Source organism: Pasteurella testudinis DSM 23072, from assembly GCF_900176075.1.
Taxonomy (GTDB): Bacteria; Pseudomonadota; Gammaproteobacteria; order Enterobacterales; family Pasteurellaceae; genus Chelonobacter; species Chelonobacter testudinis.
Genome location: NZ_FWWV01000046.1, coordinates 1 through 57,671 on the forward strand (window position 1 = coordinate 1; position 57,671 = coordinate 57,671).

Consider the following 57,671-nt stretch of genomic DNA (forward strand, 5'->3'; position numbering starts at 1 on the left):
CTTAATATGCTGCCTATATCCATTCGTAATTTCCCATAAATCGCTTTTCGTCTCAATTTTGGGATAAAGACTATGTGATACTTACAGTTCCATCTTGTGTGTGATAGACTCGAATCGTCATTGGACTTACTTGCCATTGACATATCCTCCTATATCTTGAATTTTGGTTGTCAGCCTTGTTCATTATATCGGAGGATTTTTTCTTTTCATCGCTTAAGCTCTTTGATTCCATACGCATAGCGTATGGTTTTTATAGGCAGTCTTCGTCTGCCTATAACAAGATAAAGTGCGGTCAGACCGCACTTTTTCCATTATAGCCAGACAAGCATAGTAGACAACGTCTAGCTATAACGAAAAAGCCTCTTCCCATGACGAAAGAGGCTTAGTTATTTCAGCAGGTTGTTGGCACTGACAACCTATTTTTTCTTCTTCGCTTTCGCATTCGGCAAGTCGGTGATCGTGCCTTCGAACACTTCCGCTGCCAAGCCGACCGATTCATGCAAGGTCGGGTGGGCGTGAATGGTCAGCGCTAAATCTTCCGCATCGCAACCCATTTCGATTGCCAAGCCGATTTCGCCCAACAACTCGCCGCCGTTAGTACCGACGATTGCGCCACCGATAACACGGTGCGAATCTTTATCAAAAATCAGTTTGGTCATACCGTCGGAACAGTCGGAAGCAATCGCACGACCGGAAGCCGCCCATGGGAAAGTGGCGGTTTCGTAGTTGATGCCTTCGGCTTTACACTCTTTCTCGGTTTTGCCGACCCATGCCACTTCCGGCTCAGTGTAGGCAATTGACGGAATCACTTTCGGATCGAAATAGTGTTTTTTACCTGCGATCACTTCGGCGGCAACATGCCCTTCGTGTACGCCTTTGTGCGCCAACATCGGTTGTCCGACCACATCACCGATCGCGAAAATATGATCCACATTGGTGCGCATTTGCTTATCGGTACGGATAAAGCCGCGTTCGTCCACTTCCACTCCGGCAACACCTGCATCAATCAATTTGCCGTTCGGCGTACGCCCGATTGCCACCAACACCGCATCATAACGGCGGGTTTCATTGGCAGCTTTGCCTTCCATTGAAACATAAATACCGTCTTCCTTGGCTTCCACCGCAGTCACTTTGGTTTCAAGCAACAGATTGAATTTCTTCTCGATACGTTTGGTATAAATTTTAACAATATCTTTATCCGCCGCCGGAATCACTTGATTAAACATTTCGACTACGTCGATTTTCGAACCGAGCGCATGATAAACGGTTCCCATTTCCAGCCCGATGATACCGCCGCCCATGATTAACAAATTTTCAGGTACGGTTTTCAATTTCAACGCATCAGTTGAATCCCAAATACGCGGATCTTCATGCGGAATAAACGGTAACTGAATCGGGCGTGAACCGGCTGCAATAATGGCGTTATCGAATTTGACCGTAACATCGCCTTCTTCTCCGGCTACAATCAGCGAGTTTGCACTGGAAAACTTACCGTAACCGTTGACAACCTGCACTTTGCGCATTTTCGCCATGCCCGCCAAGCCGCCAGTCAGTTGGTTAATGACTTTTTCTTTCCAACCGCGGATTTTTTCCACATCGGTACTCGGCTCGCCGAAAACAATACCGTGTTCTGCCAACGCTTTGGCTTCTTCGATCACTTTAGCAACGTGCAATAACGCTTTAGACGGGATACAACCCACATTCAAACAAACCCCGCCCAGTGTGGAATAACGTTCAACGATAACGGTATCCAGTCCCAAGTCGGCACAACGGAATGCAGCGGAGTAACCGGCAGGACCAGCCCCTAATACCACAACTTGCGTTTTAATCTCTTTACTCATGATAACCTCTTTTATTGGTTGAGTGCGCAAACCGCACTTTACACGAATTCAATCACGCCTCTCTTGCTTTTATCAATTTACAGAGAGGCGAAAATAGGGCTTACATCACCAAGCGGCGTAAATCAGACAATACGCCGTTAATAAAGGTGACGAATCGCGCGCCGTCTGCGCCGTCAATCACACGGTGGTCATAGGACAATGACAACGGTAACATCAAGCGAGGGGTAAAGTCTTTGCCGTTCCATACCGGTGTCATTTCCGATTTGGATACGCCCAAGATCGCCACTTCCGGCGCATTCACGATTGGCGTAAAGTGTGTGCCGCCGATACCGCCTAGGCTGGAAATGGTGAAGCAACCGCCTTGCATATCGGACGCGGTCAGTTTACCGGCACGGGCTTTTTTCGAGATTTCCGCTAATTCACGGGATAATTCGATAATGCCTTTTTTATTTACGTCTTTAAACACCGGTACGACTAAGCCGTTCGGCGTATCCACCGCCACCCCGATATTGATGTATTTTTTCAGGGTTAAACGTTGCGCGTCTTCCGAAATCGAGCTGTTGAAACGCGGATAGGCTTCCAGCGCTTTGGCAGCGGCTTTCATGATAAACACTAACGGCGTGATTTTCACATCCAGTTTTTGTTTTTCCGCCAGTACGTTTTGTTCTTTACGGAACGCTTCCAGATCGGTGATGTCCGCTTTGTCCCATTGGGTCACATGCGGGATCATCACCCAGTTGCGGTGCAGGTTCGCTCCGGAGATTTTCTGGATACGACCCAATTCCACTTCTTCGGTTTCGCCGAATTTGCTGAAATCGACTTTCGGCCAAGGTAATAAACCTAAGCCTGCACCTGCCGGCGCTGCACCGGCGCTTGCAGGTACAGAACCCGATTCAACCAGTTTAATTGCATTTTTAACATAGGCTTGCACGTCTTCTTTCAGGATACGGCCTTTACGCCCTGTGCCTTTAACTTTATCCAAATTAACACCGAATTCGCGCGCCAAACGGCGAACCACCGGTGTGGCATGGGCAAAGACCGCACTTGCGGTCACATCTTGTTGTGAAGCCGCTGCTTGTGCTGCTACTGGTGCAGGTGCACTTTCCGCTTTTGCCGATGCAGTCTCAGGCGCTGCTGCCGCTGCTTGGGCTGGAGCTGCGCCTGCGACTTCAAAGCGCATGATTAACGAGCCGGTAGAGACTTTATCGCCGGACTTAACCAAAATCTCTTTCAGTACACCGGCGAACGGTGCCGGCACTTCCATTGACGCTTTGTCGCCTTCCACGGTAATCAGCGATTGTTCTTCGGCAATGTTATCGCCGACACTGACCATGATTTCCGTGACGTTGACTTCGTCGCCACCAATATCCGGCACATTCACGTCAACGATTGACGGCGCAGCATTGGCTGCTGGCGCTGGCGCAACCGCACTTTCAGTCGCAGGCGCAGCGCCGGATGCGGTTTCAAAACGCATAATCAGTGAACCGGTCGACACTTTATCACCGGAAACCACTAAAATTTCTTTTACTACGCCGGCGAACGGGGCAGGTACTTCCATCGAGGCTTTATCGCCCTCTACGGTCAATAACGACTGTTCTTCACTGACGCTGTCGCCCACTTTTACCATGATTTCGGTGACGTTGACTTCATCACCGCCGATATCCGGCACAGTAACGTCCACAACCGCACTTGCCGCCGCCGGTGCTGCCGCTACAGTGTCAGTTTTGGCCGTTTCCGCAGCTTGCGCTTCAGGTGCAGCCGCTGCCGCACCCTCGAATACCATCATCGGCGAGCCGGTGGACACTTTGTCACCGACTTTAACCAAAATCTCTTTTACCACACCGCTTTCAGGAGACGGAACTTCCATCGAAGCCTTGTCGCCTTCCACGTTAATCAAACTTTGTTCAACCTCAACGTTATCGCCAACGCTGACCATAATCTCGGTTACCGTGACTTCATCACTACCGATATCCGGTACTTGAATTTGTTTAGACATAATATTTCCTTTCTAACGATTAAGCATATAGCGGGTTAATTTTGTCTGCGTCAATGCCGTATTTCTTGATAGCATCAGCAACTGCTTTAGTGTCAACCACACCTTGTTTCGCTAATTCGGTTAATGCCGCAACCACGATATATTGCGCATTCACTTCAAAGTGTTCACGCAGGTTTTCACGGCTGTCGGAACGGCCGAAACCGTCGGTACCCAACACGCGGTAGCTTTGCGCCGGAATAAACGGACGCACTTGTTCGGCAAACAGCTTCATGTAATCGGTTGCCGCCACAGTCGGCGCATCATTCATCACTTGTGCGATATAAGGCACACGCGCTTGTTCGGTCGGGTGCAATAGGTTCCAACGATCCGCATCGGCACCGTCACGCGCCACTTCGGTGAAAGAGGTCACGCTGTACACATCGGAGGTTACGCCGTATTCATCGGCCAATAACTTCGCCGCTTCACGCACATAACGCAGAATCGCCCCCGAACCCAGCAACTGCACTTTGCCTTTGCCTTGACCGGTCACGGTTTCAAATTTGTAGATACCTTTGCGGATACCCTCTTCCGCCCCTTTCGGCATTGCCGGTTGGTCATAAGTTTCATTCAGAGTGGTGATGTAGTAATACACGTTCTCTTGTTCAGGGCCATACATACGACGTACGCCGTCTTGCATAATCACCGCGACTTCATAGGCGAACGCCGGATCGTAAGAGATACAGTTCGGAATAGTCAAAGACTGAATGTGGCTATGTCCGTCTTCATGTTGTAAGCCTTCGCCGTTCAGCGTGGTACGGCCGGAGGTTCCGCCGATCATAAAGCCGCGCGCTTGTTGGTCGCCCGCCGCCCACATCAAGTCGCCGACACGTTGGAAACCGAACATCGAATAGTAAACGAAGAACGGAATCATCGGTACATTGTTGGTGCTGTAAGACGTTGCCGCCGCTAACCAAGAAGAGGTTGCGCCCAGTTCATTGATCCCTTCCTGCAATACTTGACCGTCAATCGCTTCACGGTAATAAGCGACTTGCTCTCTGTCTTGCGGAGTATAGTTTTGACCATGCGGATTGTAGATCCCGATTTGACGGAATAAGCCTTCCATCCCGAACGTACGCGCTTCGTCGGCTAAAATCGGGACAATGTGTTTGCCAACCGATTTATTTTTCAACAATACATTTAATGAACGGACAAACGCCATGGTGGTGGAAATCGGGCGGGCTTGCGCTTCAAACAGTTGCGAAAACTCTTCCAGTTCAGGCACTTGCAACTCGGTGGTGAAACGCGGAGAACGGGTCGGCAAATAGCCTTTCAACGCTTTGCGGTGTTCATGCAGGTATTTGTACTCTTCCGAACCTTCTTCAAATTTAATATACGGCAGTTTTTCTACTTCTTCATCGCTCAACTCGATAGAGAATTGATCGCGCACATGACGCACACCGGACATATCCATTTTCTTCACTTGGTGGGCAATGTTTTTGCCTTCCGCCGCGTCACCCATACCGTAGCCTTTAATGGTTTTCACCAATAATACCACCGGTTTGCCTTTCACTTGTTTGGCTTTGTTAAAGGCGGCGAACACTTTGATCGGATCGTGACCGCCACGGTTCAACGCCCAAATTTCATCATCGGTCATATCCGCCACCAACGCTTCGGTTTCAGGGTAACGTCCGAAGAAGTGTTTACGCACATAAGCGCCGTCTTTGGATTTAAAGGTTTGATAATCGCCGTCAACCACTTCGGTCATCAATTGCAACAATTTACCGGTGGTATCACGTTGTAACAAACGATCCCAACGACGACCCCAAATCACTTTAATCACTTCCCAACCGGCGCCGAGGAACAGGCTTTCCAGCTCTTGGATAATTTTGCCGTTACCGGTTACCGGCCCGTCCAAGCGTTGCAGATTACAGTTGATCACGAACACCAAGTTATCCAACTTCTCACGCGCCGCAAACGAGATCGCACCGCGCGATTCCACTTCGTCCATTTCTCCGTCGCCCAAGAACGCATAAACGGTTTGATCCGCCGTATCCTTCAAACCACGGTTGTGTAAATATTTCAGGAAACGTGCCTGATAAATCGAGTTAATCGGCCCCAAGCCCATGGAAACGGTCGGGAACTGCCAGAATTCCGGCATTAATTTCGGGTGAGGATAAGAGGACAAGCCTTTTCCGTGTACTTCTTGGCGGAAATTATCCAATTGTTCTTCGCTTAAACGCCCTTCAAGGAACGCACGCGAATAGATCCCCGGGGAAATATGTCCTTGGAAGAACACTAAGTCGCCGCCGTCTTTTTCGGTTGCGGCTTTAAAGAAGTGGTTGAAGCAGACTTCATAAATGGTGGCGGAAGATTGGAAAGACGCCATATGACCGCCCAATTCCAAATCTTTTTTCGACGCACGCAACACCATCATCATCGCATTCCAACGAATCGCACCGCGAATTCTTCTTTCTAAATCCAAATTTCCCGGGTAATTCGGTTCTTCACTGGTTGGAATCGTATTAATGTAGTCGGTGCTAATCCCTGTCGGTAACGCAACACTGTTTGCCCTGGCACGTTGCATTAATTGCTCGATAATAAACTGAGCGCGCTCTACGCCCTCTTCACGGATAACAGAGTCAATGGCCAACAACCAATCATTAGTTTCCACTGCATCCACGTCATTCTTAACCATATCGGACATGGTAATTTCCTTTTGTTGATTAAAAAACACTCGAAGTCGGCTTTAAATCACCGAATTCCCCAGAAGTTATGTAAGTGATTAAAAAGAAAAGCATTTTAAAACGCATTGCACATCTTTAGAAATTTGTAATCAAAATGCTAAAAATTATCACAACTAATATAGCCTAAAATGAGGCAAATATTAATCCTTAACTGTAAAATATATCATCATTCTTCAACTTTTCCTGCAAAACTACTAGAATGAGTTGATACTTTAATCAATTTTACCTCAATTTGTAGCCGACAAACGACAAAAGCCCACTATTAAAAATAGTGGGCTTGAGCACGCAAAGTGCGGTTTCAGCCGGCAATTACCATCGGTAGCCTACGCCGGCATTGGCACCGTAATTGCTGCCGGCATTAACTGCCCCGACTTTAAATAACCATTTGCCGTTGCCGGACGCGTGTGAGAAGCCGATTGCCACACCGTTTTCGCTTCTCCAGTTGCCGGCACCAAAAGCAACCACGCTTTCATTCGGCAAGACCGCTTGCGGGATTGCGGCGACTGCCAAAGCTGCGGCAATCCCTTGCTGTGCTTTTTTATCTACTTGTGCCACTTTCTTATCCAGCGATTTCAGCTGGACATCATGGCCGTTCACTTGCGTTGTCAAGGCTGCCACCCTTCCCTTTGCTTCATCAAGTTGTTGATTCAACGTCGCCGCAACACTCTCAAGTTTGGTATTGGTCACTTTGACACTTTCACCCAGTGCCGCAAATTTCTTACCGTTTTCTTGCTGCACCGCTTGATGAGTGCTTTTCAAGCCCTCGAACGCAGCTGTAACCGTGTTAACTTTTTCATCGGTCTCAACAATTTTTTTATCCGCCTCAGCAATTTTTGTGTTGGTATCGGCAATATTCTTATCTGTGCTCTGCGCCAGCTCTTGTATCACGCTGCCGACTCTTTCGAAACCATCTTTAGTTGCCTTGTCGTTGGTAACGAAATTATTATGCACCGCTTCAAATCCTTTGCGTACCTCTTCAAATTTACTATCATTGTCATCGGCACGTTTCCCCAGCTCATCAATCTCCTGCTTGTTAGCCTCTGCATTCTTTTTCAGCGATTCGACGTTTGAATCGGTCGTTGCCAAATCGGTCTTAACTTTCGACAAATTTTGATTGGTTTGAAACAACTGTCCAGTGTTGACCGCCTGATTGCCGTTCTCTTTCAATTCACCGGCTTTCAGATTGTGAATCCTGACAGCACCTTTGTCTACTACATCGCTTTCTTTGCCGATCAAAGTTACATCATCGGTGGCAACAAACTGATTTTCATCACGATTATTTGTATTATCCGCATTGGTGTAACGAAGTGGTGAGCCTGCCGCTTCAATTTCAATCAATATATCTGAATCAGTCTCCATAATATTCACCAGAGTCGTATCTTCATTACTGGAGTATACATGGATCTTTTTATAATCATCATTACTGCCTTTCAGACTAAATTCTTTATCATCATCTGCAGCTATCCCTACCCCGAACTTAATATCCTGCGCATACGCACCGGAAGACAACGCGCCGAGTACCAGACAGGAAGTAAATAGTTTTTTAAAGTTTTGCATGCTAGCCACCCTTTATTGTTAGTTAATAAATGTTATATTGATTAATGTCACGAAAATAGCAGTGAACTGATAAATTCGTTTGATATAAAAACTCAAAAAAAGCGACATTATTAAAGCACAATAGGATATTTTGAGTATATCGCCAAATATTGTGATTTTACCCTCAAGCCTAATTAACTAACGTATCAAAAAATTTCCCACCTTCTTCATTCATCATAAGGATCACCTCCAAAATGTATGAATACACTGTCTTTAATCGCACTCAAAATAAAAAATACAAAAATCAATAAAACAAACAATATAGATAACCATATTAAAATTTTCATTTTCCACCAAATAGATTGACTTAAAGATGAATAATTAAAACATAGTTTAAAATATGGCATATATAACAAAAACCTGTGATTTAAGGATTGTTTACAAAAATAGAAATTAAAAAACATTGAATGGCTTTATATTGTATTTAAACGGAAATATCTTATCTTTAAAGAAGCATCAACAATATAAAACCAAAAGATATAATGAATTCTTGTGATAGTCACCCTGAGTTAATTAATGTATCATTCCCGACCTCATAAACGCATAATGAAATCATTTCATTTGCCTTATCTGATCTGATCCCCAAAAGTTGTTAGGATAAAACCATGTTGAATTTACCCACACCGGTTCTGGTTGTAGAAAGTGATGCTTGTATACGACAACGGTTACATGCCGTGCTGCTTAATCTCGGCTATAAATCTTCCGATTTAATCTTCACTCATTCCGTCAGCGCCGCCATCGACATCAACTTAAAGAATATTGGATTTGCCATCATTGATTTGGATCAGCCTGACGGCAACGGTTTAACCATTATTGATGCATTGAATGAAGCCAATCCGGAACAATCCGTTTTAGCACTTTCTTCTTGCCACAACGAAACCACCGTTATCAACGCCCTGCAAGCCGGCGTAACCGCTTATATCTTGAAAGAGAGGGAAGATTTTGAACTGTTGAGTGCCATTCGTAACGTACTGCGCGGCGGTTTGGTGATCGATCCGTTTATTACCCGACAGATTATTAATCTGCTGCCGAGTCAGGATAAAGCCGATACTGTCGATAATACCGATGCAAAATTAGAAAATGAGCACGTTTCTCTGACGGTGCGTGAAAATGAAATTATGCAACATCTTGCCAATGGTCTAAGCAATCAAGAAATAGCCGATCATCTCTATTTATCGCGCTATACCATTGAAACCCATATCCGGCATATATACCGAAAATTAATCGTTTGCAACCGCACCAAAGCCATCAGCAAAGCAAGAAAAATAGGATTGATATAACCATGACATTGCTGCTATCTATAATTAATCTATTTTCGACTTATTATCTTTTGCTGATAAATATCGGAATTTTGATTTGTTTGATACTGCTTTGCTTATTTTGTTACTTTCACTATAAAAAAGAACAATATTTTCTATGGTGCGGATTATCTGCTATTTTTTGGATCGTGTTTATTAGCGCAACGCCCATTTATGCCGAACAATTATTTTATAACGACACTCCACTCTCTAACCTTAACCAAATAATACTCACGGCATTTATTATTTTTTTTAATCTGTTTAACCTTACTTTCAGCGCCCAACCATTTATTAAAGCAGAACAAAGCGCTGTTTACGTTATCAACTTACTTATCCTGTTATTATGGTTGATACCGTACTTTTCGCTCAGCCTGTTATTTGGATTCGCCGCATACATGGCGGTGTTATTAATGCTGAACCACATCATGAATATGCTAATCTGTAAATCAAGCCATTCATTGCGTCTGGCTCTCTTATTAATGCTCGGCTTAACACTGGGTTTGATAGAATTTTTCAAATATTTGGGCTTGATTTACTATCAAACTTCACTCATTTTACCAATCTCACTGTTGTTCAGCCTTGGGTTGAGCGTGATGATGTTGGTCGATCTGCGCCAAGCGCGCAAATCCGCAATAAACGCTCACTGGCAAGCACACCGATAATCCAACTGGTCTTTTGCTTTTAAATTTTATACAATCTGCACGATTTTATACTTGTTCAAGCGCCAGTAGCTTATCCTCGGCGCGCTTGAACTTTTTATTTTTGAAATGTTGAGAAATGATATGAATACACCCAATATCGGCTTTTTAAGTTTAGGTTGCCCGAAAAACCTGGTCGACTCCGAACGGATTTTAACCGAATTACGCACCGACGGCTATAATATCGTGCCCAGCTATGAAAACGCCGACTTGGTGATCGTCAACACCTGCGGCTTTATCGATAGTGCGGTTCAAGAATCGCTGGAAGCGATCGGCGAAGCCCTCACCGAAAACGGCAAAGTGATCGTCACCGGCTGTCTGGGCGCCAAAGAAGATCAGATCCGCCAAGTACACCCCAAAGTGCTGGAAGTCAGTGGTCCGCATAGCTATGAAACTGTGTTAAAACAAGTACATAAATATGTGCCGAAACCGGAATACAATCCGTATATCAACCTTGTGCCGAAACAAGGGGTGAAACTGACGCCGAAACACTACGCCTATCTGAAAATTTCCGAAGGCTGCGATCACCGCTGCACCTTCTGTATCATTCCGTCGATGCGCGGTGATTTGGACAGTCGCCCAATCGGCAATGTGCTGGACGAAGCGAAGCGCTTGGCAGACGCCGGCGTGAAAGAACTATTGGTGGTTTCGCAAGACACTTCGGCTTATACCTTGGATAAAACCAAAGCCGACAAAAGCAAAACCGCGTTCTGGAACGGCATGCCGATCAAAAACGATCTGCTGTCGTTATGCGAACAGCTTGCCAAACTGGGAATCTGGGTGCGCCTGCATTATATCTATCCGTATCCGCACGTCGATAAATTGATTCCGCTGATGGCGGAAGGCAAAATTTTGCCGTATCTGGATATTCCGCTGCAACACGCCAGCCCGAAAATTCTAAAAGCGATGAAACGCCCCGGCTCGATTGACCGCACTTTGGAGCGGATCAAAAACTGGCGCAAAATTTGCCCCGACCTGACCCTGCGTTCGACTTTTATCGTCGGTTTTCCGGGGGAAACGGAAGAAGATTTTCAATTATTATTGGATTTTCTGCAAGAAGCGCAACTGGATCGGGTCGGCTGTTTCAAATTCAGTCCGGTTGACGGCGCTGTCGCCACCGAGATGGCGGATCAAATACCGGAGGAAGTGAAAGAAGAACGCTTCCACCGTTTTATGCAGCTGCAACAGCACATTTCCGCACAACGGCTGCAACAAAAAATCGGCAAAACTCTCGCCGTGATTATCGATGAAATCGACGAACAAGGGATTATCGGCCGCTCAATGGCAGACGCACCGGAAATCGACGGTTTGGTTTATTTGGACAATCCGCAACAAAGTGCGGTTAAGATCGGCGACATCGTGCAAGCTACCATTCACAACGCCGATGAATATGATTTATGGGGAGAGATTATCGATTAAGTAAAAACCGCACTTTGCTCCGCTCAAATAAAAAACGGCAGATGTTAACTGCCGTTTTTTATTTGAGCGTTAAATATCGCTTTACTCTTCTTCCAACACCACTTTGCCGATATAGCCCAAATTGCGGTATTGTTGCGCATAGTCAATGCCGAAGCCGACCACAAATTCGTCCGGAATGGCGAAACCAACCCAATCGACCGGCACTTCCACTTCACGGCGTGACGGTTTGTCCAACAAAGTACAAATGGTCAGTGAAGCCGGTTCGCGCAACAATAGAATTTGGCGGACTTTGTCCAGCGTATAACCGGTGTCGATGATGTCTTCGACAATTAAAACGTGCTTGCCTTTAATGTCGCCGTCCAAATCTTTGGAGATTTTAACATCGTGGTTGGAATACATGCCCGAACCGTAGCTGGTGGTGGTCATAAAATCAATTTCGGTCGGCAAATCAATGTTTCTGACCAAGTCGGCAAGGAACATAAACGAGCCTTTGAGCAAACCGACCGCCACCAATTTATCAGCGCCGTTATGCTGATAAAAACGGCTGATTTCAGCGCCCAATTCTTGTATGCGCGATGTGGTTTCTTGCGTGCTGATCAGGGTTTCGACATGATGTTTTTTCATTGTATTACCTTGTGGTCTGTAGCCTTGTTTATTCAAGTGGATTATCGTCGCTATAATAGCATATTGAAAATAATTATTTGCAGAAAAAACAAAGGCTGGAGCAAGCTCCAGCCAGTGACCCTAACGAATTTACTTTTTACTCTACATCTGCTCGACTGCTATCACAATCTATGCGGACTTTTCGCTGCACTCCTGCAACTGGCAATCATCATAACAGGTTATCTTTTCATGTCAATGATAATTATTCTTATTTCTAAAAAATAATTTAATTGCCGGAAATTTTCATTTCGTCGAGCAGAATCGAACCGGTTTGAATATTGGAGCGCTGTTCGATATCATCGGCCACCGCTACCATATTGCGCAACATCGTTTGCAACTGTCCGGCAATGGTGATTTCATGCACCGGATACTGAATCACGCCGTTTTCCACCCAAAAACCGGCAGCGCCTTGCGAATAATCGCCGGTAACTAAATTAACGCCGTTGCCCATCACATCGGTCACCAACAATCCCGTTCCCATCTGTTTTAACAACGCCGCCAAACCGCCTTTGGCGCTGGCTTTCACCAGCCAGTTATGAATCCCACCGGCGTGTCCGGTGCTTTGCATGCCCAATTTTTTGGCGCTGTAAGTGGTCAACAGATAGGTCTGCAAAATCCCGTTTTTGATGATCTCGCGCGCTTGGGTTTTCACCCCTTCGCTGTCAAACGGTGATGATGCCAAGCGCCCTTGCAAGTGCGGTTGTTCGTTGATTTCAAACCACGACGGCAAAATTTGGCAACCCAATTTATCCAATAAAAAACTGGATTTGCGATAAATACTGCTGCCGCTTGCCGCCCCGACCAATGAGCCGATTAAACCGGTCGCCACATCATTCAAAAAGACCACCGGTGCGGTTTGGGTGGCTAATTTCTGTGCCGACAGCCGAGCTACGGTTTTTTCGGCGCAGTGCTGCCCGACCCATTGCGGCGACTCCAATTCCTGAAAGCGGCGGGAAACGGTATATTCGTAATCCCGTTCCATCTGCTGATCGGCGGCGGCAATCACACTGCAAGACAGCGAATAGCGGCTGGAAAGATAGCTGTTCAACACCCCTTCGCTATTGCCGTAAACCCGAATGCCACTGTGCGCATTAAAGCTCGCGCCTTCGCTGTTGACGATACGCGAATCTGCGGCCAACGCTTGCGACTCGCTTTCCAACGCCAACGCAACCGCACTATCCACATCAATTTCATAAGGGTGATACAGATCCAAATCCGGCGGATCAAATGCTAACAGGGCTTTTTCCGGTAAGCCGTTAAACGGATCTTCCGAAGTATATTTGGCAATGCTCAACGCTGCTTCGACCGCACTTTTTACTGCTTGCTGCGATAGATCCGATGTCGAGGCATTGCCCTTGCGCTGCCCGAGATAGACCGAAATACCCAATGCACCGTCATTATTAAATTCAATATTTTCAATCTGTTGCAAACGGGTAGACACCGACAGCCCCGCGCTTTTGGTCGCTCCGACTTGCGCCTGCGCACCGGCTTGCTGCGCCAGCTTGAGCGCAAACTCAGCGGCGGCAAGCAATTCGCTCTGCTGCTGTTTTAATAAATCCTGACTTTCATATTGTTGTGTCATCTTGTTGTTATCCATACTTTTATGAAAATTTAAGCGCTAATTCTACCCTACTTTTCGCGGTAATTCTCAAATTATGCAATGTTATGCTATGATTAGCGCTAATTTTGAACCGGAAACCCGATTATAGACGATTATGAACAAACACCCTGAACATGATATTGATTTTTTAGATGACCATTTACAAGACGAAGAACAAGAAGAAATTATCTGGGTCAGCAAAAGCGAAATTAAACGCGACGCCGAAGCACTGAAAAAATTCGGCGCTAAACTGGTGGCGCTGACGCCAGCAAACTTGGAAAAAATACCGTTGAGCGAAAAACTGGCCGATGCCATCGAGCTGGCACAACGTTCGCAACGGGGAGCATTGCGCCGTCAGTTGCAATATATCGGCAAGCTGCTGCGCAACACCGATGTCGAGCCGCTGCAAGAAGCGCTGGACAAGCTGGAAAACAAGCACAACCAGCAGCAGGCGGTGTTCCACCGTTTGGAACACTTGCGTGATCAACTGCTGGAAAGCGATAGCAACAGCGTGCTGTCGCAACTGATTGCACAATATCCGGATTTGGATATTCAACATCTGCGTAATTTGATCCGCGGCGCACAAAAAGAGCGCGCGGCACAAAAACCACCGAAATTTTACCGTGAAATTTTCCAGTATTTAAAAGAATTGGAAACCAGCGAGTAAAACAAAATACATTACCGTCGTGACTATTTACTCGGAAATAGTAAAGGCATAGCAGACAAAATCCTGACCGGTAAAGTGCGGTTATTTTACTTCCCTGCGTCCTAAAAACGAATGGGATAAGGTGGTGCCGTCGACATTTTCCAGCTCGCCGCCCACCGGAATGCCGTGTGCAATACGAGTGACGTTGATGTCGTATTGGCGGCAGAGTTCGGCAATATAATTGGCGGTGGCATCGCCCTCGACCGTCGGATTGGTGGCTAAAATCACTTCTTCAAACGCCTCTTGCTGCAAGCGCTGTTGTAGCAGATCCAAACCGATATCGCGCGGTCCGATTCCGTCCAACGGCGACAAATGCCCCATTAACACGAAATAGCGGCCGGAATATTGCCCTGTCATTTCAAGCGCTTGGATATCCGACGGCATTTCTACCACGCATAATTGACGGTTCTGCTGGCGGCGGGGATTTTTGCAAATCGCGCAGCTCTCCTCTTCGGTGAACGTGCGACACTGGCTGCAATGCCCGATTTTACTCATCGCCTCCTGCAAGGCTTGCGCCAAATTGATGCCGCCGCTGCGGTTGCGCTGCAACAGGTGGTACGCCATGCGCTGTGCGGATTTCGGCCCGACGCCGGGCAAACAGCGCAGCGCTTCCATTAAGTGCTCCAATAATGGACTGATTTGCATAACTCTATCTCTTAATAAACTAAACCGCACTTGAAGTGCGGTTCCAAGATTAAAATACACTATCTTGATTACAAAAGTAGAGGCGGATTAACTATCCGCCCGTTTACGAAGTACGATATAAGCATTGAATTGATAGTGAAAAAATATAAAGTGCGGTGCGGACGGATGTTGATCCGCCCCTACTTGCCTACTTGCCTTTTATCAACAATCTAAGCCGCCATTAAAACGGCATTTTAAATCCCGGCGGCAATTGCATACCGGAAGTGACGGACGCCATTTTCTCTTTCTGCAGTTCTTCCGCGCGGCGTACCGCATCGTTAAACGCCGCCGCAACCAAATCTTCCAACATCTCTTTGTCGTCTTCCATCAGCGACGGATCAATCTCGATACGACGGCAGTTGTGTGCGCCGTTGACGGTCACTTTCACCAAACCGGCGCCGGATTCGCCGGTCACTTCCAGTTTCGCCACTTCTTCCTGCATTTGCTGCATACGCTCCTGCATTTGCTGCGCCTGCTTCATTAAGTTGCCTAAACCGCCTTTTCCAAACATAATCTACTCTCTTTTCTGTCAATAAGAATGGTTAATCAAAATCAGGCGGTCATTCTAGCGTAAATTTATCCGCCTGCAAATAGCTACCCTCGTTATCCTACCGCGCGGATACTGTCCAAATCCAGCACCGCATCAAACTCCTGCTGTAACAATGCCAACTGCGGATCGTGCTGCAGCGCTTGTTTGGCTTGTTCGCCCAATTCCAAATAGACTTGACGGCGTTGTTCCAACGGTGTCAAACGGCTGCGATCGGCTTCGATTTGAATCTCCAACCGCACTTGGCGTTGATAAAACTCGCTGAGCTGCTGCGCCAGCGGCTTAATATAACGTTCGTTATTTAAATTGGACTGCTCCGGCCGCAAGCCCAGCACCACCACTTTTTCATCTTGCCGATTGTCATCTTCCTGCAACAACAGCGAATTCAGCCCAAGCTGTTTCACCATGCCGCTCACACTCAATTTTTCAATCATATCCGACCAGTGATCACGCTCAGCGCTGAGTTTTAACACTTTCGCCACCAGCTCGGGCGTTCGCTCCTGCAAAATCGCCTGTTTGATATCCGACGGACGCAAGCGGTTATCGGCGGTCTGCTCCAGCTCCGGATTAGACCATTGCCAGTGGTAATCTTCGCCGATAACATCGCTGATTGCCTCGCTGTCATCGTCGTCTTTCAATTCATCCGCATTCGGCAACGGTTCGGCTTGGATCGGCGTTTGAACATGCTTATTGCGGTTACCGACCGCACTTTGCTGATCGGTACTGATCCGGTTCAAGCGCTCCATGATTTCCAACGACTTTTCTTTCAACGGCATACTGCGATTGTCGGCAAGTGCGGTTTCCGCTTTATCGTTTTGACTGGCGGATGAAGGCTGTGGCGTTAGTTTAGGGCTTTTTTTTTGAGTGGTTTGGCGCAATTTATCTCTGGCACGCAAGGCTTTCAATGCCGCCGACTCGCCTGTGGCGGCGTTTTCTGCGCTTGTCGTTTCTGTACTTGCTGTTTCTGCGTTTGCCGTTCTTGCACTTGCCATTGCGGTGATTTGCGGCTCTGCTGTTGCTGCAATCGCTTCCACTTCGACCTGCTCTGCTGCTGGGTCGACTACGCCCATTTCAGCTACGCTGATTTCAGGATTCTCGGCTAGGCTGTCAAGCCGTTCAAATTGGGTTGCGTGAGGCATGACTGATTGAGCCGTCACTGTGGCAGATTCGGCAACCGTACTTTGCTGCGCCGTCAGCGGCGGCTGCGCTGTCGTCAGTTGTTCTGCCGTTCGTTGCTCTACTGCCCGTTGCTCTACTGTCCGTTGCAGCGTGGTCTGCTGCGGCGCTGTTTCCGCTTGATTTAAGGTTTGGCGCAGTTGATCCACATGCTGACGGGCATTCTCGGCACTGTTTTTGATTTTACTGTGATTGCCAGCGCTATCCTGCGGACTGTGCTGCTCCGCACTTTTCTCCCAGTGCAGCAGTTTCGGGTGAAACGCCAGCGCACGCAGCATGGTCATTTCGACACCGCTGCGTTGATCCGGCGCATACGGCAGCTCTTTACGTCCGACCAGCATTAATTGGTAATAATATTGCACGTCTTCCGGCGGTAAATTGCGTGCCAAAAAGTCAATCCGATCCTCTGTATCCGCACTCGGTTTCAACAGTTGGCGCATGGCGATTTGGTGCAAATGCGTGGCGATTTCCTGTAGCAACTGATCCCATTCCACACCTTTTTCCGCCACCTGCCGCACCGCTTTCATGATGGCTTCGCCGTCGGCGAGCTGCAAGGCCTGAATAATATCCAGCGCCTGTTCGCTGTCGAGCGTGCCCAACATGTGATGTACAATCTCGGCGGTGATATTGCCTTTACTCACCGCAATTGCCTGATCGGTCAAGCTCAAAGAGTCACGGATACTGCCTTTTGCCGCTTTGGCGATGTAATCCAACGCATTGCGCTGATACGGAATATCTTCCTGTTGTAGAATCATTTCCAAATGATCGGCAATCTGCACCGGTTCCAGCGCTTTTAAATGAAACTGGATACAACGCGATAAAATGGTGATCGGCAGTTTGTGCGGATCAGTGGTTGCCAAAAGAAATTTGACATATTCCGGCGGCTCTTCCAATGTTTTCAACAACGCATTAAAACTGTGGCGTGACAGCATGTGCACTTCATCGATCAGATAGATTTTGTAGCGCCCTTGCACCGGTTTGTACTGCACGTTGTCCAGCAGTTCACGAGTGTCCTCTACCTTGGTGCGCGAAGCGGCGTCGATCTCCAACAGGTCGATAAAACGGCCTTCTTCAATCGCCCGACAATTTTCACATTCGCCGCACGGTTCGGCGGTCACGCCGTGTTCGCAATTCAGCCCTTTGGCAAACAGACGGGCAATCGAGGTTTTGCCCACGCCGCGTGTTCCGGAAAACAGATAGGCGTGGTGCAGCCGATTGCTCTCCAATCCGTTGGCAAGTGCGGTCAGAACATGTTCTTGTCCCACCACTTGAGAAAACCGCTGCGGTCGCCATTTTCTGGCGAGAACCTGATAACTCATCTGTTTTTTCTACTTTTGGTTGTGATCGATGGATAAAACGTCAGAATTAATGCCCGTCAAAACTGACCAGATGGTAGCTGTCGATACCGGATTTTTGCAGTCGTTCTGCGCCGCCCAACTCCGGCAGGCTGATGATAAACGCCGCATTTTCCACTCTGCCGCCCAAACGGCGGATCAATTTCACGGTGGCTTCCACTGTACCGCCGGTTGCCAGTAAATCGTCGATAATCAGCACGTTATCGTCGGCGTTGATCGCGTCGATATGAATTTCGAGCGTATCTTCGCCGTATTCCAACTGGTAATTTTGCGCAATGGTTTCGCGCGGCAATTTGCGTGGCTTGCGCACCAGCACAAACGGCAAACCCAACGCCAACGCCACCGGCGCACCGAAAATAAAACCGCGTGATTCGGTTCCGACCACTTTGGTAATGCCTTTATCTTTGTAATGTGCGGTAATTAAATCAACCGTTGCCTGAAACGCTGCCGGGACTTCGAGCAGGCTGGTGATGTCACGAAAAATAATGCCTTTTTTCGGATAATCCGGAATAGACTTGATCGAAGATTTAACTAACTCTAATGTTTGGCTCATATTTTAAACCTGAATAAAGAAGATAACGCTGCCGCCGACAAAACGGCAGCCTGATAAGCTGTAAAGGATAGCAAAACTCGCCCCTGCTGCAAATCCTTTCTTACGGCATTTTATAAATATCCTGCCCGTCCTTGCGGGTTTTCAGCAGGCGCAAAATCCAAACGTACTGTTCCGGCGTTGCCGTGACGTAAGATTCGATCTCTTGGTTCATCAAGCGAGCCATCTCTTCATCATCGTCGCTCAACGGCATCGGCGGATGAATATCCAACTGATATTTACCGATTGTGGCGTTATAGCGCGGAAACATCGGAATCACCACCGCTTTCGCCACTTTTGCCATTTTATTCAAGCCGGGCAACGTCGCTTTGTAAGTGGCGAAAAAATCGGCGTAAACACTCAGCTCGGCGCCGTAGTCTTCATCGGGCAGATAGTAGCCCAATTCGCCGCGCCGCACGGTATTTAAAAACGGTTTAATCCCGTTTTGACGGGCGTGCATTTTGCCGCCGAAGCGTTCGCGCGTGCGGTTCCACAGCCAATCGACCAACGGATTGCGGTGCGGATTATACATTGCCGTCATCGGCATTCCTTGCGTGTGCAGAATGATGCCGGACGCATCGATAGCCCAAGTATGCGGCACTAGTAAAATCACATTTTTGCCGTCGGCTCTGGCTTGGCGGATATGTTCGATCCCCAAAAATTCGGTGCGTTGCTGCAAATGTTCGGACGAACGCACCGCCACTTCGCCGATCGCCAACATCACTTGGGTAACGGTGACGAACATCTCGTCGATCACCCGCTCTTTTTGCTCATCGCTCCAATGCGGGAAGCAGTGGTTCAGATTCACTCTGGCACGGTGACGCTGTTTTTTCGCTTTCTTGGCAATAACTTTACCTAGACGGGCAGCCAACGCGTCACGCCAGCGGTAAGGCACATAAGCCAATAACAGCAATCCGAAAATACCTAACCAAACGCCCCAATATTGCGGCAACAGATAACGCCAGGAAAAGTGCGGTTCATAGCCGACTTGCGCAGTCACTCTCGTCATGCAAACCACCCGTAATCAAACGCCAATTTGCTCGCCATAATAAACGCCACTGCCACGACCATCGGACGAATCAATTTTTGTCCTTTGGTCAGCACCATTTTTGCGCCCATTCTGGCACCGATAAATTGCCCGACCAACATCACCAATCCCAACGTCCACGCGACTTGCCCGCCAATTAAAAAGAATAGCAACGAGGCAATATTCGAAGTGAAATTCAACACTTTCGCATGTGCAGTCGCTTTGGCTAAATTGAAGCCGAGCAACATCACAAATGCCAAGCCCAAAAACGAACCGGTGCCGGGCCCGAAAAAGCCGTCGTAAAAACCGATACCGAAACCGGCGGTCAAGGCAAAGCCCAAATATGACATGCGGGTTTGCTTATCGCTTTCGCCCAATTTCGGCGTCAGTAAAAAATAGATGCCGATGGCAAAGATCAGGAACGGCAGAATTTTTTTCAAGAAATCAATATTGATCTGCTGAACTAAAATTGTTCCCAGTACCGCGCCGATAAAGGTCAACACAATCAGCCAGAAAATCTGGTTTAAATTAACCGCTTTCTGCCGGATAAAATACCAGCTGGCGGAAAACGAGCCGCCGCAAGACTGTAATTTGTTGGTGCCGAGCGCCATTGTCGGCGGCATGCCGGTTGCCAACAACGCCGGAATGGTAATCAGACCGCCGCCGCCGGCAATTGCATCAATAAAACCGGCGATCAAGGCGACGGCAAACAGTAACAAGTAAATTTCAAAGGTGAGTTCCACGTTAATATTATCCTTTGCCCTGCTGCGACAAAATCATTTGGCACAACTGTGGTAACGGTGGTGGGGTTTTCGGTGTCGAAGGCGTCGAGCCCGGTTTCGGCGGCTCGAACCAAGACATCAATTCGGCGCCGCAGCCTTCCCCTGCCGGTATCGGGGCTTGCGCTTCGCAATGGCTCGCCCCTTGCGGACAGGTTAACCGCACATGCAAATGGGCATCATGTCCGAACCACGGGCGGATTTTGCGCAGCCAAGTGCGGTCGCCCTGCACCGTTTGGCACAGTTTTAATTTGATCGCCGGATTGAGAAAAATCCGATCCACTTTCGGGTCTTGCGCTGCCAGTCGAATCAAGGTGGTTTGATCATTGCTCCACACATTTTCATCGACCCGCTGCGCCTTGCGGTTGACCATCAGTGTTGCGGTCGGCGTCAGCGCCTGCTGGTCGCTCAACGGGCCGAAACGCAGCCAAATATCGGCGTCCAATCCGGTTTGATGACTGGCATGTCCGCTGGAAAAACGCCCGCCTGCCGCCATGCCCATATCGCCGACCAACACATTTTTTAATCCGGATTGCTTGGCTTTTTTACCCAAACGCTGCAAATACGCCAATAATTCCGGATGGCCGTAGTAACGGTTTTTTTGCGCACGAATCACTTGGTAGCCCTCGCCACGCAACGGCAACGGCTGCGCGCCGATAATACAACCGTTGCTGTAGCCGCCGACCGGATTCGGTTCGCCTTGAATCGGCGTTTTGATCTGTTCCCACGGCGAAGCAAGTGCGGTTTGGCTTGCGCCAAAACTGAAAAACGCCAGTAACAAGCCTGTTAATAAAGGTCTCTTTAGCATGTTGCTTCCTTCTTACTTTATTCCGTTTTGAGCCATTCCGTTTTGAGCCATTCCGTTTTGCGCCATTCCGTTTTGAGCACGGTGCCGTAACAGGTGATCCAACAGCACAATCGCCACCATCGCTTCCGCAATCGGCACGGCACGGATTCCCACGCACGGATCGTGTCTGCCGCGCGTGACCACTTCCACCGCTTCGTTGTTCAGATTCACGCTTTTACCCGCAATCGTAATACTCGACGTCGGTTTTAAGGCAATATGCGCCACAATCGGTTGTCCGCTGCTGATGCCGCCCAAAATACCGCCGGCGTGATTGGAACTGAACCCTTGCGGCGTCATTTCGTCACGGTGCTCGCTGCCTTTCTGCTCAACCACCGCAAAACCGTCGCCGATTTCCACGCCTTTTACCGCATTAATCCCCATTAACGCATGCGCCAAATCCGCATCCAAACGGTCAAACACCGGCTCGCCCAAACCGACCGGCACATTTTCCGCGATAACGGTCAATTTTGCGCCGATTGAATTGCCTTCTTTTTTCAGTTCACGGATCAATTCGTCAAATTTTTCTACCGCACTTTGATCGGGACAGAAAAACGGATTACTGTTAACCTGCTGCCAGTCGATTTGATCCAACGGCTGCGGCGCAATTTTAACCGTGCCGATCTGGCTTAAAAAACCGCGTACTTCCACTCCGAACTGCTCGCGCAGATATTTTTTCGCCACCGCACCGGCGGCAACGCGCATCGCGGTTTCACGGGCGGAAGAACGGCCGCCGCCGCGATAATCACGCACGCCGTATTTTTGCTGATAGGTATAATCGGCATGCCCCGGACGGAAACGATCTTTGATTTCGCTGTAATCCTGCGAACGTTGATCGCCGTTTTTGATAATCATGCCAATACTGGTACCGGTGGTTTTGCCTTCAAATACGCCCGACAAAATTTGCACTTCATCATCTTCGCGCCGTGGCGTGGTGTAACGCGAGGTTCCCGGCTTACGGCGATCCAAATCGGGTTGAATATCCGCTTCGCTCAGTGCCATATCCGGCGGCACGCCGTCAATGATACAACCCAAAGCGATACCGTGCGATTCACCGAAAGTGGTGACTCTGAACACTTGTCCGATACTATTTCCTGCCATGTCTGTTCCTTTCCGTTCTATTTTTCAAGTTGCAGCTGTTCGCCGCTGATACTGTTTTTAATATACACATCTAATTGGTTAAAGGCGATATCAATATCGTTCTCTTTAAACAACTGATCAATGCGGCGATTTAAAAAATCAATGGTTTTATTGCGTTCGTTGGTCTGGTTGACATAGACCCGCAACTCATGATCCAAGGTGCTGGCGCCAAAGGTCAAAAAATAAACCAACGGTGCCGGATCTTTCAACACATACGGCGCTTCGTTCGCCGCTTGGAACAGCAATTTTCGGGTTAATTCCAAATCCGAACCGTAGGCAACGCCCACTTTGAGCACCACACGGGTGGTGGTATTGCTCAATGACCAGTTGGTTAACCGTTCGGTTACAAAGGCTTTATTCGGGACGATCACTTCTTTGCCGTCAAAATCGACAATGGTGGTCGCTCGGATCCGAATCTTGGATACCGTACCGCTAAATTCACCGATCGTCACCAAGTCGCCAATCCGTACCGGACGTTCAAACAGGATAATGATCCCCGAAACAAAGTTCGCAAAAATCTCCTGCAAACCAAACCCCAGACCAACGGAAAGTGCGGCGAACAGCCATTGCAATTTACTCCATGACATGCCCAAACTGGAAAAAGCAACACCTGCCCCCAGAGCGACAAACGCATAACTTAAAATCGTGGTGATCGCATACGGCGAGCCTTGCGATAGGCGGATTCGGGAGAAAACCAGAATTTCCAATATACCGCTCAAGTTTCGCACCATCAGATACGTTCCCCACAAAATGACTATCGAACTCAACAGGTTCAGCAAAGTCACCGATTCGACGATGGTTGATCCGTTTTCCGCAGCGGAAGTTTGTTGCCACAGGCTGACGTTATCCAAATAGTAGGCCACGCTCACGAGATCGGACCACACCCAGTAAAGCAAACCGAACAATACAATCCACAATAAAATATCGGTAATTTTGGTCACTTGCTGATTCACGGTAGAAAGCGCAATTTTTTCATCTTGCGCGTCAATCATCATATCTTCGGTGCGAAATTCGGTTTGCTCGCCACCTTCTTTTTCCCGAATCTCTTTCAAACGCCGATAAGCCAATTGCCGTGACGAAACCCGAATGGCACGGTGGGTTAATTCGCGAATATTGATCCACAAAATCAGCGCCACATAGGTATAAATAATATGTTTGATTAAGGTCAGCGCCGTATAGTAATACCCCAAACCAATCAGCACAAGCAAACTGATCGGAATCAACAGCAGCAATATCCGCAAAAATTTGAATATCCGTTGATACTTGCCCTGCTCTTCCCGCTCTGAGGAATGCCCCGTGAGCAACTCCTGATCCATGCGCTTGAGCGCATTACTGAAAGAAGGTCCGATTTGGAACAGGAAAAACAAAAGTGCGGTAATAATCAAGGCTTCGCCTAAATAATCGTTTGCAATTCCGCTTTCCTCCAAGGTGGTAAAAATAGAGGCGTTCAACAATACCACCAAAATCGGAATAGAGCGTTTTAAGCTGCTGCGAAACATTTCGTTAACGGTCGGCGAAAAATTGAAATGTTTGTGCGCAATACCGTTCGGACGCAACAACGACAAGGTAAAGGCAATAAAAAACCAAAACGCCGCCATTTTCAGCGCCCAAGGCAATAATGCCAACGGCGAATGGAAACAGAAATAAATCACCATAATCAGCCCGGAGAGAAACAGCAGCGTGCTTGGTAGCGCCAATAGCAAGGTATAAAACAGCACAATAATGGTGCGCCATTGGTTATCGCCACGCAACGTATTGATATTGCTGTTGTGTTCGCTGATTTTACGTTTAATCCAGTTTTTGCTGAACATAATGCCGCCAGCCAACAGTAATAAAAATCCGACCAAACTGCCTATCGGCAGCACATAATCGCGCCAATTGCTGAAATCCAGTAATTTCAGGATTTGATCAATTTGAAATTTCGCCATTTGCGGGAAACTGACAAACCAGTCAAAATCAATCGGACTGTTACTGCGCACCCAAAAACTCTGCTGTTCCAGTTTAGACTGCAATTCGTTACTGATGCTGATAACTTGCTGTTGGTTCGATTCGATATTGATTGCGTGGTTTAACTCGCCGTTTAACTGCGTGATCAAATCGGTCAGCAGCTTGCGCCGATCTTGTAAAATTGTGGTCAGTTGCGCTTTTTCTTCATCGCTGAATGCGGTTTTTTTGCGCTGTTCCAAATCGGCAATATAGATTGCCGGACTATACAGTGCATCGCGCCGTTCATTAGTATCAAAAATCCGTACCCGCAAATCGGTAATCCGTTTTGACAAGCCGCTGATCAGGCTGTCGGTCGGCAACGTTTGGCGCTGTTTGTTGATAATCCGCGATAAAACCAGCGTTCCCTGCAATGCACTGATTTGTTCGTCAATATTGCGTTGGGTTTGCAACAAATTATCCAGCATATTACGAATACGCAATCCGTCCTGCACCAACTGGTTGTCTTCATTGGTTTGTGCCACCAAATCCTGACTGATTTTGGTATTGAGCTGTAGCTCCTGACGGATAAAGTCGTTTTGTTTGCTGCTGTCGGTGCTCTGTTCTTGCACCGCTTGCTGTTGTGCCTGCTGTTCAGACTGCTGCAAACGCAGCTGGTTGATCCTTTCCTGCAACGCGACTTGCACCGCTTGTTGTTGCTGCTGCTCCAGTGTTTTTTCTGCCACTTCCGATTCATAGAGTGAGGTTAAACCTGAATTCCCGTTTAAACTCAATTGATTGTATTGGTTTTTCAGTTCAATCAATCGCAATTCCGCATGGTATTTATCCGCTAACGACGGGCTGACTTGCGCACTGAACAGCAATTTGTTCAATTGTTGGCTACGCGCCAGATTATCGGCAAGTGCGGTCTGCACCCGCTCCGGTGTGGCACGTTGTGTCACCAACAACGCATTCAAATTGCTCAAATCGGCTTGTAACTGCTGTAACTTGTATTCATTTTCATCGCGCAGTCGGGTCAAGTTTTCCAGGGACATCGAATCCCATGCTTTCGCCTGAGTTTCAATACTTTCCGCTTCATTCAAGCGATTTAAATTATCCTGGGTTTTTTGCAGCAAAGTGTCCGACTCATCAATGGTTTTTTGCAAGCTCGTGATATTCGCCTGCTGCTGCTCAATTTGATCCAATAAACTCAAGGTATCACGCAAATTATTCAATAATAAGGCATTATCCGGCGTTTTGTTGTCATTGCTTTCCGCGGCACTGATTGCGGCATCCAAACCGGCTTTACTCGGTAACTGGATATCCGAGGCGGACAAAACCGACGGACTGACAAAAAACAGACCCAGCACATAACATAAAATCCAAAAACGCCTTTTCATACGATCCCTTTTATTATCCCTTTTGTTGTAATTGCAGCGCCTGCAATAACGGCTTGCGCGCTATTTTAATCTGTTGGTCGCCATGGTCGTCCGTTGGCAATGGATAATACGCCACCGGCTGCTTAAAGCGCTCCAGTTTATCTTGCAACCATAACCGCACTTCTGCGACCTGTTGCGTTGAAAACGGTTGTTTGAACGTCAACATCGCAACGGGTCGATGACCGAACTCCACGTCGGCTAACGGCAACACCACCACTTGTTCAATCTGCGGGTGCTGCTGCAAAACCGCTTCAACTTCTTCCGGCTGGATATTCTCACCGCCGGAAATAAACATATTGTCAATCCGCCCCAATATCGTCAAATTGCCATCGTGCCAATGTCCTCTATCCTTAGTCTGATACCACCCCTGAGAGTTCAATAGCGAAGTGATTTTTCCGTTCTGCCAATAGCCTTTCGCCAAGCCGGCACCGCGCAGCCAAATCTCCTCGTTGCGCACGCAAAGCTCGCGCCCTTGCAGCAACCGCACTTTTGGCTGTTGCGGATCATTCCGACGGATAAAAACGGTTGACGCCATTTCGGTCATGCCGTAACCGCTAAACGTGGCTAACCCTGCGGCCTGTGCCCGCAGGCACAAGTGCGGATCGATATGTGCGCCGCCGAGCAGTACCGTTTCGGTTTTGCTTCTGACCGCACTTTTAACCGCACTTTGCGTCTGCTGCTGTTGCAAATAAGCCAAATAGCGCTGCAACTGGGTCGGCACAAGAGAAACATGGCTCGCTTCGCCGATAGCATGATAAAAATCCGCACCGCTGAAATGCAGACGAGCACCAGCGCTCAACCAGCGCCAGACGATGCCCTGCCCCGACACATGATATAACGGCAGTGACAACAACCAAGACTTGCCGTGCCCAAAATCCAAAAACGCATTCACGCCCACGGCATTTTGCCAATGCGCCCGAATATCATGCACCACCGCTTTCGGATCACCGCTGGAACCGGAAGTTAACGTCATGGTCAAACCGCATTGCCACAAGCGCGGCGAAGTGCGGTGATACGCTTTTTCGATGGACAGGTTGACCGCACTTATCATACTCCGCGCAGCTAAATAACGGATATGTCGTTTCTCGTCAGGCAAAATGCCGTTTTCAAGCCGATATGCGGCAAGATAATAATCCATTTGGTTTTGTGACAGAATGCTTGCGATTTTTTCAGCGGGAAATTGCGGATTGACCACCATCACCCTTGCACCGAGCGACAACCCCGCCAGATAGAGCAACAGCTGCAACAGACTGTTTTTTCCGATCAGCGCCAAACCTTGGTTAAGCGATACCCCTTGTGCCGCCAATTGATCCGCCAATCGGTCAACCAGCTCGAAAACGTGCCGCCAACTGAGTGCAAGTGCGGTATCGACTTCTGTCGCATTAACCACGGACAAAGACGACAAAAGCAAGTCAGAATCGCTGTTCTCACTTGCTATGTTCTCACTTACGTTGTTCTCGCTTATTATTTTTTCGCCTGCATTTTCAAGCGGATAATGAATGGCACAGCGTTTTTCTTCCGTTAGTTGCAAAAGGCTGGCGATAATGTCCTTCATGGCTATGCAAAAAATGGCTAGGCCGAAAAATACGATCTCACTTCATCTACCAATTCCGTCGGTAAATGCATTGAGGTCATTGCGCCTTCCAACATCAGCATTTTACGTTGGCTATTGGTGTTGGTGATCACCCAATACGGGGTTTCCGGAATCTGTTTCGGTTTGGTGTGGTTACCGGATTGCAGCAATGTTGCTTCATCGCGGGCAAAATAAACCCGCGTCCGGCCTTGCAGGGATTCGGTCGCTTGGGCAAAACTTTCCGGATTGGCGCGGTAAAGTGCGGTCAGAATCATCAAAAAACGCATCACGCCTTTGCTTTCTTGCCGGAAGGCTTCCGATTGCAACACGTTGCTCAACCGTGTCACTACACGCTGAATCGCTTCCTCCGATTGTTTTTTCGGCGGCGCAACTTCCGTTTGCGCAGGCGCTACCGCTTTGACGCTGTCGGTATTCACCGGATTCGCCGCTTGTTCCGCCGCTTTCATGCTCTCTTGTTTGAGCAATGCACTGTTATCAACCGCCCGACTTTCTTCCTTAAGCATATTCTTGGGCGAAGACAAATTTAAAAGACGACGCAAAATATCAGAAGCACTCTCACCGATAGAGCGGGTATTCGCGGCAATGTACTGATAAAGCTCTTCATCAACTTCAATAATTTTCATCTTTATCTCCTTCCGTTTTTCTTTTGTTTGTGCCATCAGCGCTCATTTGCCTTTTTTAAAGCCTGTTACAAACAGACGGCTTGATCCTGAGGGTAATTTAGCACATTATAATCGCTTAATTAAGATTAAACTATGACTTAGCGACAGCAAATGACTGAAAATCCATTATTAAATTACCGGTTGCAACAACCAACCCAACCATTACGACAACCGACAGCGTCATCACAAGACGATGACCGCACGTTGCCGACGTTGGTTTTCTTACACGGACTGTTCGGTGATCTGAATAATTTGGGCGTGATCGCGCGTGCTTACGCCGACCGCTTTCCGCTGTTGCGGGTCGATCTGCGCAATCACGGCCACTCTTTCCATGTCGATGAAATGGATTACGAATTGATGGCAAATGATGTTATCCGCCTGATCCGTCATTTAACGTTGGATCGCATAATCTTGATCGGACATTCCATGGGCGGTAAAACCGCGATGAAAATCGCCTCCCTGATCCCCGAGCAAGTGGAAAAACTGGTGGTGTTGGATATTGCGCCGGTGGCTTACGGAGAGCACCATCACGATGATGTTTTTGCGGCGTTAATGGCGGTGCAAGCTGCCCGCCCGTCCAGCCGACAGCAAGCAAAACCGATTTTACAGCAATATATCCAAACGGAAGGCATTCAACAATTTATGCTGAAATCCTTTGCGCCGCAGTCGCCGCAATCTTTTTTATTCAACCTGACCGCACTTTACCGTAACTATCCCAAGCTGATGGACTGGCAAAGCATTTATTGCACAACGCCGACCTTATTTATCAAGGGTGGACGTTCAAACTATATTTTGCCGCAATATAAAGACACGGTTTTAGCCCAACTGCCGAACGCCACTTCCTTTACGATCAGCCAAGCGGCGCACTGGATCCACTCCGACAGCCCGGAATTGGTGATTAAAACGATTAACCGCTTCTTAAATTTGGCTGAGTAATGATTCGGTTGGGTAATTTATCTTTAAAACAAATTATGCTATAGTGCGCCAACTTAACAATGGCTTATCATTCTCAATTAAAAACAGTTATCGAATTTGGTTTATGGCAAAACAAGAAGCAGATTGCATCACCTTGGATCTATTCCACAATCTACCCAAAGTTGGGCGGCCGAAAACCAACCCGTTAAGCCGGGAACAGCAAGCACGCATCAATAAACGCAACCAGTTGCGCCGTGATCGCGCTTGCGGTTTAAAACGGGTCGAGCTGAAATTACATACCGCTCTTATCGAACGTTTACAACAACTGGCGAACGAGTGTGATCTGAGCAGGGCACAACTGATTGAGAATATACTGACCGAATACTTAGAACAACAGCAAAAATAGGATACAAAACATGGCACTGGTTGGCTTATTTTATGGCAGCGATACTGGCAACACCGAAAATATCGCAAAAATGATCCAGAAGAAATTGGGCGATAATCTGGTTGATATTCGCGACATCGCTAAAAGCAGCAAAGAAGATATCGAAGCCTACGATTTTATCCTGATCGGCATTCCGACTTGGTACTACGGCGAAGCGCAAGCCGATTGGGACGATTTTTTCCCGACGTTGGAAGAGATCGACTTCACGGATAAAATCGTGGGTATTTTCGGTTGCGGCGATCAAGAAGATTATGCCGAATATTTCTGTGATGCCATGGGCACGGTACGCAATATTATCGAGCCGCACGGCGCTACCATCGTCGGGCATTGGCCGACCGAAGGCTATAGTTTCGAAGCCTCACAAGCGCTGGTGGACGGCAATACGTTCGTCGGTCTGTGCATCGACGAAGATCGCCAGCCGGAATTGACCGAACAACGTGTCAGTGCGTGGGCAAAACAAATTTACGATGAAATGTATTTGGCGGAATTAGTCTAATCGCTCTCGCCTATCAGAATTATTTTGAGCCACTATTTGCAATTGATAAGTATTCCACATAGAATACAGGGAATATATCAATTTGTAGCGACTTAATACATTTCCGATCCGATTCACGATAGCTATCCGATACGAGGTTAACATGTCTGAAGACAACATCAAATTATTAAAAAAAGCCGGTTTGAAAATCACCGAACCGCGCTTGAAAATTCTGTCCTTAATGCAGAATCACCATAATACCGAATATCAGCATTTCTCTGCGGAAGATATCTACAAAATGTTGCTGGAACAAGGCGAAGAGATCGGTTTGGCCACGGTTTACCGTGTCTTGAATCAATTCGATGAAGCCGATATTTTGACCCGCCACAATTTTGAAGGCAACAAATCGGTGTTTGAACTGGCGCCGGTCGATCACCATGATCACATTATCTGCATGGATTGCGGCAAGGTGATTGAGTTCAGCGATGACGTGATCGAAAAGCGCCAACGCGAAATCAGTAAAGAGTTCGGGATTCAGCTGGAAAACCACAGCTTGTATCTATACGGCAAGTGTAACAACATCAAAAACTGCGACGAACCGAACAAAAAATAAGCTTTCCTAGATTCGATTCTAACCGCACTTGCTGCTCAATCTGGCAAGTGCGGTTTCTGTTATTCATAGCAAACTACTTTTTCCGCACAGTCGCCATATAATTGGCGCTGACATCGTGATTCAGCCAAAACTTACCGCTCAACGGATTGTAGTGATACCCTGCCATATCAAAACAGTGCAACTCGGCTTGATCGCACCAATTGACCAGTTCCGCCGGTTTGATAAACTTGTCGTAATCGTGCGTACCTTTCGGCAGCATTTGCAACACATATTCCGCCCCGACCACCACCAACGCCCACGCTTTCAACGTGCGGTTTATGGTGGAAAAAAACAGCACGCCGTCGTCTTTCAGCAAGGCTTGGCAACTGTTCACCACCGCAGCGGGATCAGGCACATGCTCCAGCATTTCCATACAGGTGATCACATCAAATTTTTCCGCTGGCGTTTGCTGCAATTCGGCTAAAAAATCTTCTATCGTGGTCTGGCGGTAATCAATCTGCAAACCGTTTTCGACTGCATGATCGCGTGCGATCTGCAACGGTTGCGGCGACATATCAATGCCCGTCACCTGCGCCCCCTGCCGCGCCATGCTTTCCGACAGAATACCGCCGCCGCAGCCCACGTCCAGCACCCGTTTGCCGAACAAACCGTCCGCTTGGCGCAAAATGTAATCCAAGCGCAACGGATTCAAGCGGTGGATCGGCTTGAAATCCCCTTGCGGATCCCACCAACTTTGCGCCATTTTGGCGAATTTTTCGATTTCTTGTTGATCGACGTTTTGCATTTTAGCCTGCTTCTCAAATAATGAATAAAAACCGCACTTTGCCGATTTTTATCAGTGCGGAAATCGGTTTCTCATTATGCAGAATTATTAATAGAAATTCACTATAAAATTAGGGAAAGAAAGGGCTTTATGCTATAATTCACAAACTTTTGATTAACGGTTTTATTTAGGTTTTCTCTGGGTTAAAACCGTTTTTTGCGCTTTACATTCAGTCAATTAGGAAATATTTGCATGAGCGAATTAGCAAGTGACATCTCCCCCGTCAATATTGAAGAAGAACTAAAATCCTCCTACCTCGATTACGCCATGTCGGTGATTGTCGGACGTGCATTGCCCGATGTGCGTGACGGTTTGAAACCGGTTCACCGCCGTGTGCTTTTCGCGATGAATGTCGGCGGTTACGACTACAATAAACCGTACCGCAAATCCGCCCGTGTGGTCGGTGATGTGATCGGTAAATACCACCCGCACGGCGACAGTGCGGTGTATGACACCATTGTGCGCATGGCACAGCCGTTTTCATTGCGTTACATGTTGGTGGACGGGCAGGGCAACTTCGGTTCGATTGACGGCGACTCGGCGGCGGCAATGCGTTATACCGAAGTCAGAATGACCAAAATCGCCCATTCGATGTTAGCGGATTTAGAGAAGGAAACCGTTGATTTCGTACCGAACTACGACGGCTCGGAACAGATTCCCGACGTGCTGCCGACCCGAATTCCGGCGTTGCTGGTCAACGGCTCCAGCGGGATTGCGGTCGGTATGGCAACCAATATTCCGCCGCACAATTTGGGCGAAGTGATCGACGGCTGTCTGGCTTATATCGACAACAACGAGATTACCATTGACGAATTGATGACCTATATTCCGGGGCCGGATTTCCCGACGGCGGCGATTATCAACGGTCGCAAAGGGATTGAAGACGCCTACAAAACCGGACGCGGCAAAATTTATGTGCGTGCCCGAGCGGAAGTGGAAACCGATGCCAAAGGCAAAGAAACCATTATCGTGCATGAGATCCCGTATCAGGTCAACAAAGCCCGTTTGATTGAAAAAATCGCCGATTTGGTGAAAGAGAAAAAAGTCGAGGGTATCAGTGCGCTGCGTGACGAATCCGACAAAGACGGTATGCGGATCGTGATTGAAATCAAACGTGATGCGGTCGGCGAAGTGGTGTTGAACAACCTCTATTCCTTAACCCAACTGCAAGTCACCTTCGGTATCAATACCGTCGCCCTTGACCACGGACAGCCGAAGTTATTGAATTTAAAACAATTAATCGAAGCCTTTGTGTTACACCGCCGTGAAGTGGTGACACGCCGCACGGTATTCGAATTGCGCAAAGCCCGTGAACGGGCGCATATTTTGGAAGGGTTGGCGATTGCGTTGGCGAATATCGATCCGGTGATCGAACTGATCCGTCAAGCACCGACCCCAAGCGCCGCCAAAGAGGGTTTGTTATCGCAAGCATGGCAGCTCGGCAACGTGGCGGCAATGTTGGAAGCGACCGGCGTAGACAGCGCCCGTCCGGAAGATTTGGCGCCTGAATACGGCATTCGCGATAACCTTTACTATCTGACCGAAGTGCAGGCGCAAGCGATCTTGGATTTGCGTTTACACCGTTTGACCGGACTAGCGCACGACGAACTGCTGAACGAATATAAAGAGAAATTGACCATTATCGCCGGTTTGCTGTATATCTTGAACACCCCTGAACGCTTAATGGAAGTGATTCGTGACGAGTTGAACGAAATCAGACAACAGTTTAGCGATCCGCGCCGCACCGAAATCACCGCTAGCTCGGCAGACATCAATCTGGAAGATCTGATTGCGCCGGAAGATGTGGTGGTCACATTGTCGCACGAGGGTTATGTCAAATATCAACCGCTCTCCGACTATGAAGCGCAGCGGCGCGGCGGCAAAGGCAAATCCGCCACTAAGATGAAAGAAGAAGACTTTATCGAGCGTCTGCTGGTTGCCAACACCCACGACACGATTTTATGCTTCTCCAGTCGCGGACGGCTATACTGGCTGCGTGTCTTCCAATTGCCGCAAGCCAGCCGCGGTGCGCGCGGTCGCCCGATCGTCAATATTCTACCGTTACAGCCGGACGAACGCATTACCGCGATTCTGCCGGTCGCCGAATACGCCGAGAACAAATATATCTTTATGGCAACCGCCAGCGGCACGGTGAAGAAAACCGCCCTGACCGAGTTCAGCCGTCCGCGTTCCAGCGGCTTAATCGCCATTAATCTGCGTGACAACGATGAGCTGATCGGCGTTGACATCACCGAAGGCGACAACGAAATCATGCTGTTCTCGTCTCAAGGCCGCGTGGTGCGTTTCAGCGAAGAAGCGGTGCGCCCGATGGGACGGACGGCAACAGGGGTTCGCGGAATCAAGTTAGCCCTAAGCAACGACTTAAGCGATGATGAAACGGATAACGACGACAACACCAACGACGATTTGGAAACCGCACTTGATCTGAATATAGACAAAGTGGTTTCGCTGGTCGTACCGAAAAGCGACGGCGCAATCCTGACCGCCACGCAAAACGGTTTCGGCAAACGCACCAAGTTGGAAGAGTACCCGACCAAATCGCGTAACACCAAAGGCGTGATCTCAATTAAAGTGAGCGAACGCAATGGTAAAGTGGTTGCGGCGGTTCAGGTGGAAGACAGCGATCAAATCATGCTGATCACCGACGCCGGCACACTGGTTCGCACCCGTGTCAGCGAAGTCAGCACCGTTGGCCGTAACACGCAAGGCGTGCGCCTGATCCGCACCGCCGAAGACGAACACGTTGTCGGTTTGGAAAAAATCTGTGATTTGGACGAGGAAGATTCGGAAGTTACGGAAACGGAAATAACGGAAAACATCACCGAATAACGCCATGCCACAATAGACAAAGAGCGGTTTGATGCCGCTCTTTTTATTTATCCAATTCCCGTCAACCTCAAAAGTGCGGTTTGAGCTAAGCGCGGTTTGAGCTAACGGTTAATATCAATAATCATCACTTCCGATTGCGATCCGATACGGAACGGGATTCCCCAGAAGCCGTAGCCGGAGGTGACAAAAAAGTGGTGCTCGTTCAGATTTAAGTAGCCGTGATCCAGCGGATAAAGCAGTCCCGTAATCAAATTCGCCGGAAAAATTTGCCCTTTATGTGCATGACCGGACACTTGCAGATCAAGCGGCAACGCTGCGTTTTCTAAAATTTCATCGGGTCGGTGATCCAGCAAAATACGAAAACGGTTATCGTCAGGCAACTGCGCCAGCAATTTGTCCAACGGCAAACGTTGTTTATCCAAGCGATCATTGCGCCCGACCACCACAAAACGGTTATCAATCAGCACCGCTTCATCAGCCAGCACCGTTATGCCGGCTTTTACCAGCTCTTGATAAATCTGTTGCTGTGCGCCAAAAAAATCGTGGTTGCCGAGCGTGGCATATACCCCCAGCGGCGCTTTAATCGCTTGCAAATGCGGTTGCATATTATCCGCGAGGTACGATTCGACATTATCGTCCATAATATCGCCCGGCAGCAGGATAATATCCACCTGTTGCTGTTGTAACACCGTCGCCAGCTTATCCAGCTGTTTAGCGCCGAACCATTCTCCTAAATGCAGATCGCTGACCAAGCCGATACGCAAACTGCCCTGCAATTTCTCGCTTTGGATCGCGTAATGTTTCACATAAGGCGTGTAGGCGTTGTAAAGTCCCAAACCGACTACCGCCGCCAACATCAACGGCGCGGTAAGGCGGACGGCAGCGGCTAACCGCACTTCGCTCACAAATTTGCGGAGTGATAAACGCACAATCCATAAGCCAACGGTGATCATAAAGGCATACGCCAGCACAAACAGAATAAAGGCGTTGAGGCGGTATAACGGAAAAATCCGGCTCATGGTCAGCAGCATGAGCACATTCGGAACAATCCATAAACCTAAACTCATCGCTAAACCGCACTTTTTGCCTAGATAAGGCTTGAGCTGCCATTTCAGGCCGCGATTGACCGCATAGATAAACAGTTGTGCGGTCAGAAAAACAATTCCGAAAATAATAAGGTAACGTGGCGGCATAATGCTATTCCCATCGTATTAAAAAAATAAGCAAAGAAAATCCCCTGACATGGTCAACGCTCAGGGGATTGGTGAATTATACAGATTAAATCGGATTTTTATACTGCCGTTTGAAAAATAACCTCATCGGCTTTTTTTACATAGCTGTTGATTTGGTCAAAGTTCATATAGCGGTAAGTGTCGTCTTTATCCACCTGCAAATCCGCCGCATAATCCAAATATTCGGCTACGCTCGGCAACCGTCCGAGCAGCGCGGCAATCGCCGCCAGTTCGGCAGACGCCAGATAAACATTCGCGCCCTGTCCCAGACGGTTCGGGAAATTACGCGTCGAGGTCGAAACCACCGTTGCACCGCTTGCCACCCGTGCCTGATTACCCATACACAGCGAGCAACCCGGCATTTCCATTCTGGCACCGCTCTTGCCGAAAATGCTGTAGTAGCCCTCTTCGGTCAGCAAAGCGGCGTCCATTTTGGTCGGCGGGGCAATCCATAAACGGGTCGGAATCACCTCTTTGAATTTATCCAGTAATTTTCCGGCGGCACGGAAATGCCCGATGTTGGTCATGCAAGAGCCGATAAAGACCTCGTCGATTTTATCGCCTGCGACTTCGGACAGTTTGCGCGCATCATCAGGATCGTTCGGCGCACACAGAATCGGTTCTTTGATCTCGTCCAGATTGATTTCAATCACCGCCGCATATTCCGCATCGGCATCAGCTTCCATTAATTGCGGATTTGCCAACCACGCCTGCATTCCTTTAATCCGGCGCTCAATCGTACGGACATCACCGTAACCTTCGGCAATCATCCATTTCAACAGGGTGATATTGGAATTGAGGTATTCGATAATCGGTTCTTTATCCAATTTAATCGTACAAGCCGCCGCCGAGCGCTCCGCCGACGCGTCTGACAATTCGAACGCCTGCTCGATTTTCAGATTTTCCAAGCCTTCGATCTCTAAAATACGGCCTGAGAAAATATTTTTCTTCCCTTTTTTCTCCACCGTCAGCAAGCCTTGCTGAATCGCATAATACGGAATCGCATGCACCAAATCGCGCAGGGTAATGCCCGGCTGCATTGTGCCGCTGAAACGCACCAACACCGACTCCGGCATATCCAACGGCATTACGCCGGTTGCCGCCGCAAACGCTACCAAACCCGAGCCTGCGGGGAACGAAATTCCTATCGGGAAACGGGTATGCGAATCGCCGCCCGTACCAACGGTATCCGGCAGCAACATCCGGTTTAACCACGAGTGGATAATACCGTCACCCGGGCGCAGTGAAACGCCGCCGCGATTCATAATAAAGTCAGGCAACGTGTGGTGTGTGGTGACATCAACCGGTTTCGGGTAAGCGGCGGTATGGCAGAACGATTGCATCACCAGATCGGTTGAGAAACCCAAACAGGCCAAATCTTTCAATTCGTCGCGAGTCATCGGACCGGTGGTGTCCTGCGAGCCGACCGATGTCATTCGCGGTTCGCAATATTGTCCCGGACGGATACCCTCGACGCCGCAGGCACGACCGACCATTTTTTGCGCCAGCGTAAAACCTTTATCGCTCTGTTCGGTGGCTTTCGGTTTGGCAAACACGTCATTTTCCGGTAAGCCCAGTTCACAGCGCGCCTTATGGGTCAAGCCCCGTCCGATAATCAGCGGAATCCGTCCGCCGGCACGCACTTCGTCCAATAACACATTGGTTTTTAAGCTGAATTCCGCCAACACCTGATCGCTGCCGTGCTTGCAGATTTTGCCTTGATACGGATAAATGTCGATCACATCGCCCATTTCCAGATTATTGACATCAACCTCAATCGGCAGCGCACCGGCATCTTCTAAGGTATTAAAGAAAATCGGTGCGATTTTGCTGCCCAACACCACACCGCCGGCTCGTTTATTCGGCACAAACGGAATATCATCGCCCATAAACCATAACACCGAATTGGTTGCCGATTTGCGTGACGATCCGGTGCCGACCACATCGCCGACATAAGCCAGCGGAAAGCCTTTTTGTTTCAACGCCTCGATTTGTTTAATCGGGCCGATAACACCGGCTTCATCAGGCTGAATACCTTCGCGTTCATTTTTCAGCATGGATAACGCGTGCAGCGGAATATCCGGGCGTGACCACGCATCTTGCGCCGGAGAAAGATCATCAGTGTTGGTTTCGCCGGTGACTTTAAACACGGTAACGGTGATTTTTTCGGCTAATTTCGGGCGTGATAAATACCATTCGGCGTCCGCCCAAGATTGCAGGATTTGTTTGGCGTAAACGTTACCTGCATTGGCTTTTTCAACCACATCGTGGAAATTGTCAAACATCAATAACGTGAACGAAAGTGCGGTCGCCGCCAACGGCGCCAGCTTTTCATTATCCAGCGCTTTGAGCAACGGCTCGATATTGTAACCGCCCTGCATCGTCCCCAACAACTCAACCGCTCTTTCCGCGGAAATCAGCGGCGAACTGACATCGCCGCCGACCAACGCCGACAAAAATGAGGCTTTCACATATGCCGCTTCATCAACACCGGCAGGCACACGGTTTTCAAATAATTCCACCAGAAAATCTTCTTCGCCATTCACTGGTTTTTTTAGTAATTCGACTAGCTGTGCGGTTTGCTCGGCATCCAACGGCTTGGCAACCACGCCTTGTTGTTGCCGTTCCGCAACGTGAGCTCGATAATGGGTTAAGAAATCTGACATCATTACACCTCGTCATTGTGATAGTGAGTAAGTAGAGTAAATCGCGCTTGGCTAACAACAGACATTCGCCGCATCTATTGTTATTAAATTGTTACATATTACACCCTCTGTGTTTGTCTGCCACCACTTTATTTGAATTCTTTGGGCTAGATCAAGGATTTTTTGGCTTTAACGGCAAAAGTGCGGTTGCAAACCGCACTTTCCGTACAAGTCGTTATCGGATAAAACAAAAGCGAACCTTTCGGCTCGCTTTTCGTTAAATGGTTTCAACCTATTTTTTCAACAAATATGCTCTCAACAAACTGAAATCGTTATCCATTTCATCGGACAACAGCGGCAATTTGTTGTGTTTGTCCAACGCTGGCGGTAACGGCAGATCCAAATTCAGAATCCGATCAACACTCTCTTTGAATTTCGCAGGGTGGGCGGTGCAGAGGAAGATACCGGTTTCACCGGCTTGCAGATCCGCACTTAAGGTATCGTAAGCAATCGCGCCGTGCGGTTCGCACAGGTAGCCTTTGGCTTGCATGGCTTGAAGTGCAGTTTCGGTTTCGGCATCGCTGCGGGCAAATGAGTGCAGCTCGTTTAAATGCCAGTTGTTGCGTTTGAAAATCTCTTCCACCCGCGGCCAATTGTTCGGGCGGCTCACGTCCATCGCATTGGATAAGGTGGCGACGGTGGCGTTCGGCTGCCACTGACCGCTCTTTAAGTAACGCGGCACGGTGTCGTTGGCGTTGGTCGAGGCGATAAAGCGTTTAATCGGCAAGCCCAACCATTTGGCAATTAATCCGGCGGTCAAGTTACCGAAATTGCCGCTCGGCACGGAAACCACCACGTTATCACGTTTTTCTTGCTGCAGTTGCGCCACCGCTTCAAAGTAATAGCACACCTGCGCCAATAAACGGCTGATGTTGATCGAGTTGGCGGAATTCAAACCGATTGCCTCACGCAATGCTTGATCGTCAAACGCCTTTTTGACTAACGCTTGGCAATCGTCAAAATCGCCGTTAATCGCCACGGTGCTGATATTGCCGCCCAAGGTGCAGAACAATTTTTCTTGCAACGGGCTGATTTTGCCTTTCGGATACAGAATCACCACTTCAATGTTGTCTAACCCGTGGAAAGCGTGCGCTACCGCAGCGCCGGTATCGCCGGAAGTGGCGGTCAGAATGGTGATTTTGCCTTCGCCGCGAATCGCCGCTAACGTGCGTGCCATAAAGCGTCCGCCGAAATCTTTAAATGCCAAGGTTGGACCGTGAAACAGCTCCAACGCATAAATATTTTCTTCCACCTTAACCAACGGTGCAGGGAATGTGAACGCATCGCTGATGATTTGATTTAATACCGCACTTGGCAATTCTTCGCCGATTAAGGCAGCCAAAATCGCTTGGCTACGTTCCACCAACGGCAGTTCCAGCAAGGCTTCAACATTGTCTAATTGTGGGATCACTTCTGGGAAGAACAACCCTTGGTTTTTGCCTAACCCTTGGCGCACCGCTTGCGCGAAATTCACCTGCTCTTCCGGATGCTTGATATTGTATAAATTCATTAAAAAATCCTTTAATTATGATTTGGTGCTCACTTGTTCAGCGAGGCAATGTAGGGACGGATTGCATATCTGCCCAGATTATTAACAAAGTTATTAATGAGCTAAGCAGGGGCGGATTGTATATCCGCCCGTATACGAAGCTCGATATAGGCACTTAATCACTAAAGGAAAAATGCAAAGTGCGGTTCGGGCGGATATACAATCCGCCCCTACTTTGTCGCGTTCAAAAAGCCGTAACATGTTATTAGTCTAGCAGTCTTGCACCTTGATTATCAACCTGACAAACATGGACAAAGCCTTCGTTATTTTGTAAATAATTGTTTTCCAAATAGGTTGCCACTTTGCTCGCGGTGGTTAAATCCGGTGCAATCGCAAAAATGGTCGGGCCTGAGCCGGAAATGCCGGTTGCCAGCGCGCCCAAATCACGACAGCCTTGTTTGACATTATCATAATTCGGCAATAGCTGCTCACGGTACGGCTCGGCGATCACATCTTTCATCATCAATGCCGCCAGACTCTCCTGATGGGTGTGGCAGGCGTGTACGAAACTGCCCAAATAGCGCCCGTGATCGATCACGTCCTGACGGCTGTAGCTCTTCGGCAGAATCGCACGCGCTTCGGCAGTAGAAACCTCAATCCCCGGATACGCCAGCACCCAATACCATTGGTCGAAAAACGGCAGAGTTTGACTGATGTTGCCCAGCGACTGCACCATCAACTGCACGCCGCCCAAAAAGCACGGCGCAACGTTATCATAGTGAATCGAGCCGGAAATCCTTCCTTCCAGTTCGCCCATCATTTCCAACAATTCCATTTTGGAAAACGGCTCTTGGTGAAATTTATTCAACGCCACCAACGCCGCCACGATCGAGCAGGCGCTGGAGCCCAAGCCTGATCCGATCGGCATATTTTTTTCCAACGTCAAGCGCAGTGACCGCACTTTGCTGTTGCGCAGTTTTAACCGCTCGCTGAACAACACATAGGCTTGATACACGATATTTTTCTGCGGCTCTTTCGGCAATTTGCGCACGAAATAACCGGCGCTTTCCAGCTCGAATCCGTCGGCGATCGCTTCAATCTGCACCACATCGCCCAATAACGAACCGTCAATCGGCGAAATCGCCGCCCCCAGCGTGTCGAAACCGACGCTGACATTGGCGCTGGAGGCTGGGGCATATACTCTCAACATATCTTGAGCCATTAGTTGCCGCCTCCGTTTTGCAGGGTACGCAGAATATCGGCGAAAATACCGGCTGCGGTCACATCGTTACCGGCGCCGTAGCCGCGCAGCAACAGCGGAATCGGGTTGTAATAACGGGTATAAAATGCCAGCGCATTCTCGCCGTTTTTTACTTTGTATAACGGGTTATCGCCGTCCACTGCCGCAATCGACACTTTACATTTACCGTGGTCTAACCGTCCGACATAGCGCAATACTTGTCCCTTTGCCGTGGCATCAGCGACACGTTGCGTAAATTCCGCATCTAACTCTGGCAATTGCGCCATAAACTCCGCCACGTTTTTCCCCTCGGCAAAACCTTGCGGCAACACCCCTTCCACTTCGACGTCGCTCAGCTCCAACATCAAGCCGTTTTCACGGGCAATGATCAACAATTTGCGCGCCACATCGCTGCCGGACAGATCATCGCGCGGATCCGGCTCGGTGAAGCCTTTTTCTTTGGCAAGTGCGGTCGCTTGCGACAGGCTCAAGCCCTCTTCCAGTTTGCCGAAAATAAAGGATAGTGAACCAGACAAAATACCGTCGAACTGCAACACTTCGTCCCCTGCCGCCAACAATTTCTGCAGGTTGTCGATCACCGGCAAACCGGCGCCGACATTGGTATCGTACATAAATTTGCGCTGATTTTGCGCCGCCACCGCTCTTAAACGCAAGTAGTAATCTACATCGGAAGTATTGGCTTTTTTGTTCGGCGTCACCACATGGAAACCCGCACTTAAGAAGCTCACATATTGATTGGCGATTTCCTGATTTGAAGTGCAGTCCACTAACACAGGATTGACCAGATTATTATCCTGAACAAATTTCACCAAACGCTCAACCGAATATTCACCGTCCGCCTGCGCCAATTGTTCACGCCAGCGGTTCAAACTCAGCGGCTGTTCACTCAATAATAAATGCTTGGAATTCGCCAAGCCGTAAACGCGAATTGCGATATTCTTTTTTTCCAGATACTCGGTTTGGCGCTGAATTTGATCAACCAGTTCGCCGCCGACGCCACCGGTGCCGACCACAAACACATCAACCACTTGATGATGGGTAAACAGCGCACGGTGCGTGGCTTTGACCGCCTGCACCGATTTATTTTGCGGCACGACGGTGGAAATCGAACGTTCGGAAGAACCTTGTGCGATCGCCACAATATTGATGTTGGCTTTGGCAAGTGCGGTAAAGAAACGCGCAGCGATACCTTTGGCTTTCTTCATACCGTCGCCGACAACGGACACAATCGACAAATTGTCGCTGACCTCCAACGGTTCGAGCTGTTTATGTTCCAATTCATAGGCAAATTCTTGTTCCAACGCGTGTTTTGCCACGACGGAAGATTTGCTCGGCACGCAAAAACTGATACTGTATTCAGATGAAGACTGAGTAATCAAAATTACCGAAATACCGGCTTTCGACATGGTAGAGAACACGCGCGCCGCCATGCCGACCATGCCCTGCATACCCGGCCCGGAAATATTGAACATCGATACGTTGTCCAAATTGGTGATCCCTTTCACCTGCAAACTGTCGGATTTCACGTCGTTATTGATATATGTGCCCGGTGCGTCCGGATTGGCGGTATTTTTAATCACGCAAGGAATGCTGCATCTGACCAGCGGCCCGATGGTGCGCGGGTGAATCACTTTCGCCCCGAAATAGGACAGCTCCATCGCCTCTTGGTAGGACAAGCTGTCCAACAGACGGGCATCGTGCACCAAACGCGGATCGCAGGTGTAAACACCGTCTACGTCCGTCCAAATTTCACAGTAATCGGCATCTAAACATGCCGCCAGCACCGCCGCCGAATAATCGGAACCGTTGCGCCCCAACAATACCAGCTCGCCTTGTTCGTTACCGGCAGTAAAACCCGCCATCAGCACGATATTTTGTTTCGGAATAGAAGCGGCATCGACACGCGGCTTGGATTTGCTGATGCTGACCGAAGATTCCAAATAAGAGCCTTTGGCGACCAGTTTTTCCACCGGATCGATTTGCGTGACTTGATAGCCTTTAGCCTCAAACCAAGCTTTCATCATCGCAATCGACAGCTTTTCACCACGACATAAAATGGTCGCATTCACACTGTCCGGGCAACGCCGGTTGCGCTGGATATCGTTTAACGTGCTTTTCAATTGGGTGAATTCGTTGTCAATAACTTGCAGAAGAGTGATTTTGTCGAGTTTGGGATTGGCTTGGTGCAAACCATCGATGATGCGGTAGAAAATATGGAGGGCTTCGTTAAAATCTTGCTCAAAGGCTTCGCCGCCACTGGCTTTTTCCACCAACGCCACCAGATAGTTGGTGATTTTCGCCGGTGCCGACAGCACGCCCGCCGCCTGATCGTTCAAATGCGCCTGTTCGATCAAACCGGCAGCCTGTAAAAACCGCTCCGGATTCGCCAGCGACGTTCCGCCAAATTTAAGCACTCGCATAATTGTTCTCCTGATTGTTATTTAATGTCGTGTTAATTTTAAATATTAAAAAACCCGCACTTGATGGGTGCGGGTTCTTCTGATTTCGTTATGTAACACTAACCCGCCACGAACTTACGCATGGTAATCATCATAATGGTGGTGGTCATAGTGTTGTTTTGCATGATTTGGTTAAATTTTCAAAATTTTTGATGTGATAGAAATACAGAATTTCGCTAATATTGTCAATAAAAAGTTGGAGAAAGACAAAAAATACTGATAAATCAACTATAGCGTAGCGATTTTTAGCCTAAACAACCACTCTTATTTAGACAGCCCCGCCATTCCACGCTAGAATAACCGCACTTTTTTATTTAACCCCAAGCACAATTCAGCCATGTCCATTCAACACAATCTCTCTGAAATTCATCAGCAAATCGCCGATTGCTGCCAACAAACAAACCGCACTTTGGGCAGTGTGAAACTACTGGCAGTGAGCAAAACCAAGTCCCTTGCTGCGATTGAAGAGGCAATTCAAGCCGGACAACAGGCATTCGGTGAAAATTATGTGCAGGAAGGCGTAGAAAAAATCCAATATTTTCAAGCAAAAAACGTCAATTTAGAATGGCATTTTATCGGGCCGCTGCAATCCAATAAAAGCCGTTTGGTGGCGGAACATTTCGATTGGATCGAAACCGTGGATCGGCTGAAAATCGCCGCTCGCCTCAGCCAACAACGCCCGACCGCACTTGCGCCGTTAAATGTGCTGATTCAAATTAATATCAGCGCCGAAACCTCTAAATCGGGGATTGCAGCGAACGAATTACTGCCGCTTGCCGAAAAGATTGTCGCCTTGCCCAATTTACGCCTGCGCGGCTTGATGGCGATTCCGCAAGACAGCGATGATCCGGCTGTGCAACAACAGGCTTTCAGCCGAATGCAGCAGCTGTTTCGACAACTGCAACTTGCCCTGCCTGAACAGCAAATCGACACCTTGTCATTAGGCATGAGCGGCGATATGGCGATGGCGATAAAGTGCGGTTCAACCCAAGTGCGGATCGGCACGGCAATTTTTGGCGCGAGAAACTAACCGTCTAAGTCAAATCAATGCTATACTTTGCCCCTTTTTAAAAATTCTGCATAGGATCTGTTTATGTTTGGATACGATCCAACGATTATTACGTTTACGATTTATATTATCGGCATGCTGCTGATTGGGGTACTGGCGTACCGTTATACTAATAATTTATCCGACTACATTCTTGGCGGCCGCAGTTTGGGCGGTTTTGTCACCGGTATGTCCGCCGGTGCGTCGGATATGTCCGGCTGGTTATTGATGGGACTGCCCGGTGCGGTCTATGCCGCCGGTCTGGTTGAGGCTTGGATTGCCATCGGCTTGACTATCGGCGCTTATTTGAACTGGTACTTCGTTGCCGGACGGCTGCGGGTGTTTACCGAAACCCACGATAATGCGCTGACCTTGCCGGAATATTTCCAAGCCCGTTTCGGCGCCGAACACAAAATGTTAAAAATCATCGCTGCGGCGATTATCCTGTTTTTCTTCACCATCTACTGCTCGGCCGGTGTCGTCGCCGGAGCACGCCTGTTTGAAAATCTGTTCGGCACGCCTTACCAGACCGCACTTTGGTACGGTGCGCTGGCCACGATTATTTACACCTTTATCGGCGGCTTCTTGGCGGTCAGCTGGACAGATACCGTGCAAGCGACCTTAATGGTACTCGCCTTGATTATTACGCCGGTGATGGTGCTGTTTGCCATTGGCGGTATTGATGAATTGCCTGCGGTATTGGCCGCCGCCGGTGACGATGTAGGCCGTAATTTTACCGATATGTGGAGCGGTACGTCACTGCTCGGGTTGCTGAGCCTGATGGCGTGGGGTTTGGGCTATTTCGGACAACCGCACATCTTGGCACGCTTTATGGCGGCGGAAAACGTACACGCGCTGACCAGTGGGCGGCGGATCGGAATGTCATGGATGATTTTCTGCCTGCTTGGTGCGGTCGGTGTCGGTTTTTTCGGAATTGCCTATTTCTATGCCAATCCGGAACTGGCAAGTGCGGTCAACAGCAACCGCGAGCAGATTTTTATCGAATTGGCGCGCCATTTGTTTAATCCATGGATTGCCGGTATTTTACTGTCTGCAATCCTTGCTGCGGTGATGAGCACCCTAAGTTGCCAGCTATTGATCTCCTCCAGCGCGATTACCGAAGATTTCTACCGCGGCTTTATCAAACCGAATGCCAGCGATAAAGAACTGGTTTGGCTTGGGCGCGCCATGGTGTTAGTCATTGCGATCATTGCGATTGCAATTGCACAAAATCCGCAAAGTCAGGTGCTAAAGCTGGTCGAACACGCTTGGGCAGGCTTCGGCAGTGCATTCGGCCCCTTGGTTTTATTCTCTTTATTTTGGAAACGCACCAATTCCGGCGGTGCTATGGCCGGTATGCTGACCGGCGCATTAGTCGTCACTTTCTGGAATGAGCTAGTGCCAAATAGCGGTGTTTATGAAATGATTCCGGGCTTCTTGCTGTCTTCGGCTGCGATCGTGATCGGTTCGTTAATCAGCGGCAAACCAAACGCCGCTGTAATTCAAAATTACGAACAGGCGCAAACGGACTATAAGGCCGGTTTATAACCACAATCATCTCGACAACCCAAAATAACATGCCGCTCGGTGCAAACTGAACGGCATTTTTTGATGCTGCTTATGCTATGACAAATTATGTTATGACAAAGTCCAAAACCGCACTTTTAGCCCTAACCGATTACACTTCAGTCGGTTTCTTGGGTGCCGGTGCCAGCATGCGTTTATGGTGCGAACGGTTATGCCAGAAATCAATCTGCCGCTGCGCCTGTGGCGAAACGCTTTCACCACGCAGGAAAGCGTCGATTTCGGCATAGCTCACCCCCATTTCGTCTTCGTCGGTCTGCCCTTGCCACAAACCGGCGCTCGGCGCTTTGTCCAGCACCGCTTGCGGCACGTTTAGCAAACGCCCCAACTCAAAAACCTGCTCTTTGCGCAGCTGCACCAACGGCACCACATCAACTCCGCCGTCACCGTATTTGGTGAAATAGCCGGTATGCCATTCCGCCGCATTGTCGGTGCCGACCACAATCGCCTGCCGGTTTTGCGCCGCCGCATAGAGGGCAACCATGCGCAGCCGTGCCTGCACATTGCCGGCAATCACATTTTGCCGCTCGGCATCGTCACGGAACAATGGCTGCATACTTTGCATAAAAGTGCGGTACGTTTCACTGATCGGCACTTCAATCACCGCACAGCCGGCATTGTCTGCCACCGTATAAGCGTCTTGAATATCCTGCGCAGAAGTGGTTTGCGACGGCAAAATCACGCCCTGCACCGGTGCGCCGGTTTTCATCAGCAAATGTACCGCCACTGCCGAGTCAATCCCGCCGCTGATCCCGATCACATAGCCTTTTGCGCCATAAAATTGGCGTTGCTGTTCCAGCCATTCGACCAGATAATCCGCATATTGCCGTAACTGCATACTCTTACTCCTGCTCCGCCGTATATTCCACCGCGTGCAAACGCGGGTTAAAGTGATACTTACGCCCCTGTTTAGCCTGTTCTTCGCCGTTTAAACGCACACAATCGCCGGTGAAACCGATATTCACTTTCAATAAATTGGAACCGACACCGTAGGAATCGACCGGCGTGCCCAACTGCTCGAATAACTTGATTTTTGTCGAATCGAAGCCGCCGCTGACGATAATTTTCACATGCTGAAATCCTTCGGCGTCCAAATGGCGGCGTAATAATTTAATCAAACGCGGATTGGTACCGCGCAAATCGTATTGCCCGAATTCATGCTGGTTTTTCAGGAAATATTGATCGACCATATTGGCGGAGGTATCAACCCGTACGCCGTACAATTTTTCCCCAAAGTGACGGGCAACGTTCAACGAATCTTCGATCACGTTATTATTGTAATCGACCAACGCCACCAGATTATCATGCGGAAAGGTCGCCAAATAGGCTTCGCAAGCCTGAATCAGATCGCCGTTAAACAGCTGAATCAAGGCATGCGGCATCGTACCGACACCTTCGGTTCCCCACCATTCGTTCATCGCATAGGTTGCCTGTGCGCTCATGCCGCCGATATAAGCCGCATAACCGTCACCGGCCTGCTGCGAATAGTGATCGTCGCGATCGCCCATAAAAATCACCTGCTTCTCGCCCGCCGCCTGCACCACATTATACACATGGGTCGCGACCGACGTGCGGCGCGCCAAAATGCCGTCGATAATCCCTTCCAGATAACCGAAGTCTTCATAATAACCTTCGATCATCAGCACGGTTTCAAACGGGGAAATCTTATCGCCGTCATTCAGCGCCCAGATTTTAAGATTTTGCGGATTCGCGGCAAAGGTGTGCAGCAGCGCAATCGCCTCGTCCATACCACAGACAATAGCTTCATTTTTCTGGAAAAATTGCATCGTCACTGTTTGCTTAGGAATACGATTTGCTACAATTTTTGTCGTTTTTAAGAAATAAACCGCAGAAAACCAACCGTCTTTGATCCGCTGATCAAACTTGAAAGTGCGGTTAGTCAGCCTTGCCAGCTTGCCTTTTTGTTTTAACTCGAATTCTTTTTCACACATTATTCTTTCCCAACCTGATTAAAAATAAAAAGTATATGCTACAAAAAATAGATGTAGGTTAATTTGAACCTTTTTTATGTATTAATCAAGCGGTATTTTAATAAAATGCGCAGTGTATCAAACCATTCAGAGGAATAGAGAATAAAAAACTAACGAAATGGAAAGCCGACAAAAAGAAAAGACAATTAAAATGTGGAATTTTTAGAACAATCAGAAAAGAATGGTGCGGAAGGGGGGACTTGAACCCCCACACCCGTTAAGGCTCTAAGACCTGAACCTAGCGCGTCTACCAATTTCGCCACTTCCGCAATTTGGATTGAATGTTTTGTTTAATGGCTGGGGTACTAGGATTCGAACCTAGGAATGCTGAGATCAAAACCCAGTGCCTTACCGCTTGGCGATACCCCAATAAAACAAAAATTCCGTTATTTGATATAAGATCAGTTGATGGCTGGGGTACTAGGATTCGAACCTAGGAATGCTGAGATCAAAACCCAGTGCCTTACCGCTTGGCGATACCCCATCTATAACCTTGCAAACCTTGAAATGAATGGTGCGGGAAGAGGGACTTGAACCCACACACCTCGCGGCGCCAGAACCTAAATCTGGTGCGTCTACCAATTTCGCCATTCCCGCGCTCAAGAAAATATGGTGGCTATGACGGGATTCGAACCTGTGACCCCAACATTATGAGTGTTGTGCTCTAACCAACTGAGCTACATAGCCATTCATTTACTTTCTGCGTTCACCTCATCGGTTTTGCGGGGCTAATTATGCTAAGATCAGCCCTACTCGTCAACCGTTTTTTAGTAAAAAAACACTTTTTTTATCTATTCGGACACAGATTAACCAGTTTAATCACTTGCCGCACAATTTACAATCGAATTTTTGCAAAATCCCCCGAACAAATGGATTTAATCCACCGACTCGTCCAGCAATTGAATCAACAATTCCCCGTTCCATAACGCCCGTTTGATGAGGGCAAACGCGCCGATAACATCATCATGCGCCAATTCCGAAGCTTCCAGCATGGTATTTTCCACAAAGTGCGGTAGCGCCGTTGCCCGTAATGTACGTTCGATTGCCGGAAACAAAACCTTTTGCGCTTGGGTGATTTCTCCGGATAAAATAATTTTTTCCGGATTCAGCAGATTGCTGCACACCGCCAAAACCTGCCCGATGTGGCGGCCGAGCTTTTGAAACAGTTCGACCAGCAGCGGATCGCCTTGGTTTACGCCATGGCAAATTGCCGCTAAATCAAACTGTTGCAAAGAAACCCATTCGCTTTGGTGTCCCTGCTGTAACAATTGGCGCACGCTATCTTCAATCGCCTGATTGCTGACAATGGTTTCCAGACAACCGAAATTACCGCACTTGCAACGTTTCCCCAGCGGATCGACTTGGGTGTGGCCGATTTCCCCCAGATTGCTTTTACTGCCGCTCAACACCGTTTTGTTGAAAATGATTCCGGCGGCGACTCCACGGTGAATGCGTAACAAAATCGAATCGCTGGTATCCCGGGTTTTACCGAAATAGAATTCTGCCAACGCCAATGCCCTGACATCATGGCCGATAAAAACCGGAATATTCACCTGCTGCCGAATCTTTTCAGCCAATTTCCAAGGCTTTTCCAAGTTGAATTGCGGCATATAACGGATCGTGTTGTTATCCTGATCCACAAATCCGGGCACGGTGATACCGCAAGCAATAATGTGTAAATCGGGGCGTTGCAGCGAACTTAAGGTTTGCCGAATTAGGGTGATGAGATAACGTTCCAATCCTTCCAGCGATTGATCGGTTTTCAGTTGATACTTCTGTTTGAACAAAATATGGGTGGTCAAATCCATAACCGCAATCGTGACCGTGGTCCGCCCTAAACGGATCAGCAAATTGGCAAATTTTTCCCGTTCCGCCACAATGGAAATCGCCCGCCGCCCGCCGGTGGATTCCTGCTGGGCGACCTCTTTGATCAAGCCGAAACGGAGTAAATTGCGGGTGATTTTCGTCACACTGGCCGCCGCCAAGCCGCTCATTTCAGACACTTGAATGCGGGAAATCGGGCCGTGTTGATCAATCAAACGATACACCAGCGCACCGTTCGCCTGCTTCACAAAATCGACATTGACTATTTGCATTTGGTTATTCACTGTCATCTTTACCCTTACATTTTTCGCCGATGCTCATGCAGATTGGCGGTTCTTCAGCTCTTCCCTATGTAAAAAGTGCGGTATAGTTCCTTCCATACCGCACTTTAGCGCATTCTTATTATAGAAATTATTATATTATCAATTAATTATAATAATGCAATACGCCGTTGACTGCGGTTGCCGACACTTGGAAACGGTGATCAAACACCGTCAAATTCGCCACTTTTCCAGCTTCAATCGATCCCAAAGTGCGGTCGACGCCAATCGCTTTTGCCGGATAAAGCGAACACATTCGCAGCGCTTCCGCCAAGTCGATACCAACCTGTTCCACTAAGTTCTGCACCGATTCAATCATCGTGATCGCCGAGCCGCCAAGGCTGCCGGTTTTCTCATCATAACACTTGCCGTCTTTAACGATCACTTTGGTGCCGACAAAATCAAACCATTCGATATCGGCGCCGGCGGCTGCCGTTGCATCGGTGACGACGACAAGTTTTTCGCCTTTGAGCTGTTTGGCAAAACGGATATTCGACCACGTTACATGCAAACCGTCCACGATAATGCCGGTGTAAATATCCGAATCCAGCACCGCACCGACCACGCCCATATCGCGCCCCGAACTGATCGGCGACATCGCATTATGCAAATGGGTGGCAAAGCCGATCCCCTCTGCGATCCGCTGTTTTGCCAGCGCATAATCCGCATTGGAGTGCCCCAACGAAACCAAAATGCCGCTGTCGGTAAAGCGTTGCACATAATTGGCGGCTTCGTTTTCCGCCGCAATAGTAAGTTTGGTGATGACATCGCCGTTGGCACACAGAAATTCCAGCATTTCAGGAGAAATCTGGCGGATATATTGCGGACGGTGCACGCCTTTTTTCTCCAAACTGAGATAAGGCCCTTCCAAATGCAGCCCCAGCGCCTGATTGGCATTGTCGCTGTCCTGCAAATAGTCGCGCATCACCGCTACCGCACTTTTCATGCCCTCGTCCGGTGCAGTAATAAAAGTCGGCAGATAGCTGGTGCAGCCGTAGCGCATATTGGTTTGCTGCATAGTGTGCAAGGTTTCGACGGTAGTGTCTAAATTGAACATCACACCGCCTGCACCATTGAGTTGCAGATCGATAAAACCAGCACTGAGATTTTTACCTTGCAAATCAATCTGTTCAATTGAACTTTCCAACTGATCTTGCTGAACAACCGCTTCAATCACGCCGTCATTTACAATCACCGCATGCTGATACAGCACCTTGTCGGCGGTGTAAACCACACCGTTGGTCAACGCATAACGCATAGTCGCCCCCTTAGGCTACACTGGCAATTTCAGCCGCTTCCAAATTGGTGAAATATTTGACGGTTTTCACTTTTAACTCCTGCGTTGCCGGTTCGTCACAGACCAAAACCGCTTTGGTGTGCATTTGCAGCGCACTGATTGTCCATAAGTGATTAACACAGCCTTCAACCCCAGCCTGCAAAGCCAACGCCTTATTATGCCCTGTTGCCAAAATCAGTACTTCTTCCGCATCTAATAAAGTCGCTACGCCGATGGTCAGCGCATATTTCGGCACTTTGCTCAGGTCATTGTCAAAGAAGCGGGAATTGGCGATCAGCGTGTCTTCGGTCAGCGTTTTAATCCGTGTTCTGGAGCTTAACGACGATCCCGGCTCGTTGAAGGCGATATGTCCGTCACTGCCGACACCGCCCATAAACAGGTGGATTTTGCCGTAAGAGCGGATTTTTTCTTCATATTGACGGCACTCTTGGTCGTGATCGGCGGTGTTGCCATTCAAAATATTGACATTTTGCGGCTGCACGTCAACATGATTAAAAAAGTTCTCCCACATAAAGGTATGATAGCTCTGTTCGTGATCCTGCGGCAAACCGACGTATTCGTCCATGTTAAAGGTCACCACATTTTTAAAACTGACCGCGCCTTGTTGATATAATTTGATCAGCTCTTTATAGGTCTGCAACGGCGTACTGCCGGTCGGCAGCCCCAACACAAACGGTTTTTCAGCGGTCGGCTGAAACGCATTAATTTTTTTGACAATATAATTCGCCGCCCAACGGCTCACTTGCGCAGCGCTCTTTAATGGAATTAATCTCATCTTGCTTCTCCTTTCCTTTCAATAATACAGCGTGGATAAAAACTGGATCAATTTAATCATTTTTTTTAATGAAAATCAAGATTGATTTCAGTCACATTTTTTATAGAAAAAACTTGCAATGCTCCATCAGAAAAGTCAGTATATTAGAGCCTTACCCTAAAGATATTTTTTGATAAAAAATATATCATTCATTTGTTCGCTAAACCCTTGAGAGAGGTTGAGTTATGTCTATCCTGAGTTATTTACAACGCATCGGACGAGCCTTAATGGTTCCCGTCGCGGCACTACCGGCAGCCGCCATTTTGATGGGGATCGGCTATTGGCTTGATCCTAACGGCTGGGGCGCAGACAGCCAATTGGCCGCATTGCTAATCAAATCCGGCGCCGCCATTATTGATAATATGTCATTGCTGTTCGCCGTCGGTGTGGCGTTCGGTATGTCAGAAGACAAGCACGGTTCCGCCGCCTTATCCGGCTTAGTCGGATTTATGGTTGTCACCACCCTGCTGTCACCCGGTGCGGTCGCACAATTGGAAGGGATCGCAATTGATCAAGTTCCCGCCGCTTTCGGCAAAATCAACAACCAATTTGTCGGTATTTTAGTCGGTGCGATTTCAGCCGCTATCTACAACCGCTACTATAAAACGGAACTGCCGGCGGCACTAGCATTTTTCAGCGGTAAACGCCTGGTACCGATTTTAGTTTCCATTGCTGCTATCGTCTTATCATTTATTTTGCTTTACGTCTGGCCGGTGATTTTCGGCGGCTTGGTCGGCTTCGGTGAATCCATCAAAGATATGGGCGCAGTCGGTGCCGGTATCTACGGCTTCTTCAACCGGTTATTGATTCCAATCGGTTTGCACCATGCCCTGAACTCGGTATTCTGGTTCGACGTTGCCGGTATCAACGACATTCCTAACTTCCTCGGCGGCGCACAATCTTTGGCGGAAGGCCGCGCGGTGCTAGGCGTGACCGGTATGTACCAAGCCGGTTTCTTCCCGATTATGATGTTCGGCTTGCCTGGCGCCGCATTGGCGATTTACCACATGGCAAGACCGGAAAACAAAACCAAAGTGGCTTCACTGATGATTGCCGCCGCCTTGGCATCGTTCTTCACCGGCATCACCGAACCGCTCGAATTCTCCTTTATGTTCGTTGCGCCGTTGTTATATGTTGTTCACGCTTTGCTGACCGGTATCTCGGTGTTCTTCGCCGCCACCATGCAATGGATTGCCGGTTTCGGCTTCAGCGCCGGTTTGGTCGATATGGTGCTGTCGTCACAAAATCCGCTGGCGCAAAATTGGTATATGCTGATTTTGCAAGGCTTGGTCTTCTCGGTTATTTACTATGTTATCTTTACCGCCTGTATCAAAATGTTCAGATTAAAAACGCCCGGACGGGAAGATATGCAAGATGAAGAAGCCGCGCAAACCGCCAATACCAGCCAAGCGGCAATCAACAAACGGGAAAAAGCGCAGCAATTTGTCGCAGCCTTAGGCGGCAAAGAGAATATCAGCAGCATTGATGCTTGTATCACCCGTTTACGTTTGGTGTTGCTTGATCGCAGTAAAATCAACGAGAAACAGCTGAAAGCGCTGGGTTCGAAAGGTAACGTGAAATTAGGTGACAATGCTTTACAAGTTATTTTAGGACCTGAAGCAGAAATTATTGCAGATGAAATGAAAACACTGTAGATTAGCCGACCTGCTTTAAAGTTGTACTGCACAACCGCACTTTTGCGATAAAAGTGCGGTTTGTTTTATTTTGAAAGAGTGTATTTAAACCGAACGTATTTAAAAACGTATCTAACAAGAAAATATTTGGAAAAAGCCATGAAAAAATATTTGATCTTATTGTCACCCTTTATGCTGGCTGCCTGTGTCCACCCGATGCAACACACAGCGCATAAGCATAATATGCCGACCAAAGACATGAAAACCGTTGAGGAATATCACAAGCAAGTGATGAGCGGCAACACCGCGCGCCAGCCAATGCAACACGATAATATTGCCTTAAACGGCAGCGATCATAAACCGCAGATACCGAACGCCAATATTTCTGCCCCAAGCTCCGCCGTTTGGCAGAAACAACTTCCGAAATATGAGCGCCAGATTTTCAGTCAAGGCACAAGCCAACGCAACACCACTATGCATAAAACTACGCACAAAACCACGGAAATCTTAAAAGATACTCCAACCGAAAAACAGACCAGAACGGTTGAAAAGTCAGAAACCAAATGGAATAGTAAAGGATTTTCGTTCGGACTGTAACGTTTAGACTATAAAATTTGATGGTGGCCCCAACAGGACTTGAACCTGTGACCAATCGATTATGAGTCGACTGCTCTGACCAACTGAGCTATGGGGCCTAAAAGATGGTTTATGCAGATGGCATAAAGAGCTGAGATTATAGAGGAATAGCGCAATCAAGTCTAGGCTGCACAAATCAGTTGACTAAAAAACAGACTTTATGCTGTCAAACAAAAAGAGCGGTGATCTTGCGATCAACCGCTCTTTGCGTCTTTAGCCGGCTTTATTCGTCTAAGAAGCTCTTCAGGTTCTCGGAGCGGCTAGGGTGGCGCAGTTTGCGCAGCGCCTTGGCTTCGATTTGACGAATCCGTTCACGGGTCACGTCAAACTGTTTACCCACTTCTTCCAACGTGTGGTCAGTGTTCATGTCAATACCGAAACGCATTCTCAGCACTTTGGCTTCACGCGGCGTTAAGCCGTCCAACACTTCTTGAGTCGCCATTTTCAGGCTTTCGGCGGTGGCGGAATCCAACGGCAGCTCTAAGGTGCTGTCTTCGATAAAGTCGCCCAAATGCGAATCGTCGTCGTCCCCGATCGGCGTTTCCATTGAGATCGGCTCTTTGGCAATTTTCAACACTTTACGGATTTTATCTTCCGGCATATTCATGCGTTCCGCCAACTCTTCCGGCGTGGCATCACGTCCCATTTCCTGTAACATTTGACGGGAAATGCGATTTAATTTATTAATCGTTTCAATCATATGCACCGGAATACGAATAGTGCGCGCCTGATCAGCGATCGAACGGGTGATCGCCTGACGAATCCACCAAGTCGCATAAGTGGAGAATTTATAACCGCGACGATATTCAAACTTATCCACCGCTTTCATCAAGCCGATATTGCCTTCTTGAATCAAATCCAAGAATTGCAAACCGCGATTGGTGTATTTTTTGGCAATCGAGATCACCAAACGTAAGTTGGCTTCCACCATCTCTTTTTTGGCGCGACGGGCTTTTAATTCGCCTTGCGAAATCCGTTCGCCGATTTCACGAATTTGCGCTACCGACAGGCTGCTGTCTTTCTCGATCACTTCAAATTTGCTGATGATCGTGCGAATTTCAGGCTCATAGCTTTTTAACTTCTCCGACCAAGGCTTACCAGCGCTGAGTGCTTTGACCAACCAGCCGTCGCTGGTTTCATGGCCGATAAACCCTTTCGGGAAGTAACTGCTCGGCACTTTGCTGTATTCGTTGACCAAACGGCGCAATAACCGCTCTTCGGTGCGGATACGTTTTAACATACCGCGCATTAACAACACTAAATTATCAAACTGTTTCGGCACCAAGCGGAATTGTTGGAACACATCGGACAGTACCGCAATGTGCTCTTTCGCTTTTTTGCTGGTACGACCGTGTTTTCTGATCACTTCCAGCGTGACACTGTACTGTTCTTTCAATTCGGCAAATTTTTGGCGGGCAAATTCCGGATCGATACTGTTGTCCGAATCATCGGCATCAGCGGAATCGGCTTCTTCGCTCTCTTCCTCATCGTCCAAATCATCAACAACCGCTGCGCTTTCGCTCTCTTCGTCATCAAAATTTTCAGCCAATTCCACCGCTTCTTCGGTAACAATATCACTCAAGTCCACAAAACCGGTTATCAGATCGGTTAAACGAATCGTGCCCGCTTCCACTTGATCATACTGTTCCAGCAAGGAGGTGATCGCTTCCGGATATTCGGCGACCGCACTTTGCACTTCGTTAATGCCTTCTTCGATACGTTTGGCAATATCAATTTCGCCTTCACGGGTCAGTAGTTCCACGCTGCCCATTTCACGCATATACATTCGCACCGGATCGGTGGTGCGGCCTAATTCGGCTTCTACGCTCGACAATACCTGCGTGGCTTCTTCCACCGCATCTTCATCGGCGATATTTTCATTCAACATCAAATCATCGGCATCCGGCGCGCTTTCCAGCACTTGAATCCCCATGTCGTTGATCATTTGAATAATATCTTCAATCTGCTCGGCATCGACCAATTCTTCAGGCAGGTGATCGTTCACCTCGGCAAAAGTCAAATAACCCTGTTCTTTTCCCTGAGCAATTAGCAATTTTAATTGAGATTTAGAGGTTTGCTCCATAAATTTGATATCCGCACTTATTGATTATTGAGGTTAAAAGGCAAATTATATACAGCCACGGATTATACCATAACTGCGTATTCTTACCCAACGTTATTCTTACCGGTAGGTTTACCCAACAGCTTTATTTGCCTGTAATAATGCTACTAATTCTTTTTTTTCTTCCAAACTCAAACTTTGGTTTCGGTCTTTGGCAATTAGCGATTCCATTCGTTTTTCAATCAACTGGTTATACAGATAACCCAAGTTATCCGCAAACGTCTTTTCAACGTTTTTATCACTGATAAGATGATCCCAAACCGCCAACATTTCAAGGGGCTTACTATTTTCTTTTCCGCGCCAATACTCCAAAATCTGTCCGGTGGTCAGCCCAACCCGATTTTGACACAAACTCGCCAACTCATAAAACAGCTGAAATCCGGGATCGTTCAGCGCACGCAACGGTTCGAGATCAGGGATATTGTCCACCAAACGCGGATTTTGCAGTAACAGCGCAATCACCAGCCGCATCGGGGTTTGTTTAATTTTAGGCTGCGCCGATACCGCACTTTCACTATTTTGGCTGCCGCCTTTCATTAATTGCTGTAACTGATTCGGATCAAGGATCCCCAGTTTACTGCCCAAAATTTCAACCAGATAGGTGCGCAACAACTTGCCCGGAATGCGCTGAATCAGCGGCTCGCTCAACGTTGCCAGTTTGGCTTTGCCTTCTTTACTGCTTAAATCAACCTGCGCCAACAACTGTTCAAACAGGAACTCGTTCAAATTTTTGGCTTGGCTGACAAACTGCAGAAATTCCGCTTTACCGACCTGACGGATATAGGAATCCGGATCTTCGCCGTCAGGCAAAAAGACAAATTTCAACTGCCGTCCG

At 48.3% G+C, this 57,671-nt stretch carries 43 protein-coding genes, 6 tRNA genes and 1 pseudogene (1 of these 50 running past the window's edge); 13 read left to right on the forward strand and 37 right to left on the reverse strand.

Annotated elements, in window-relative coordinates:
- The 5 genes and pseudogenes from B8880_RS11265 to B8880_RS11285 all read right to left on the reverse strand — a co-directional run.
- Nucleotides 1-137 (reverse strand): annotated as a pseudogene (locus tag B8880_RS11265) (IS200/IS605 family transposase); the annotation flags it as partial.
- A gap of 279 nt (nt 138-416) precedes the next feature.
- Nucleotides 417-1,841, reverse strand: coding sequence for a dihydrolipoyl dehydrogenase (gene lpdA, locus B8880_RS11270; protein WP_084257694.1), 1,425 nt, complete (start codon nt 1,839-1,841; stop codon nt 417-419).
- A gap of 100 nt (nt 1,842-1,941) precedes the next feature.
- Entirely contained in the window at nt 1,942-3,837 is a 1,896-nt protein-coding gene (aceF, locus tag B8880_RS11275; protein WP_084257695.1) for a pyruvate dehydrogenase complex dihydrolipoyllysine-residue acetyltransferase, read from the reverse strand.
- Between the two features lie 19 nt (nt 3,838-3,856).
- On the reverse strand, nt 3,857-6,520 hold the full coding sequence (gene aceE, locus B8880_RS11280) for a pyruvate dehydrogenase (acetyl-transferring), homodimeric type (protein ID WP_084257696.1): 2,664 nt from the start codon (nt 6,518-6,520) through the stop codon (nt 3,857-3,859).
- Nucleotides 6,521-6,869: 349 nt separating this feature from the next.
- On the reverse strand, nt 6,870-8,117 hold the full coding sequence (locus B8880_RS11285) for a YadA-like family protein (RefSeq protein WP_084257697.1): 1,248 nt from the start codon (nt 8,115-8,117) through the stop codon (nt 6,870-6,872).
- Nucleotides 8,118-8,761: 644 nt separating this feature from the next.
- Here B8880_RS11285 and B8880_RS11290 point away from each other — a divergent pair.
- The 3 genes from B8880_RS11290 to rimO all read left to right on the forward strand — a co-directional run bounded on the left by B8880_RS11290 (nt 8,762) and on the right by rimO (nt 11,571).
- Complete coding sequence (locus tag B8880_RS11290) at nt 8,762-9,436, forward strand: LuxR C-terminal-related transcriptional regulator (protein WP_084257698.1); 675 nt, start codon at nt 8,762-8,764, stop codon at nt 9,434-9,436.
- 428 nt (nt 9,437-9,864) lie between these two features.
- A complete protein-coding gene (locus B8880_RS14325) occupies nt 9,865-10,116 on the forward strand; it encodes a hypothetical protein (RefSeq protein ID WP_143933442.1) in 252 nt (83 codons plus the stop codon).
- Between the two features lie 120 nt (nt 10,117-10,236).
- The gene (rimO, locus tag B8880_RS11300; RefSeq protein ID WP_084257700.1) at nt 10,237-11,571 is read left to right on the forward strand and encodes a 30S ribosomal protein S12 methylthiotransferase RimO; all 1,335 of its coding nucleotides are present in this window, start codon (nt 10,237-10,239) and stop codon (nt 11,569-11,571) included.
- An 81-nt stretch (nt 11,572-11,652) separates the two neighbouring features.
- Here the strand turns inward: rimO and hpt are convergent, their stop codons facing one another.
- A complete protein-coding gene (hpt, locus tag B8880_RS11305; protein WP_084257701.1) occupies nt 11,653-12,195 on the reverse strand; it encodes a hypoxanthine phosphoribosyltransferase in 543 nt (180 codons plus the stop codon).
- Nucleotides 12,196-12,460: 265 nt separating this feature from the next.
- On the reverse strand, nt 12,461-13,816 hold the full coding sequence (pmbA, locus tag B8880_RS11315) for a metalloprotease PmbA (protein ID WP_084257703.1): 1,356 nt from the start codon (nt 13,814-13,816) through the stop codon (nt 12,461-12,463).
- A gap of 133 nt (nt 13,817-13,949) precedes the next feature.
- On the opposite strand from pmbA, the gene yjgA reads away from it, so the two are divergent.
- On the forward strand, nt 13,950-14,501 hold the full coding sequence (gene yjgA / locus B8880_RS11320) for a ribosome biogenesis factor YjgA (RefSeq protein ID WP_084257704.1): 552 nt from the start codon (nt 13,950-13,952) through the stop codon (nt 14,499-14,501).
- A gap of 81 nt (nt 14,502-14,582) precedes the next feature.
- Here yjgA and recR read toward each other — a convergent pair whose 3' ends face one another.
- The 11 genes from recR to seqA all read right to left on the reverse strand — a co-directional run bounded on the left by recR (nt 14,583) and on the right by seqA (nt 28,260).
- A complete protein-coding gene (gene recR, locus B8880_RS11325; RefSeq protein WP_084257705.1) occupies nt 14,583-15,185 on the reverse strand; it encodes a recombination mediator RecR in 603 nt (200 codons plus the stop codon).
- 220 nt (nt 15,186-15,405) lie between these two features.
- Entirely contained in the window at nt 15,406-15,735 is a 330-nt protein-coding gene (locus tag B8880_RS11330; protein WP_084257706.1) for a YbaB/EbfC family nucleoid-associated protein, read from the reverse strand.
- 92 nt (nt 15,736-15,827) lie between these two features.
- Nucleotides 15,828-18,266, reverse strand: a complete 2,439-nt coding sequence (gene dnaX / locus B8880_RS11335; protein WP_084257707.1) for a DNA polymerase III subunit gamma/tau — start codon at nt 18,264-18,266, stop codon at nt 15,828-15,830.
- Between the two features lie 46 nt (nt 18,267-18,312).
- On the reverse strand, nt 18,313-18,855 hold the full coding sequence (gene apt, locus B8880_RS11340; protein ID WP_084257708.1) for an adenine phosphoribosyltransferase: 543 nt from the start codon (nt 18,853-18,855) through the stop codon (nt 18,313-18,315).
- A 100-nt stretch (nt 18,856-18,955) separates the two neighbouring features.
- Nucleotides 18,956-19,900 (reverse strand): lauroyl-Kdo(2)-lipid IV(A) myristoyltransferase, encoded by a 945-nt coding sequence (gene lpxM / locus B8880_RS11345; protein ID WP_084257709.1) that lies wholly within the window; start codon nt 19,898-19,900, stop codon nt 18,956-18,958.
- On the reverse strand, nt 19,897-20,661 hold the full coding sequence (locus B8880_RS11350) for a TSUP family transporter (protein WP_084257710.1): 765 nt from the start codon (nt 20,659-20,661) through the stop codon (nt 19,897-19,899). The genes lpxM and B8880_RS11350 overlap by 4 nt, the downstream gene beginning before the upstream one ends.
- Before the next feature lie 7 nt (nt 20,662-20,668).
- On the reverse strand, nt 20,669-21,505 hold the full coding sequence (mepA, locus tag B8880_RS11355) for a penicillin-insensitive murein endopeptidase (RefSeq protein ID WP_084257711.1): 837 nt from the start codon (nt 21,503-21,505) through the stop codon (nt 20,669-20,671).
- A gap of 12 nt (nt 21,506-21,517) precedes the next feature.
- Complete coding sequence (gene aroC / locus B8880_RS11360) at nt 21,518-22,642, reverse strand: chorismate synthase (RefSeq protein ID WP_084257712.1); 1,125 nt, start codon at nt 22,640-22,642, stop codon at nt 21,518-21,520.
- A gap of 17 nt (nt 22,643-22,659) precedes the next feature.
- Nucleotides 22,660-26,004: a mechanosensitive channel MscK gene (mscK, locus tag B8880_RS11365; RefSeq protein ID WP_084257713.1), complete on the reverse strand. Its 3,345-nt coding sequence runs from the start codon at nt 26,002-26,004 to the stop codon at nt 22,660-22,662.
- A gap of 13 nt (nt 26,005-26,017) precedes the next feature.
- Nucleotides 26,018-27,598: an o-succinylbenzoate--CoA ligase gene (gene menE, locus B8880_RS11370; RefSeq protein WP_084257714.1), complete on the reverse strand. Its 1,581-nt coding sequence runs from the start codon at nt 27,596-27,598 to the stop codon at nt 26,018-26,020.
- Between the two features lie 17 nt (nt 27,599-27,615).
- A complete protein-coding gene (gene seqA / locus B8880_RS11375; RefSeq protein WP_084257715.1) occupies nt 27,616-28,260 on the reverse strand; it encodes a replication initiation negative regulator SeqA in 645 nt (214 codons plus the stop codon).
- Between the two features lie 150 nt (nt 28,261-28,410).
- Here seqA and B8880_RS11380 point away from each other — a divergent pair, with 150 nt between their 5' ends.
- The 4 genes from B8880_RS11380 to fur all read left to right on the forward strand — a co-directional run bounded on the left by B8880_RS11380 (nt 28,411) and on the right by fur (nt 30,747).
- Nucleotides 28,411-29,235: an alpha/beta fold hydrolase gene (locus tag B8880_RS11380; RefSeq protein WP_084257716.1), complete on the forward strand. Its 825-nt coding sequence runs from the start codon at nt 28,411-28,413 to the stop codon at nt 29,233-29,235.
- Between the two features lie 103 nt (nt 29,236-29,338).
- Nucleotides 29,339-29,620 carry a LexA regulated protein gene (gene ybfE, locus B8880_RS11385; protein ID WP_084257717.1) on the forward strand — a complete coding sequence of 94 codons (282 nt, stop codon included), beginning with the start codon at nt 29,339-29,341 and terminating at the stop codon, nt 29,618-29,620.
- A gap of 10 nt (nt 29,621-29,630) precedes the next feature.
- Nucleotides 29,631-30,155, forward strand: a complete 525-nt coding sequence (fldA, locus tag B8880_RS11390) for a flavodoxin FldA (RefSeq protein ID WP_084257718.1) — start codon at nt 29,631-29,633, stop codon at nt 30,153-30,155.
- A 142-nt stretch (nt 30,156-30,297) separates the two neighbouring features.
- A complete protein-coding gene (gene fur / locus B8880_RS11395; protein ID WP_084257719.1) occupies nt 30,298-30,747 on the forward strand; it encodes a ferric iron uptake transcriptional regulator in 450 nt (149 codons plus the stop codon).
- A 73-nt stretch (nt 30,748-30,820) separates the two neighbouring features.
- Here the strand turns inward: fur and ubiG are convergent, their stop codons facing one another.
- Complete coding sequence (gene ubiG, locus B8880_RS11400) at nt 30,821-31,531, reverse strand: bifunctional 2-polyprenyl-6-hydroxyphenol methylase/3-demethylubiquinol 3-O-methyltransferase UbiG (RefSeq protein WP_084257720.1); 711 nt, start codon at nt 31,529-31,531, stop codon at nt 30,821-30,823.
- Between the two features lie 231 nt (nt 31,532-31,762).
- Between ubiG and gyrA the strand changes: the two genes are divergently transcribed.
- Nucleotides 31,763-34,420: a DNA topoisomerase (ATP-hydrolyzing) subunit A gene (gene gyrA / locus B8880_RS11405; protein WP_084257721.1), complete on the forward strand. Its 2,658-nt coding sequence runs from the start codon at nt 31,763-31,765 to the stop codon at nt 34,418-34,420.
- Nucleotides 34,421-34,521: 101 nt separating this feature from the next.
- Here gyrA and B8880_RS11410 read toward each other — a convergent pair whose 3' ends face one another.
- From B8880_RS11410 to thrA, 5 genes are all read right to left on the reverse strand, one after another.
- Nucleotides 34,522-35,613, reverse strand: a complete 1,092-nt coding sequence (locus tag B8880_RS11410) for a metallophosphoesterase (protein ID WP_084257722.1) — start codon at nt 35,611-35,613, stop codon at nt 34,522-34,524.
- Nucleotides 35,614-35,711: 98 nt separating this feature from the next.
- Nucleotides 35,712-38,318 (reverse strand): bifunctional aconitate hydratase 2/2-methylisocitrate dehydratase, encoded by a 2,607-nt coding sequence (gene acnB / locus B8880_RS11415; protein WP_084257723.1) that lies wholly within the window; start codon nt 38,316-38,318, stop codon nt 35,712-35,714.
- Between the two features lie 271 nt (nt 38,319-38,589).
- Nucleotides 38,590-39,867, reverse strand: coding sequence for a threonine synthase (thrC, locus tag B8880_RS11420; RefSeq protein ID WP_084257724.1), 1,278 nt, complete (start codon nt 39,865-39,867; stop codon nt 38,590-38,592).
- Between the two features lie 244 nt (nt 39,868-40,111).
- Complete coding sequence (gene thrB, locus B8880_RS11425) at nt 40,112-41,056, reverse strand: homoserine kinase (RefSeq protein WP_084257803.1); 945 nt, start codon at nt 41,054-41,056, stop codon at nt 40,112-40,114.
- Between the two features lie 11 nt (nt 41,057-41,067).
- The gene (gene thrA / locus B8880_RS11430; RefSeq protein WP_084257725.1) at nt 41,068-43,527 is read right to left on the reverse strand and encodes a bifunctional aspartate kinase/homoserine dehydrogenase I; all 2,460 of its coding nucleotides are present in this window, start codon (nt 43,525-43,527) and stop codon (nt 41,068-41,070) included.
- A gap of 376 nt (nt 43,528-43,903) precedes the next feature.
- Here thrA and B8880_RS11435 point away from each other — a divergent pair, with 376 nt between their 5' ends.
- Nucleotides 43,904-44,596 (forward strand): YggS family pyridoxal phosphate-dependent enzyme, encoded by a 693-nt coding sequence (locus B8880_RS11435; protein ID WP_084257726.1) that lies wholly within the window; start codon nt 43,904-43,906, stop codon nt 44,594-44,596.
- Between the two features lie 63 nt (nt 44,597-44,659).
- Entirely contained in the window at nt 44,660-46,162 is a 1,503-nt protein-coding gene (gene putP / locus B8880_RS11440) for a sodium/proline symporter PutP (protein ID WP_084257727.1), read from the forward strand.
- 130 nt (nt 46,163-46,292) lie between these two features.
- On the opposite strand, the gene nadE is transcribed toward putP, so the two are convergent.
- The 10 genes from nadE to nagB form a co-directional block, all read right to left on the reverse strand.
- Nucleotides 46,293-47,036, reverse strand: a complete 744-nt coding sequence (nadE, locus tag B8880_RS11445; protein WP_084257728.1) for an NAD(+) synthase — start codon at nt 47,034-47,036, stop codon at nt 46,293-46,295.
- 4 nt (nt 47,037-47,040) lie between these two features.
- Nucleotides 47,041-48,150 (reverse strand): nicotinate phosphoribosyltransferase, encoded by a 1,110-nt coding sequence (locus tag B8880_RS11450; RefSeq protein WP_084257729.1) that lies wholly within the window; start codon nt 48,148-48,150, stop codon nt 47,041-47,043.
- Nucleotides 48,151-48,371: 221 nt separating this feature from the next.
- A tRNA-Leu gene (locus B8880_RS11455) sits at nt 48,372-48,458 on the reverse strand.
- Between the two features lie 25 nt (nt 48,459-48,483).
- Nucleotides 48,484-48,558, reverse strand: a tRNA-Gln gene (locus B8880_RS11460).
- 40 nt (nt 48,559-48,598) lie between these two features.
- Nucleotides 48,599-48,673 (reverse strand) — tRNA-Gln (locus B8880_RS11465).
- 28 nt (nt 48,674-48,701) lie between these two features.
- Nucleotides 48,702-48,786, reverse strand: a tRNA-Leu gene (locus tag B8880_RS11470).
- Between the two features lie 13 nt (nt 48,787-48,799).
- Nucleotides 48,800-48,876: transfer RNA gene (locus B8880_RS11475), tRNA-Met, on the reverse strand.
- A 188-nt stretch (nt 48,877-49,064) separates the two neighbouring features.
- Complete coding sequence (locus B8880_RS11480) at nt 49,065-50,297, reverse strand: ROK family protein (RefSeq protein ID WP_418889022.1); 1,233 nt, start codon at nt 50,295-50,297, stop codon at nt 49,065-49,067.
- 142 nt (nt 50,298-50,439) lie between these two features.
- Complete coding sequence (nagA, locus tag B8880_RS11485; protein WP_084257731.1) at nt 50,440-51,591, reverse strand: N-acetylglucosamine-6-phosphate deacetylase; 1,152 nt, start codon at nt 51,589-51,591, stop codon at nt 50,440-50,442.
- 10 nt (nt 51,592-51,601) lie between these two features.
- Nucleotides 51,602-52,405 (reverse strand): glucosamine-6-phosphate deaminase, encoded by an 804-nt coding sequence (gene nagB / locus B8880_RS11490; RefSeq protein WP_084257732.1) that lies wholly within the window; start codon nt 52,403-52,405, stop codon nt 51,602-51,604.
- Between the two features lie 224 nt (nt 52,406-52,629).
- Here nagB and nagE point away from each other — a divergent pair, with 224 nt between their 5' ends.
- Both nagE and B8880_RS11500 read left to right on the forward strand, forming a co-directional pair.
- Nucleotides 52,630-54,099: an N-acetylglucosamine-specific PTS transporter subunit IIBC gene (nagE, locus tag B8880_RS11495; protein WP_084257733.1), complete on the forward strand. Its 1,470-nt coding sequence runs from the start codon at nt 52,630-52,632 to the stop codon at nt 54,097-54,099.
- 138 nt (nt 54,100-54,237) lie between these two features.
- Nucleotides 54,238-54,675, forward strand: a complete 438-nt coding sequence (locus B8880_RS11500) for a hypothetical protein (RefSeq protein ID WP_084257734.1) — start codon at nt 54,238-54,240, stop codon at nt 54,673-54,675.
- A 21-nt stretch (nt 54,676-54,696) separates the two neighbouring features.
- Here B8880_RS11500 and B8880_RS11505 read toward each other — a convergent pair.
- The 3 genes from B8880_RS11505 to dnaG all read right to left on the reverse strand — a co-directional run.
- Nucleotides 54,697-54,773, reverse strand: a tRNA-Ile gene (locus tag B8880_RS11505).
- 164 nt (nt 54,774-54,937) lie between these two features.
- On the reverse strand, nt 54,938-56,797 hold the full coding sequence (rpoD, locus tag B8880_RS11510) for an RNA polymerase sigma factor RpoD (RefSeq protein WP_084257735.1): 1,860 nt from the start codon (nt 56,795-56,797) through the stop codon (nt 54,938-54,940).
- A 111-nt stretch (nt 56,798-56,908) separates the two neighbouring features.
- A protein-coding gene (gene dnaG, locus B8880_RS11515) for a DNA primase (RefSeq protein ID WP_084257736.1) crosses the window boundary here: on the reverse strand, nt 56,909-57,671 show its final stretch. 998 nt of this gene lie beyond the right edge of the window; the window shows 763 of its 1,761 coding nt (coding positions 999-1,761); its start codon lies off the right edge, out of view — the gene reads right to left on this strand; it ends in the stop codon at nt 56,909-56,911.

Excerpts from the sequence above, each read along its gene's own strand:
- aroC (WP_084257712.1), bottom strand. The coding sequence starts at position 22,642 with ATGGCAGGAAATAGTATCGGACAAGTGTTCAGAGTCACCACTTTCGGT.
- thrC (WP_084257724.1), bottom strand. The coding sequence starts at position 39,867 with ATGAATTTATACAATATCAAGCATCCGGAAGAGCAGGTGAATTTCGCG.
- B8880_RS11290 (WP_084257698.1), top strand. The coding sequence starts at position 8,762 with ATGTTGAATTTACCCACACCGGTTCTGGTTGTAGAAAGTGATGCTTGT.
- hpt (WP_084257701.1), bottom strand. The coding sequence starts at position 12,195 with ATGAAAAAACATCATGTCGAAACCCTGATCAGCACGCAAGAAACCACA.
- ybfE (WP_084257717.1), top strand. The coding sequence starts at position 29,339 with ATGGCAAAACAAGAAGCAGATTGCATCACCTTGGATCTATTCCACAAT.
- ubiG (WP_084257720.1), bottom strand. The coding sequence starts at position 31,531 with ATGCAAAACGTCGATCAACAAGAAATCGAAAAATTCGCCAAAATGGCG.
- B8880_RS11380 (WP_084257716.1), top strand. The coding sequence starts at position 28,411 with ATGACTGAAAATCCATTATTAAATTACCGGTTGCAACAACCAACCCAA.
- B8880_RS11450 (WP_084257729.1), bottom strand. The coding sequence starts at position 48,150 with ATGTGTGAAAAAGAATTCGAGTTAAAACAAAAAGGCAAGCTGGCAAGG.
- B8880_RS11330 (WP_084257706.1), bottom strand. The coding sequence starts at position 15,735 with ATGTTTGGAAAAGGCGGTTTAGGCAACTTAATGAAGCAGGCGCAGCAA.
- nagB (WP_084257732.1), bottom strand. The coding sequence starts at position 52,405 with ATGAGATTAATTCCATTAAAGAGCGCTGCGCAAGTGAGCCGTTGGGCG.
- rpoD (WP_084257735.1), bottom strand. The coding sequence starts at position 56,797 with ATGGAGCAAACCTCTAAATCTCAATTAAAATTGCTAATTGCTCAGGGA.
- pmbA (WP_084257703.1), bottom strand. The coding sequence starts at position 13,816 with ATGACACAACAATATGAAAGTCAGGATTTATTAAAACAGCAGCAGAGC.
- nagE (WP_084257733.1), top strand. The coding sequence starts at position 52,630 with ATGTCTATCCTGAGTTATTTACAACGCATCGGACGAGCCTTAATGGTT.
- nadE (WP_084257728.1), bottom strand. The coding sequence starts at position 47,036 with ATGCAGTTACGGCAATATGCGGATTATCTGGTCGAATGGCTGGAACAG.
- yjgA (WP_084257704.1), top strand. The coding sequence starts at position 13,950 with ATGAACAAACACCCTGAACATGATATTGATTTTTTAGATGACCATTTA.
- seqA (WP_084257715.1), bottom strand. The coding sequence starts at position 28,260 with ATGAAAATTATTGAAGTTGATGAAGAGCTTTATCAGTACATTGCCGCG.
- lpxM (WP_084257709.1), bottom strand. The coding sequence starts at position 19,900 with ATGACGAGAGTGACTGCGCAAGTCGGCTATGAACCGCACTTTTCCTGG.
- menE (WP_084257714.1), bottom strand. The coding sequence starts at position 27,598 with ATGAAGGACATTATCGCCAGCCTTTTGCAACTAACGGAAGAAAAACGC.
- fur (WP_084257719.1), top strand. The coding sequence starts at position 30,298 with ATGTCTGAAGACAACATCAAATTATTAAAAAAAGCCGGTTTGAAAATC.
- nagA (WP_084257731.1), bottom strand. The coding sequence starts at position 51,591 with ATGCGTTATGCGTTGACCAACGGTGTGGTTTACACCGCCGACAAGGTG.
- lpdA (WP_084257694.1), bottom strand. The coding sequence starts at position 1,841 with ATGAGTAAAGAGATTAAAACGCAAGTTGTGGTATTAGGGGCTGGTCCT.
- gyrA (WP_084257721.1), top strand. The coding sequence starts at position 31,763 with ATGAGCGAATTAGCAAGTGACATCTCCCCCGTCAATATTGAAGAAGAA.
- recR (WP_084257705.1), bottom strand. The coding sequence starts at position 15,185 with ATGCAAATCAGTCCATTATTGGAGCACTTAATGGAAGCGCTGCGCTGT.
- aceF (WP_084257695.1), bottom strand. The coding sequence starts at position 3,837 with ATGTCTAAACAAATTCAAGTACCGGATATCGGTAGTGATGAAGTCACG.
- acnB (WP_084257723.1), bottom strand. The coding sequence starts at position 38,318 with ATGTCAGATTTCTTAACCCATTATCGAGCTCACGTTGCGGAACGGCAA.
- mepA (WP_084257711.1), bottom strand. The coding sequence starts at position 21,505 with ATGCTAAAGAGACCTTTATTAACAGGCTTGTTACTGGCGTTTTTCAGT.
- putP (WP_084257727.1), top strand. The coding sequence starts at position 44,660 with ATGTTTGGATACGATCCAACGATTATTACGTTTACGATTTATATTATC.
- dnaX (WP_084257707.1), bottom strand. The coding sequence starts at position 18,266 with ATGAGTTATCAGGTTCTCGCCAGAAAATGGCGACCGCAGCGGTTTTCT.
- B8880_RS14325 (WP_143933442.1), top strand. The coding sequence starts at position 9,865 with ATGCTGAACCACATCATGAATATGCTAATCTGTAAATCAAGCCATTCA.
- B8880_RS11435 (WP_084257726.1), top strand. The coding sequence starts at position 43,904 with ATGTCCATTCAACACAATCTCTCTGAAATTCATCAGCAAATCGCCGAT.
- thrB (WP_084257803.1), bottom strand. The coding sequence starts at position 41,056 with ATGTTGAGAGTATATGCCCCAGCCTCCAGCGCCAATGTCAGCGTCGGT.
- aceE (WP_084257696.1), bottom strand. The coding sequence starts at position 6,520 with ATGTCCGATATGGTTAAGAATGACGTGGATGCAGTGGAAACTAATGAT.
- rimO (WP_084257700.1), top strand. The coding sequence starts at position 10,237 with ATGAATACACCCAATATCGGCTTTTTAAGTTTAGGTTGCCCGAAAAAC.
- fldA (WP_084257718.1), top strand. The coding sequence starts at position 29,631 with ATGGCACTGGTTGGCTTATTTTATGGCAGCGATACTGGCAACACCGAA.
- thrA (WP_084257725.1), bottom strand. The coding sequence starts at position 43,527 with ATGCGAGTGCTTAAATTTGGCGGAACGTCGCTGGCGAATCCGGAGCGG.
- B8880_RS11500 (WP_084257734.1), top strand. The coding sequence starts at position 54,238 with ATGAAAAAATATTTGATCTTATTGTCACCCTTTATGCTGGCTGCCTGT.
- B8880_RS11285 (WP_084257697.1), bottom strand. The coding sequence starts at position 8,117 with ATGCAAAACTTTAAAAAACTATTTACTTCCTGTCTGGTACTCGGCGCG.
- apt (WP_084257708.1), bottom strand. The coding sequence starts at position 18,855 with ATGAGCCAAACATTAGAGTTAGTTAAATCTTCGATCAAGTCTATTCCG.
- B8880_RS11410 (WP_084257722.1), bottom strand. The coding sequence starts at position 35,613 with ATGCCGCCACGTTACCTTATTATTTTCGGAATTGTTTTTCTGACCGCA.
- mscK (WP_084257713.1), bottom strand. The coding sequence starts at position 26,004 with ATGAAAAGGCGTTTTTGGATTTTATGTTATGTGCTGGGTCTGTTTTTT.